The sequence below is a fragment of the Sphingomonas phyllosphaerae genome, assembly GCF_036946485.1.
Lineage (GTDB): Bacteria > Pseudomonadota > Alphaproteobacteria > Sphingomonadales > Sphingomonadaceae > Sphingomonas > Sphingomonas phyllosphaerae_E.
In genome coordinates, this window is the sequence record NZ_JAQIJA010000006.1 from 630,316 (window position 1) to 686,367 (window position 56,052).

The following is a 56,052-nucleotide window of genomic DNA, read 5'->3' on the forward strand; positions in this document are numbered from 1 at the left end:
CAGGTACAGCCCGGTCCCGCCGACCAGCACCGGCACGCCGCCGTCGCTATGCACCCGCCGCACCTCGGCCGCGGCGTCATCGGCCCAGCGCGCTGCCGAACACGCCTCCGCCCCGTCGACATAGCCGAACAGCCGGTGCGGCACGCGCGCCTCGTCGGCGCGGGCGGGGCGGGCGGACAGCACGCGCAGATCGCGATACACCTGGCTGGCATCGGCGTTGATCACCGTCCCGCCGGTCGCTTCCGCCAGTTCGATCGCCAGCGCGCTCTTGCCGCTGGCGGTCGGCCCTGCGATGAGCGCCAGCCTTGGCTTTGCGGGGTTAGGCATGTTCACGGCGACGCTGATAGCAGCAGGGCGGCTGACGCCCAACATCATGGCCCAGGCGCACGATCGCCTCGCCGCGGCGGGCTGCGCGCCGACGACGATGGCGTGGATCGATGAAGGCGATGCCGCCGACTGGCAGTTCGAGCTGGCGCCGGCCGACGCCCGCGCGGCGCTGGAAGGCGCCTTCGAGCGCGTCGACGTGGTGGTCCAGCCGCGCGAAGGTCGGCGCAAGATGCTGCTCGTCGCCGACATGGATTCGACCATGATTACGGTCGAATGCATCGACGAACTCGCCGATTATGCCGGGCTCAAGCCGAAGATCGCCGCGATCACCGAGGCGGCGATGCGCGGCGAACTCGATTTCGAGGCCGCGCTCGACGCGCGGGTGGCGTTGCTCAAGGGACTCGACGCCGCGGTCATCGACACCTGCCGCGCCGAACGCGTGCAGTTGATGCCCGGCGCGCGCGAACTGGTCCGCACGATGCGCGGCTGGGGCTCGAGCGCGGTGCTGGTGTCGGGCGGCTTCACGCGCTTTGCCGAGCCGGTCGCCGCCGAGATCGGCTTCGACCGCGCGATCGCCAACGTGCTGGAGATCGACGGCGCGACGCTGTCGGGCACCGTCGCGCGACCGATCGTCGGCGCGGCCACCAAGCGCGAAACCTTGCTGGAAACCCGCGCGGCGCTGGGGCTCGCGGACGCGGCGACGCTGGCGGTCGGCGATGGCGCCAACGATCTGGCGATGATCGAGATCGCCGGGCTGGGTGTGGCGTATCACGCCAAGCCGATCGTCGCGGCGGCGGCGGCGGCGCGCATCGAACACGGCGATCTGACCGCCTTGCTGTGGGCGCAGGGCGTCCCGCGCGCGGAATGGTCAACCGTCTGACCGATCGCCATTAACGCTTCCTCCACCATCCGCGTGGCAAGCAGCCGCACGGATCAACGGGGACATCGGCAGCGGACATGCGCGTACTCGCGGTGGCATCGCAGAAGGGCGGGTCGGGCAAGACGACTCTCGCCGGGCATCTGGCGGTGCAGGCGGAGCGTGCCGGCCTCGGCCCCGTCGCGCTGCTCGACATCGATCCGCAGGGGACGATCGCGCCTTGGGCGGGGGCGCGCACCGCCCGCTCGCCGTCTTTCGCCGCGACCGGGGTGACGCGGATCGCCGCCGACCTCGAAAAACTGCGGGAGCGCGGCACGCGGCTGGTCGTCATCGACACGCCGCCCGCGCTGACCGTCGCCATCCAGGCGGCGATCCACGTCGCCGAGCTGATCGTGGTGCCGACGCGGCCCAGCCCGCACGATCTCCACGCGGTCGGCGGGACCGTCGATTTGTGCGAGCGCTCGGGCAAGCCGATGTTGTTCGTCATCAATGGCGCGACGCCTCATGCCGCGCTCACCGCCGATACCGCCGTCGCGCTGTCGCGCCACGGAACGGTGGCGTCGGTCACGGTGCATCACCGCGCCGAATTCGCCGAGTCGATGGCCGACGGACGCACCGTCATGGAAACCGCGCCCGACAGCGCCGCCGCGCAGGAGATCGCGGCCTTGTGGGACTGCGTCTTCGACCGGCTCGAGAAGAATTTCCGCCGCACCGTCTTCACCACCGGCACGCTGGGCGGCGGACATGGCGTGGTACGCGCGACCGCGCACAGCTTCGGTCGCCGGGTGCTTGGCTGATGATGCGCGGAATGTTCCGCACCGGGGCAGTGCTGCTGCTGGCATTGGCGCTGGCGGGGTGCAGCCTGTGGCATTTCGATTTCGGCCACAAGCGTGTGGCGCAGGACGACGTGGCGGCGGCGCAGCGCGCGCTCAAGCAGCGGCGCTGGCCGGTGGCGATCGCCCATGCCGAACAGGCGGTCGCGCAGGACGGAAGCGACGGCGACCGCCGCGCGCTGCTCGGCACCGCTTACCTGCGCGCCGGGCGCTTCCGCTCGGCGGCGCAGGCGTTCGACGACACGCTGGCGCTCCGCCAGGCCGATGGCGCCACCGCGCTGCACCTCGCACTCGCGCAGATCGCCAGCGGCCAGCATGAGGCGGCACGGGCGACGCTGTCGCGCTACGCCGCGCTGATCCCGGCCGCCGACCAGGGTCTGGCGCTCGCGCTCGCCGGACAGCCGGGGCAGGGGGTCGAGGTGCTGATGGCCGCGATGCGCGTCCCCGGCGCCGACGCCCGCACGCGCCAGAACCTCGCGCTAGCGCTGGCGCTCGCCGGCGAGTGGCCGGACGCGCTCTTCCTCGTCGGGCTCGACCTGCCGCCCGCGCAGGCCCGCCAGCGCATCCTCGACTGGATGCGCTTCGCCCGCCCGCACGGCCCCGCCGAGCAGGTCGCCGTGCTGATGAAGATCACCCCCGCCCTCGATCCGGGGCAGCCCGAGGCACTGGCGCTCCAGCGCGGCGCGGCGACGGCCGTCGAGGTCGCAGCGCCCTGACGCTGCTACACCTCACGCCGCGATCGCGCGGCCGCCCTTCCACATCGCGGTGACGCGCCCCTGCACCGGCAGGCCGTCGAACGGCGTGTTGCCCGCCTTGCCCGGCAGCCGGTCGGCGTCGATCTGCCATGGCGCGTTCTCGTCGATCAGGATCACGTCGCCCGGCATTCCCGCCGCCAGCGTCCCCGTCTCCAGCCCGAGCAGCGCCGCCGGCCCGGTGGCGAGCAGCGCGAACAGCCGCGGCAGCGTCACGCGCCCGTCACGCGCCAGCCCCAGCGCCAGCGGCAGCAATGTCGCCGCATCCGCCGCGCCCGCGCTGGCGTCCGCGAACGGCAACCGCTTTTCCTCCGGCCCGCGCGGGTCGTGCCCCGAACACAGCAGGTCGATCGTCCCGTCCGCCAGCGCCGCCAGCGCCGCCTTGCGGTCGTCCTCGCTGCGCAGCGGCGGCGAGAGATGCGCGAAGGTGCGGAAATCGCTCATCGCATTGTCGCTGAGCAGCAGATACGCCGGGGTAACGCCGCATGTCACCCGCACCCCGCGCGCCTTGGCCGCGCGCACCAAGGCGAACCCCGCGGCGGTGGTCACACAGCGCAGGTGCAGCCGCGCGCCGGTTTCCTCGGCCAGCATCAGGTCGCGCGCGATCGCCAGCGGCTCGGCGAGCGCGGGCGCGGACGGCAGCCCGAGCCGCGTCGCGGTCTCGCCCTCGGTCGCCACCGCGCCCGCCGCCAGCCCGCCGTCCTCGGCATGGGTGACGACCACGACGTCGAGATCGCGCGCATACATCAGCACGCGGTGCATCACCCCCGAATCGGCGATCCAGCCGCGCCCGGTCCCGACCGCGCGCGCCCCCGCCGACAGGCAGATCGCCATCTCGGCAAGATCGGTCCCCGCCAGCCCGCGCGTCGCCGCGGCGATCGGATGGATCCACAGGTCGGGCCGCCCGATCAGCGCGAGTCGCTGCACCGCGCCGGGCTCGTCGAGCACCGGCACCTGATCGGGCATCGGCGCAACGCGCACCACACCCCCGGCACGCGCCGCCGCACGGTCGATCCGCGCCACACCGACGTCGATGATCCCCGGCGCGAGCAGCCTGCGGCGACAATCGACGCGCTCGGCATGGCTCGGCGCCTCGCCCGAAACGATCGTGCCGTCGACGATCAGCAACTCGCCGTCGCGCTCGCCGCCGGCCGGGCACACCAGCCGCGCATTGGTCAGGTGCAGCGCCTGCGTCATGCCCAGCCCTCCACCTTGCGCGCGCGCCGGGTCAGCACGTCCAGACAGGCCATCCGCACCGCCACGCCCATCTGCACCTGCTCCGTGATCGCCGATTGCTCGACATGGTCGGCGACCGCCGAGTCGATCTCCACCCCGCGGTTCATCGGCCCGGGATGCATCACCAGCGCCCCCGGCGCGCGCGCGTTGAGCCGTTCCAGCGTCAGCCCGTAGCGCAGATGATATTCGCGCGTGGAGGGGACATAGCCGCCCGCCATCCGCTCGGTCTGCAACCGCAGCATCATCACCACGTCCGCGCCCTCGATCGCCTTGTCGAAATCGGTGAAGGCGGTGACGCCGAACCGCTCGATCGCGGGCGGCATCAGGGTCGAGGGCGCGCAGACGCGCACCTCGGCGGCGAGCGCGGTCAGTGCGAGGATGTTCGACCGCGCGACCCGGCTGTGCAGCAGGTCGCCGCAGATCACGACGCGCTTGTTGGCGACGCCGCCGAGCCGCCGCCGGATCGTCAGCGCGTCGAGCAGTGCCTGCGTCGGATGCTCGTGCCGCCCGTCACCGGCGTTGAGCACCGGGCAATCGACCTTGTCCGCGATCAGCCGCACCGCGCCCGACGACATGTGCCGGATCACGATCACGTCGGCGCGCATCGCGTTGAGCGTCATCGCGGTGTCGATCAGCGTCTCGCCCTTCTTCACGCTCGACTGCGCGGCGTGCATGTTGACGACGTCCGCGCCGAGCCGCTTGCCCGCGATTTCGAAGCTCAGCAGCGTGCGCGTGCTGTTCTCGAAAAAGGCGTTGATCTGCGTGAAGCCGGCCAGCCGCTGGTCGGGCGCAGCGCGGGTGCGGTTCGCCTCGACCCAGGTCTCGGCCTCGTCGAGCAGGAAGGTGATTTCATGGGGCTCGAGGCCCTCGATCCCGGTCAGATGGCGGTGCGGAAACACCGCGCCTCCGGGGATCAGCGTGGCGGGGCGGTGGTCCGACTGGTTCATCGAAGCCGCTGCCTAGTCGCGGAGCGGGAAGGGGGCAAGTCGGGTGTGGGTCAGGGCCGGGTCACCACGCCTATCGTCGCCCCGGACTTGATCCGGGGCCCGGCTTCTTCTTGGCGTTCGGAATCGAAAAGCGGGATCCCGGATCAAGTCCGGGATAACGGCATGTTGCAGGGGGGGGGTACCCCGGGCCATGCCTCGTCCGTCATCCCCGCGAAGGCGAGACCTCTGCGAAAGTGCGGAGCATATCCTTCGTAAGCCGTTCCCCGGCGCAGGCCGGGGTCCAGTTGGGAAGGTGTTTCAGTTAGTCACAAGCCTCCCCCAACTGGGCCCCGGCCTTCGCCGGCGAACAGAAAACGGGTTTCGCAGAGGTTTCGCGAAGGCGGGGATACAGACGCGCAGGTCTTCGCAAGGGTCGATACGTCAGAGGTTCTGGATTCCCGCCGTCGCGAGCATGACGGTCGAGGCAGAGTCAGGAAACCGCCACCAGCGCATCGATCGCCGCCTGCAAGATATGCGCCGCGGCATGATTATCGATCCGCTCGGCGCGCTTGGCGCGGCTGAAGTCCTGCTCGATCAACGCGCGCTCCGCCGCGACCGTCGACCAGCGCTCGTCCCACAACAGGATCGGCATCCCGGTATCGCGACAATTGCGCGCGAACGCCCGCGTCGACTGGCTGCGCGGGCTCTCGGTGCCGTCGAGATTGAGCGGCAATCCGATCACCCAGCCGCGCACCTGCTGCGCCTGTGAGAGCGAAAGCAGCGCCGCCTTGTCGACGGTAAACTTCGTCCGCTTCACCAACTGCGCCGGGCTCGCGAAGCTCCAGCCGGCATCGCACAGCGCCGTGCCGACCGTCTTGGTCCCCACATCCAGCCCCAGCAATCGCCCGCCTTCGGGCAGCACGGCGCGAAACGCCGCCGCCTCGGTGACGATCATCGAAGGCAAACTCGCCGTCATTGCGAGCGGAGCGAAGCAATCCAGGGCGTCCTGGTCCAACCCTGAATTGCTTCGCTCCGCTCGCAATAACGGGTCACGTCAAGGTCGCCCCACGCCAAAGCAGGCGCAGCCGCGCCCCGTTCGTGCTGAGCCTGTCGAAGCACGTGCCCCGTCACACGCCCTTCGACAAGCTCAGGGCGAACGGCGGTCATACTGGCTATTCCCGTGGCGCTCACGTCATCACCCCCGCCGCCAGCCGCCGCGCGGCATCGGCGCGGACGTTCGCCCAGAACAGGCTGTAATCATAAACGTGATAATTGTTGCCCGGCAGCGTGTACGGCCCGACATCCGGCGGCGACCCGATCAGCAGCAGCCCGCGCCCGCCGCAATGCGCGCCGATCCGCCCCGGCTCGATCCGCGCCTCGCTCATCGCCGCATTGGGGAATAGCGTCCCCAGATTGGCGCTCGCGGGTGCGGCGGCGTTCGGCGTGCCGGTCAGCGGGTTGACGCACAGCATCTGCGTGCCGCGCCGCGGCTTGCCGTCGAACCCGGTCGAGCGATCGTAATTGTCGAGGATCAACGACGGGTCGGCGGGCTCCCCGAAGGTCTGCCACGACAGCACGCACCCACGCTGATCGGCGCGTTCGCACGCCGGCAGCCCGAGCGCGGGCAGATCGTTGCTCACCGACACCGGCCAGCCGACGACATAGGCCGCGACGATCCGCTTCGCGAGCGGCGTCCCCGCGACCCGGTCCTTGAGCAAATGCGTCAGGTGCAGCCCGCCCTGACTATGCCCGGCGAGGATGATCGGGCGCGTCGGCCCGGCCTCGACCAGAAACGCGTCGAACGCGGCAAGGATGTCGCCATAGGCCAGCGCCAGCGCCTGTTCGGCGGCGCGCTGGTCGGTCAGGAACGCGCCGAACGTCGCCTGACGGTAACGCGGCGCCCAGATCTCGCCCGCCTCGTTGAACGCGCTGGCCTGCCCGCGCAGAAACAGCGCGGCGCGGCCGTTGGCCTCCTCGTCGGTCAGCGGCGCGTTCCAGTGCGCGCGGGTGAGGTACGATGTCGGGTGGATGAAGAACACCGCCGCGCCGCCCGCGTCCTTGCGCGGCGCATAGCCCGGCGGCGTCCACAAGGCGGGATTGCGCGCGAGCGCCGGCCGCGCCAGCCACATCGAATCGGGTGCATAATCCTTGGCGGTCAGGCGATTCTGGTCACGGAACGACTCGCCCGGCACCATCGCCATCCGCATCATCCCGACGCCCCACAGGCGATAGGCAAAGGCAGCCGCGGTCGCCAGCACGATCAGCGCGACGACGACATAGAGGAATTTGCGGGCCAAATGTGCGTCACCATTGTGCGGTGCAGCAAAAGCGCCGGGTCCGCAACCGCAAAGCTGGTGCCCCAGGAATGCGCGTCGCGCAACCGTGTCAGGCGTGTTGCAAGATCGGGGCGCCGGGTGGTAGCGGCGGCGGCATGTCCGTTGACACCGCAACCGTCAGGCGCATCGCCGGCCTCGCCCGCATCGCCATCACCGACGACGAAGCCGCCCGGCTCGCGCCCGAACTCGGCAACATCCTCGACTGGATCGAGCAGCTTGGCGAGGTCGACACCGCCGGTGTCGAGCCGATGACCGCCGTGATCCCCAACCACCTCCGGCTGCGTGACGATGTCGTCACCGACGGCGGGGTCCGCGACAAGGTGCTGGCCAACGCGCCGCAGGCCGAACACGGCTTCTTCACTGTGCCCAAGGTGATCGAATAATGACCGCACTCACCGATCTGGGCATCGCCGCGATCCGTAACGGCGTCCGCGACGGCGACTTCTCCGCGCGCGAGGTGGCCGAGGCGTTCAACGCCGCAGTCGCCGCCGCCAAGCCGCTCAACGCCTTTCTCGTCGAAACCCCCGAACACGCGCTCGCCGCCGCCGACGCGGCGGACAAGGCGCGTGCCGCGGGCGAGACGCTCAAGCCGATGGCCGGCGTGCCGATCGGGATGAAGGACCTGTTCTGCACCAAGGGCGTGCCGACCACCGCGGCGAGCCACATCCTCGAAGGCTTCACGCCCGAATATGAGTCGACGGTGTCGCAGAACCTGTGGAACGCCGGCGCGGGGATGCTCGGCAAGCTGAACCTCGACCAGTTCGCGATGGGCTCGTCGAACGAGACCAGCTATTTCGGCAACGTCATCAGCCCGTGGCGGCGCAACGACGGCGGCAACGCCCCGCTCGCGCCGGGCGGCTCGTCGGGCGGCTCGTCCTCGGCGGTCGCGGCGCGGATCGCACCGGGCGCGACGGGCACCGACACCGGCGGCTCGATCCGCCAGCCGGCGGCATTCGTCGGCATCTCGGGGATCAAGCCGACCTATGGTCGCTGCTCGCGCTGGGGGACGATCGCTTTCGCCTCGTCGCTCGATCAGGCCGGGCCGATGGCGCGCGACGTCCGCGACTGCGCGATCATGCTGGAGGCGATGGCCGGCTTCGACGCCAAGGACGCCACCTCGCTCGACCTGCCGGTCCCGAACTGGGAAGGGCAACTCAACGCCTCGCTGGCAGGCAAGCGCGTCGGCATCCCGAAGGAGTATCGCGTCGACGGCATGCCCGCCGAGATCGAGGCGCTCTGGCAGCAGGGGATCGCGTGGCTGAAGGACGCCGGGGCGGAGATCGTCGACGTCTCGCTCCCGCACACCAAATATGCGCTCCCGGCCTATTACATCATCGCCCCGGCCGAGGCGTCGTCGAACCTCGCACGCTACGATGGCGTGCGTTACGGGCTCCGCGACCTTCCCGACAATGCCAATTTGCAGGAAATGTACGCACGGACGCGTGCCGAAGGCTTCGGAAACGAGGTCAAACGCCGCATCCTGATCGGCACCTACGTGCTCTCGGCGGGCTTCTACGACGCTTATTACACGCAGGCGCAGAAAATCCGCACGCTGATCGCGCGAGATTTCGAGCGTGCGTGGGACGTCTGCGACGTGCTCCTGACCCCGACCGCGCCCTCGGCGGCGTTCGCGCTCGGCGAGAAGTCGGCCGATCCTTTGGCCATGTATCTCAACGACGTATTCACCGTCCCCTCCAGCCTCGCTGGGCTCCCGGCGATGAGCGTGCCGGGCGGGCTCGATGCGGCGGGGCTGCCGCTGGGGCTACAGGTGATCGGCAAGCCGCTCGACGAACAGGGCGTCCTCAACGCCGCGCTGGCGATCGAGGAACGCGCCGGCTTCACGGCGCGACCGGCTAAGTGGTGGTAATGTCAGGGGACGTGCGGGCGCTTGGTAAGTGCCCGCACCGCCTGATTAGCGCATCGACGCTTCCACCATGTCGATCGCGCGCAGCAGCCGCTCGACCGGCATGGTGAAGTCGTCACCTGCGGCCGGATCGCCGACCGAAAAGGCGAACCGCAACCCCGCGTCGGCGGTGGCGAGCCGGTGAATGGTATTGAACGACGCCGGCGACTGGATCGCGAACACGCACGCGCCGGGATCGAGCACGGCGTTGGCATGGGCCAGTGCCGAGCCTTCCACCCCGACGACGATGCGCGCGTCGCGCAGCGTGGCGGCAACCTTCGCCGCCGGCAGCGCGTCAGGAGCGATGATCGTGAAGCCGCGCGCCGCCAGCGCGGCGATCACCTCGGCCTCGTTGCGAAGCGTGCGTCCTGCCGCCTGCGCACCGCGTCGGATGAACACGGCGCCGGGGCCGCCACGACCCGCAAGTGCGTTGCGCAACCGCGCGCGCACCTGCCTGAACCGCTCCATTCGCGCGGGATTGTAGCCGCGATCGTCGATCAGCCACAGTCGTCGCACCCGCGTGTCCGCGAGACGACGCGCCGGCAGATCGATCAAGGCCCGGTACCCCTCGCTATGCCCGAACCGCGCCGGATCGAGCACCATCGGCACCATGCCGCGTTCGATCGCCAGTTGCTCGCGCGACCAGCCATCGGCCACCCAATGCCCGAAATAGCGGTCGATCACATAGTCCGCGCACAGCATCGCTTCCGGCAGCGTGGCGAAGGCACCGCGCAGCACCTTGCGCTTGCCCGGCCCCGGCCGGACCACCTGCACTCCGCCGTGGCGCAGCAGCGTTCCGTCGGCGATGATGACGTCGGGCACGATCCGCGCGGTCGTTGCAGGCTCGATCCGGCTGGTATGCAGCAACCGGTCCAGATCGTCCTTCGGCGCAACGCCCGGATAATGCGCGACGATGCGGTCAAGTTCGTCCGGCAGGAACAGCGCGGGCGCGCGTTCCACCCGGCCGGCGGGATCGATGTCGACCGTCTCGGCACCCCCGCCAGAATCCTTCCGCATCCAGCGGGCGCATGATCCGCGCGGTGAGCGGACGAAGGTTGAACATCACATCGGTCCCCCACGATAGCGCCGCGGTTGGAACGCGCGTCGCGGCCCAAGTCAACCCGGCCGGACATTGCCAGCGCGCGGTGCGTATCCTAGAGCGACACGCTTCCAGCAAGGAGCGGAAATACGGTGACCGCGAGCGCGTATCGAGTGAAGGGTAGCACGGGCGACTGGGAAGTCGTGATCGGGCTGGAGGTCCACGCCCAGGTGACCAGCAACGCCAAATTGTTCTCGGGCGCTGCGACCGCCTTCGGTGCGGAGCCGAATACGCAGGTGTCGCTGGTCGATGCTGCGATGCCGGGAATGCTGCCGGTGCCGAACCGCGAGTGCATTCGTCAGGCGGTGCGCACCGGCATGGCGATCGACGCGCAAATCAACAAATGGTCGCGGTTCGATCGCAAGAACTACTTCTACGCCGATCTGCCGCAGGGCTATCAGATCAGCCAGCTCTATCATCCGCTGGTGGGTGAGGGCGCGATCGAGATCGAGGTCGGTGACGACACCAAGACGATCGGGGTCGAGCGCATCCACGTCGAGCAGGATGCCGGCAAGCTGATGCACGATCAGCATCCGACCCGCTCCTACGTCGACCTAAATCGCTCGGGCGTCGCGCTGATGGAGATCGTCAGCCGCCCCGACATGCGCTCGCCCGCCGAGGCGGGGGCGTATCTGACCAAGCTGCGCTCGATCCTGCGCTATGTCGGGTCGTGCGACGGCAATATGGACCAGGGGTCGATGCGCGCCGACGTCAACGTCTCGGTGCGCAAGCCCGGCGAGGAATTCGGCACCCGTACCGAAACCAAGAACGTCAATTCGATCCGCTTCGTCATGCAGGCGATCGAGCACGAAGCGGCGCGGCAGGTCGACGTGCTGGAGGCCGGCGGCACGATCGTGCAGGAAACGCGGCTGTTCAATCCCGACACCGGCACGACGCGTTCGATGCGGTCGAAGGAAGATGCGCACGATTACCGCTACTTCCCCGATCCCGATCTGCTCCCGCTCGAACTGGATGCGGCGTTTCTCGATGAATGCCGCGCCAGCCTGCCCGAACTTCCCGACGCCAAGCGCGCGCGTTACGAGGGACTGGGAATCACGCCCTACAATGCGCAGGTGCTGACCGCCGAGGTCGAGAGCGCACGCTGGTTCGATGCGCTGCTCGATGCCGGCGCGAAGCCGGTCGCCGCCGCCAATTGGGTGACCAGCGAATTGTTCGGCGCGCTCAATCGACTGGGCCGCTCGATCGGCGACAGCCCGGTGACGCCGGGGCAGGCCGCCGAATTGCTCGCGCTGGTCGCCGACGGCACGCTGTCGGGCAGTCTCGCCAAGCAGGTGTTCGAGGCGATGCTCGAAACGGGCGAGGCGCCGGGCAAGATCGTCGAGGAACGCGGCCTGAAGCAGACCAGCGACACCGGTGCGATCGAGGCGGTGATCGCTGACGTGCTGGCGAAGAACCCCGGCCAGCTCGAGCAGTATCGCGGTGGCAAGGTCGCGCTGTTCGGCTTCTTCGTCGGGCAGACGATGAAGGCGATGGGCGGCAAGGCCAACCCTGCGGTGGTCAACGATTTGCTGAAAAAGGCGCTCGGATAAGCGACCCGGTACATGATGCGCCCGCTTGCTCTTGGGCGGGCAGCAGCTAAGTTCCTCCTTGTCGTCGACCGACGGCAAGGGGGAATTTTTTCATGAAACGACTTTTCGCTGCGCTGCTGGCGTGTGCGCTGCCGACGGCTGCCTCGGCTGAAACCCTGAACAACGCGACCGTGGTCACGCTCGTCAAGGCGGGGCTGGGCGATGAAGCGATTATCGCGAAGATCAAGGCGACGCCCGGCCAGTTCGATCTGTCCACCGATCAGATCATTGCGTTGAAACAGCAGGGGGTCCCGTCGGGGGTGATCGCGGCGATGCTGGGCGCCGGCGCCACTGCGCCCGGTGCGGTTTCGTCGATCGACTCGCCGGATTGGCGCGTGCCGCATCCGGCAGGCATCTATCTGTACAAGGGTGAGGGCCAGACGGCGCAAATGGCACGGATCGATCCGACGACGGCCAATCAGACGAAGACCGGCGGTACGCTCGGCTACATGATGACGGGCGGGCTGGTTTCCATCAAAATGAAGTCGGTTATTCCGAACGCCCATGCCCGTGTGAGCGGATCGGCGGCGCGCCCCGAATTCTATTTCTATTTCGACGAGGCGAACACCAGCCTGTCGCATGGTGCCAACACCGGATCGTTCCTGGCCGGACCGGCGGTGACGATCACCTCACCGAACGAGTTCAGCCTCATCCGATTCGATGTGAAGGACAATCGTCGCGAAGCGCGGGTGGGCAGCTTCAATATCGCCGGTTCGAAGAGCGGCGTGATGGACAAGGACCGGATTGCGTTCAGCTACGATCGGGTCGGCCCGGGCGTGTTTCGGGTACGGCCCGACGCCGATCTGGCGCCGGGCGAATATGGCTTCCTCTACTCGATGTCGGCTGGCTCGACGTCCGGCCTGTATTCGGGAGGCGTAATGAGCGCGCGCGTGTTCGACTTCGCGGTCGCCAAATAGTCGGCGGGGCACCGGCGGTCGGGCCCATGATCATGCCGCGTTATTGCTGCGTCAAATCCTGGTTCTTCACCTCGCCGCCGGTGCCGCTGTTGCCGTCGAACTCACCGGTGTCGGTGAAGCGCGCCGGTTCCTTGCCGCCTTCGCCGCGCGCCACCGCGTCACTGCGTGCCTCGACCGCCTGCTGGATGTCGGGGCGCTCGTCGTCGCGGTTGGGGATCGGGTCGATCGTTTTCTCGGTCATGCCGGTGAGCGCCTTTCAGATGCTGGGGTTCGTGGGCGTGGGATTGCCGGCCGGGCCACCGGGAGCCGGAACGTCGATGTCCGGGCCGGGCGGGGTGATTTCCGGCGGCGGCGTATCGGGTGTGCCCGGTTGGGTGGGCTGCGGCACGTCCGCGGGCAGGTCTCCGGGATTGGTCGCCATCGCAATTTTCTCCTTCCGTGCCTCAACGCGCGGTCGAAGCGCGGGTTGCCCGCTTGCCCCATCGCGCCGGGCGGTATAGATGCCGCCGACCGGCGGTGTCCGACTAGCGGGCGTGGCGGAACTGGTAGACGCGCCAGATTTAGGTTCTGGTATCGCAAGATGTGGGGGTTCGATTCCCTTCGCCCGCACCAGTCCCCGCGCAAGCGGGGTGGCCACCACTAACGAAATTCTTCTGACGAAAGCGGCCAATGCAGACTGTCGAGACGTTGAACGAGGGCCTGAAGCGCGCCTTTACCCTGACGATCCCCGCCGGCGACATCGCCAAGCGGGTCGATGCCGAGCTGAAGCGCGTCGCGCCGCAGATCAAGATGCCGGGCTTCCGTCCCGGCAAGGTGCCGACCAATCTGGTCAAGAAGATGCACGGCCCTGCGATCGAGCAGGACGCGCTCAACACCTCGATCCAGGAAGGCATCCAGGCGCTGATCGCCGAAAAGCAGCTCCGCCCGGCGATGCAGCCGAGCGTCGAGCTGGTCGAGGGCTATGAGTCGGGCAAGGACGCCGAGCTGAAGGTCGAGCTGGAAGTGCTCCCGCAGGTTCCGGCGCCCGCGATCGACGGGCTGAAGCTCGAGCGGTTGACCGTGCCGGTCGACGAATCGGCGATCGACGAGCAGCTGAAGCGCTTCGCCGATGGCGCCAAGCGTTGGGAAGACGCGGGCGACAAGGCCGCCGAGACCGGTGATCAGGTCGTGATGGACTTCGTCGGCAAGACGATGGACGGCGTGGCATTCGACGGCGGCACCGGCACCGACATGGCGGTCGAGATCGGCGCGGGTCGTCTGATTCCCGGTTTCGAGGAGCAGGTCGTCGGCGCGAAGGCCGGCGAGGAGCGCCAGATCAAGGTGACCTTCCCCGAGGATTACGGCGCGAAGGAACTGGCCGGCAAGGACGCGACCTTCGACCTGACGATCAAGTCGGTGAAGACCGCCGGGGAGAGCCAGATCGATGACGAGATGGCCAAGAGCCTCGGGCTCGAGAGCCTCGAGCAGCTGCGCGGGCTGGTGAAGGGCCAGTTCGAGCAGGAGAACAACGGCCTGACCCGCACCTATATGAAGCGCAAGCTGCTCGACCAGCTCGCCGAGGGGCATGACTTCGACGTGCCGCCGTCGATGGTAGAGGCCGAGTTCAACCAGATCTGGCAGCAGCTCCAGCACGAAGCGACGCACGAGCCCGATCCGCAGGCCGCGCTCGACGAGATGGAGAAGGAGCGCGACGATTACCGCAAGATCGCCGAGCGCCGCGTCCGTCTCGGCCTGCTGCTGAGCGAGATCGGTCAGGCGAACGGCGTCGAGGTGACGCAGCAGGAAATGCAGCGGTTGCTGATGCAGGCCGCGCAGCAATACGGCCCCGAGGATCGTCAGCGCTTCATCCAGTACGTCCAGCAGGACCCGATGGCCGCAGCTCAGCTCCGCGCGCCGCTGTACGAGGACAAGGTCGTCGACTTCCTGTTCGACAAGGCCGAGATCACCGACCGCGAGACGACCAAGGAAGAGCTGGAAGCCGCGATCGAGAGCGAGGACGGTTTCGCGACCGGCACGCACAGCCACGATCACGACAACCACAAGCCGAAGCAGACCCGCGCCAAGAAGAAGGCCGAGCCGGCCGCCGAGGGCGACGAGGCCGCTGCCGAGGCGAAGCCCGCCAAGAAGGCTGCCGCCAAGAAGCCGGTCGCCAAGGGCGAGGACGCCGGTGCGGTGACCGAGCCGGCTGCCGACGCCGAGGCGGCGCCCGCCAAGAAGCCGCGCGCCAAGAAGGCGGCGCCGGTCGAGGCCGAGACGCAGGTCGCTGAATCGTCGCCGGAAGCCGCCGAGGCAGCCGAAGGCACGCAGGCCGCCGACGCGGCACCGGCCAAGAAGCCGCGCGCGAAGAAGCCCGCAGCCTGACGTTCCGACGGGAGCCTGCCCGACTGGCAGGCTCCCGTTGTCGCACGACGGCCAGCACTGGCCGTTGGTGGAGCGCCTGCAAACGTCCGCGATCGTGACGAGAGGCGCTTAGAGCATCATTGTCCCGTCGCCTGCCAAGCGACAGGCTGATGCCGGCATGGCGTGTCCCACGCGCGTGCGTGGCGAGTCACCGTCCTTGCACTGACTTCCGCGCGCTACGATCCGATTGCGAGATTTCGCGCGATTGGTGCGCGCCGCTGAATGATCACCGCGCGCGCGACGATCACCGACGCAGCGATCGGCAGCAGCCATATGACCCGCATGTTGTAGCGTTCGTGCGGCGTGGACAACGCGCCACAGATCGCGACATTCGCGATCCAGCCCAACAGCGTCCAGGCGCCGAGCAGCGCTTGCTCCCGCAGATCGGCACGGCGCGCCGCCCAGCCGATCACCATAACGCTCGCCAGCAGCAGCGGCCAGGTCAATGCCCCGATCAGGTCGATCGGCATCGTTCCGCGGAAGGCTGCCGTGGTGCGCAGTTGCGCGACGACACTGGAAGGTATCTTTCGCTCGAAGTTTTGGAACTCGGCGGACGCGTACCGGAACTCCGGCAGGCCGACCTGCGTGAACTGCTCGCCCATAGCGTTCAGCGACGCGCCAAGCGTCGCGACGGGGCGGTCGCGCAGCACCGCGAAAACGAAACGCATCTGCTCATCCGACAGCGCCCGCGCCTCCGCGGGAGAGGCGGCGGTGAACACGCCGGTGGCGGGGTCGCCGCTCCACAGGAAGCTGTCGCTATGTAGCGGCAGTTGATCGAGGTGCCGGCAGATCACCCAATGTTCGGTGGCGCAATGCGCCCGTGCATAGTCGGTGCCCACGCCATCGGCGGTCAGTCGTGCGGTAAGGAACGGCGGTCGGATCGGTGGAGCGCCGGTCGCCCGCTCGATCGCGATACCGAAACTGGTGTCGCCGACCAGCCCGAGCAGCCCCGCCGCGGCGACGAGGGCGATCGCCCTAGGATGCAATCCGATCCGCCGACGCACGAGCAGCAACAGCCCGGCGCTGCCGGCGATCGCCAGAAGGATCAACGTCGTAGCGCTATGCGTCAGTGCTCCATAACCCGCCAACGCGACCCAGCCGACACGCCCGGCGGGCGTTTCGCGCCGCCACCCGCTCAGCAGCACCGCCGCCGCCAGGATCGCCAACCCGGCAAAGATGTCGGGCATCAACATGCAGGCGAAATAGGGTAGCGGGGTGAGAAGCGCGATCGCGATGACGGCGACCGCCGTCGTCATGAACGCCCGCTCGCGCGCGGGATCGACGGCATGACGCACGACGCCGATCAACGCCGCGGTCGCCGCTAGCGTCTGCACGGCGACGACGATCCAGAACGTACCGAACAGCACCCCCAGATATGCCAGCGCGCCGTAGAAAGGCGACCGTCCGGTCAGAATCGGCTTGTTGGTCGACCCCGGCTCCGCGCGAACTGTCGGCGCAACGATCGTCTGTTTCGCGCGGGCCGTCTGCGGGGTCCTTTGGGCGACCTTCAACGTGCGCTCGATCGTCCAGTCACTTGAACGACCCAGGGTGCGCACCGCCAGTGCGTCGACCCCTCGAATGTAGGCGGCGGTATCATCGAAGAAGAAAGCGCTGCCGTTTACCATCGCAGGCCAGGCCAGCAAGGGCGCGAGAAGCAAGAGCACGAATTGTCGCGGCACCAGCCGTGTCAGGGTCGGTTCCGGATCGTCGTCGCGCACGTCAAGCTCCCTCGATTTTAATGCCTCTACCACATAAAGGCTGTTAAGCGAGCGTTCGTAGCGGCGGGGGGTAAAGTGGTGCTCAAGAACGAAACAGCGTCAAGAATTGCGGTGCTGTTGCCATGTTATAACGAAGAAGCCGCGATCGCGCAGACGATCGCCGCGTTCCGGGCCTCGCTGCCAACGGCGACGATCTACGTCTATGACAACAACAGCCGCGACCGCACCGTCGCGGTGGCACGAGCAGCGGGCGCGATCGTTCGCACCGAGCGCATCCAGGGCAAGGGCGCGGTGGTGCGTCGGATGTTCGCTGATGTCGATGCCGACGTCTATGTCATGGCGGACGGTGATGCGACCTATGACGCCAGCGCCGCGCCGGCCCTGGTCGCACGGATGGTCGACGAGCAGCTTGATATGGTGGTTGGCTGTCGGATCGGCGAAGCGGCGGCTGCCTATCGTCGCGGGCACCGGCTCGGCAACGCATTGCTCACGGGGATGCTGACGCGGCTGTTCGGGCGCAGCTTCACCGACATCCTGACGGGCTATCGCGTGTTCTCGCGCCGGTTCGTCAAGAGCTTCCCGGTGCTGTCGGTCGGGTTCGAGATCGAAACCGAAATCAGCGTCCACGCGCTCGAACTCAAGATGCCGGTCGGCGAGATCGACACGCCATATTTCGTGCGTCCTGAGGGTTCGGTGTCGAAGCTGAGCACCTATCGCGACGGCTGGCGCATTCTGGGCACGATCGCGACACTTTACCGGATCGAGCGCCCGTTGTGGTTCTTCGGCGGGGTTGGTGGCCTGCTCGCGGCGCTGGCGGTGATCCTCGCGGTGCCGCTGGTCCTCACCTATATGGACACCGGGCTCGTCCCGCGCTTCCCGACCGCGATCCTGATCACCGGGCTCATCATCCTGGCCGCGCTGTGCTTTTTCGCCGGGCTGATCCTCGACACCGTGGTGCGCGGGCGGCGCGAGGTGCGGCGGCTCGCCTATCTGCAACTCCCGGCGCCGGGACGGGTAAGCGAAGGGGCTTGAACCGTTACGCGGAAGCACCGATGTTGCGGCTCTTCCTAAGCGAAAAGAGAGTTTCCATGCACAATCCGTTCGACACCGGCGATTTCGCGGGCAAGCTGGCGAGCGCCGGGCTCGGGCTGCATCAGACCCAGGCCGGGCTGGTGCCGATCGTGATCGAGCAGTCGAACCGCGGCGAGCGGTCGTTCGACATCTTCTCGCGGCTATTGCGCGAGCGGATCGTGTTCGTGACCGGCGGGGTCGAGGACGGCATGGCCAGCCTCATCACCGCGCAGCTGCTGTTCCTCGAATCGGAAAATCCGAAGAAGGACATCTACATGTACATCAACTCGCCGGGCGGTGTCGTCACGGCGGGCATGGCGATCCACGACACGATGCAGTACATCCGCCCGCGCGTCGGCACGGTCTGCATCGGTCAAGCCGCTTCGATGGGCAGCTTCCTGCTCGCCAGCGGTGAGCCGGGGATGCGCGTCGCGCTGACCAACAGCCGCATCATGATCCACCAGCCGTCGGGCGGCGCGCAGGGCATGGCCGCGGACATCGAGATCCAGGCGCGCGAGATCCTGCGGATGCGCCACTTCCTCAACACGCTCTACGCCAAATACACCGGCAAGCCGCTCGAGGAGATCGAACGCGCGATGGACCGTGACAAGTTCATGAGCGCCGAGGAGGCGAAGGAATTCGGCCTGATCGATCAGGTGTTCGACAAGCGGCCGCAACCGGCCGAGGACATCAGCGCGGCTTCATGATGAACGTCGTGGCGCGCGTGTCTGCCACGCGCGCCACGCTGTTGCGATCAGGTCGGCGGCAGCGAAGATCATGAACGGATAGTAGAGGTAGGTGTAGCGCATTACGGGCTGAAACGGGAGCGTGAGCGCCGACAGACCGAACAGGAGGATCGCCAGATATAACCAGCCCGGACGATGTCTCCACAAGGCCAAGGCGAGGCCCAAAAGTCCCAACGCGTTGACGGCGGAGCAGAGTAGCGCGCGAGGGCCTGGCATGGTGCCGGTTCCGAAGGTGGCGAACTGCCACGGCTCGGGTATCCACTGCTGGCGCAGGTGCAGCAGCAGCAATTGCGCGGTCTGTTTGGGATGCGTTACCATCCATTGCGTCGTCTCGCTGCCGAGCCGGTGGGAATAGGCGACCTCGCCACCTGCTGCTTCAAGCGCGGCAAAACCCTTGGGCCAAGTCGGATGTATCTCGGACAGCAACTCCATGAAGCGCTCGCGGCGATCGGGCGCGGTCAGCGACGCGGAATCCATTCCGATCCGTAATTCCAGCCCGGCATTGCTGCGTGAAGGAATGAAGGTACCGAAGACCTGCTCGTTCCTGATCACCCAGGGCGTCAGCATCGCCGCCAGCACGACGATCCCGGCGGCCGCTGAGAGAAGCATCTGCTTTATGGACATGCGCCTGATCATCAGCACCAGGCTCGCCACCCCGCCAGCCATTCCGGCGGGAGGATTTACCACCAGCAGCATCGCGGCGCAGACGCCGATCGCCACCGCGTTGCGGCCCTGCCGGGGATCGTCGCGAGCCGCGATCATCTCGGCATGAAGCAACTGATCGAGCAGCAGCACCATCAGGATAATCGTCACGCCGCCATCCCAAAGGCGGAAGTCGACCGCCTCCTGCCCGAGGTAAAGCGGGGACAGGCACGCGAAAGCCAGTGCGCCCAGTCGAGCGGTAATGTTGGTGCCGAGCCGGCCGAAGATGCGAATCAGCAGCAGGAACGACGCCATTACGAGCGCGATCGACCAGGTCGTGAGCACGAACTCTGCAGCCAGCGTTCGCAGCCCCAGCACCGAATAGACGCCGCCGCCGATCGCCTGCGTGAGTGGATAGAAATGCGCGGTCGGCCCGGTTCCGGTGCCGTAAGCGTCGGCGATGCCGCGCCCCGAACCGATCGCCAGCGCCACGTTCAGGGCCTCACCGGCGGCGCTGGGCTGAGGGCGCAATGCTGACCAGGCAGCGCGCAGCGCGATGCCGAGGGACACCAGGACGATAACGATCGTGCGATCGCCCAGCCGCCTGCGCGTAACGTGAAGCTGCCGCATCAACATGTTTATTTCCCCCAGCCGCGCCCCTGCGGTGGCGCGTCAGGCAAGTCAAGCTGGACCGCTAGCCCTTGAAGCCCGCGTTGAGACATTCAATATGTCCTGCAGCGGCGAGGCAGCCCGGAAATCCGAGCGTGTTAACGTGAAAAGCACGCTTTGTACGTTGTTGCTTAAGGAGCGGTGCGTTAGCCTGCGCCGCGCACAGGGCGGGTCGACGATCCGCGACGAAGGATGGACTGAATGACGAAACTTAGTGGCGGCGATAGCAAGAGCACCCTCTATTGCTCGTTCTGCGGCAAGTCGCAGCACGAGGTGCGCAAGCTGATCGCCGGACCCACCGTCTTCATCTGTGACGAATGCGTCGAGCTGTGCAACGACATCATTCGCGAGGAGACGAAGTCCGCGCTGGTCGCCAAGAAGGACGGCGGCGTGCCGACGCCGCAGGAAATCTGTGACGTGCTCGACGACTATGTCATCGGGCAAAAGCAGGCGAAGCGCGTGCTGTCGGTGGCGGTCCACAATCACTACAAGCGGCTGAACCACGGCGCCAAGGGTGCCGATGTCGAGCTGGCGAAGAGCAACATCCTGCTCGTCGGTCCTACCGGCTGCGGCAAGACGCTGCTCGCCCAGACGCTCGCGCGCATCCTCGACGTGCCGTTCACGATGGCCGATGCCACGACGCTGACCGAGGCCGGTTACGTCGGCGAGGATGTCGAGAACATCATCCTCAAGCTGCTCCAGGCGTCGGATTACAACGTCGAGCGTGCGCAGCGCGGCATCGTCTATATCGACGAGATCGACAAGATCAGCCGCAAGGCCGAGAATCCCTCGATCACCCGCGACGTGTCGGGCGAGGGCGTCCAGCAGGCGCTGCTAAAGCTGATGGAGGGCACCACCGCCAGCGTGCCGCCGCAGGGCGGGCGCAAGCATCCGCAGCAGGAGTTCCTGCAGGTCGACACGACGAACATCCTGTTCATCTGTGGCGGCGCCTTCTCGGGCCTCGAGAAGATCATCGGCGACCGCCTGCAGGGCAAGTCGATCGGCTTCGGCGCCTATGTCGCGACGCCGGAAGAGCGTCGCACCGGCGAGGTGCTGCGCCAGACCGAGCCGGAGGATCTGCTCAAGTTCGGGCTGATCCCCGAGTTCGTCGGCCGTCTGCCGGTGATCGCGACGCTGGAAGACCTCGACATCCCGGCGCTGGTCAAGATCCTGGCCGAGCCGAAGAACGCGCTGGTCAAGCAGTATCAGAAGCTGTTTGAGATGGAGGAGGTCAAGCTCGGCTTCACCGACGATGCGCTGACCACGGTCGCCAAGAAGGCGATCGAGCGCAAGACCGGCGCGCGCGGGCTGCGCTCGATCCTTGAGGGCATCCTGCTCGACACGATGTTCGACCTGCCGGGGATGGACTCGGTCGACGAGGTGATGATCGACAAGGACGTGGTCGAGGGCCGCAAGGACCCGGTCCGCGTCTATGCCGAAAAGAGCAAGAAGGCCGGCGAGGTCGCCTGATCCGAAGCGGCGAGGGCGCGGTAGCATCGCGCGCGCTCTCCCCGTCGTCCCGGGCTTGACCCGGGACCCCGCTTCTTCCCGACGCTGGTAAAAGAGCCGGACCTACAGAGGCAGCCCTTCGCTTCACCGGCACCCGTGCAAAAGCGGGATCCCTGATCAAGTCCGGGATGACGGAAGGGCGGGGTGTTCGGTAACGATCGAAAGCGCTTGGAAACAGCGCTTTCGCCCGGCGCAGACGCCGGCACCTGCCAGATCGTTTCACCAGCGGATCATGTCCGCGCCTCATGCATTGGTCGGGAAAAGGGAGCCCACCGATCGCATGACCCTCGAAGACGACGCCTTGCCGCCCGCCGACGTGCGCCGTTCGCTGCTCCACCGGCTCGACCTGCCGCTGTGGACGCTGGCATTGCCGCCGCTCGGGCTGCTGACCGTATTGCTGTCGCTCTACAAGATGGGCGCGGCCGGAACGATCGGCGCGACGATCGTGCTGTTCGGCTGCGTGCTCGCCGCGGTCCACCACGCCGAGGTGGTCGCACATCGGGTCGGCGAGCCGTTCGGCACGCTCGTGCTCGCGATCGCGGTGACCGTCATCGAGGTGTCGCTGATCGTCTCGCTGATGCTCTCCGACGCCGGCGACGCCTCGGCGCTGGCGCGCGACACCGTCTTCGCCGCGATCATGATCATCCTCAACGGTATCATCGGGCTGTGCCTGCTGGTCGGCGGCCTGCAACATGGCGAGCAACGCTTTACGCTGCGCGGGGTGAGCGCTGCGCTCTGCACGCTTGCCGCGCTGGCGGTGCTGACGCTGGTGCTCCCCAATTACACGCTCACCACGCCGGGGCCTTATTACGCCACCTCGCAGCTGGTGCTGGTCGCGGTGGTCAGCCTGTTCCTCTACGGCGTGTTCGTGATGGTGCAGACCTTGCGCCACCGCGAATATTTCCTGCCCGAGCAGGGCGACGAGGACGGCCACGCCGCGATGCCGAGCCGCGCGACCACCGGCGTGGCCTTCGCCACGCTGCTGGTCGCGCTGGTCGCGGTGGTGCTGCTCGCCAAGGCGCTGTCGCAGACCGTCGAGGAGGCGGTGCTCGGTGCTGGGCTGCCGCTCGCGGTGGTCGGGGTCGTGATCGCCGCGCTGGTGCTCGCCCCCGAAAGCCTCGCCGCTTACCGCGCCGCGGCGCGCAACCGCATCCAGACCAGCCTCAACCTCGCGCTCGGCTCGGCGCTGGCGACGATCGGCCTCACGATCCCGGCGGTCGCGATCGTCAGCCTCGTGCTCGACCTGCCGCTCGCGCTCGGGCTCAGCGCGATGAAGATCATCCTGCTCGCGCTGTCGCTGTTCATCGCGACGATTTCGCTCGGCACCGGACGGACCACCGTGCTGCAAGGCGCGGTGCATCTGGTGATCTTCGCGGTCTATCTGTTCACGACCGTGGTGCCCTGATCCGTCATTGCGAGCGCAGCGAAGCAATCCAGGGCCGGACCAGGACGCCCTGGATTGCTTCGCTGCGCTCGCAATGACGAGCTTTGCGGCGCTATCCCCGCTGCCGCGCCGCCAGCGCCAGCCCCGCGGCGATTTGCAACAGCGCATACAGCCGCCGACGCCCCGGGCGTCCGACGAAGGGCCGCACCGTTCGCTCGGCTCCCAGCGCGTTCTCCTTCCAAAGATCGGTATGCCGCTTTGTCTGCGTCAGCCCGAGGAACCCGTCGCCGATCATGAACACCGCCGCCATCTCCAGCACGCGCGCGGTCAGCGGGGCTTCTGCTGCTGTTTCCATTGCTGATACTCCTCCACCGCGACCGAGCGACGCAGGAGACGCGCTGCCGGGTCGATCACCAGATGCGCGCCGGCTGGTACGGTCACCATCGCCGTACCGCCCGGCATCTCGACGCGGCGCGCCACGCCGTCGACCGTCAGCTCGACCGGCATCGCGAAGACGCGCGTGCGCTCCGTCCGCCAGGCGAGCCGCAACGTGTCGCCGTCACGCGTCGTCACCAGCTCGGGCAACGCACGATCGCGCAGATAGGTGTCGAAGAACCATGACAGATCGCGCCCGCTCTCCTCGCGGACGATCGCCTCGAACTCGCGGGTCGAGCCGTAGCGCGGCGTGAAATTGCCCGGCTTCGGATCGCGACGCCCATAAACCATCCGCCGCACCGCATCGAAGAAGGCGCGGTCGCCGATCAGCCACCGCAGCGTGTGGAGCGTCCACGACCCCTTGTAATAGATGTCGGTGCCTGCGCCGCCCTTGCTCGGCTCATAGACCTCTTCCTCGGTCAGCACGCGGTCGCGGACGATCGGGGCACGGTTGGTGATCTGGTTGCGCTGCGCCTCCAGCATCACCGCATAGCGCGCGTCACCCTCGCGCCACTGGCCGTAGAGCGGCTGCATGTAGCTGCCGAACCCCTCGTGCAGCCAGTAATCGTCCCAGTTGGCGGCGGTCAGCTGGTTGGCGAACCATTCGTGGCTGAATTCGTGGTGGAACAGCCAGTCGAACCCCTCGGGCGCCTTGGCATAGCCATTGCCATAGGCGTTGATCGTCTGGTGCTCCATGCCCTTGTGCGGCGTCTCGACCACGCCCAGTTTCTCGTCGCCGAACGGATAGGGGCCGATCACGCTTTCGAAGAAGTCGAGCGTCGGCGCGAATTCGTCGAACAGCTTCTTCGCCTGCGCGCCCTCGCCGGGCAGGTGCCAGTAGTAGAGCGGGATCGTATTGCCGTAGCGGCTCTTGTAGCTGCCCTCGATTACCTCATACGGCCCGATGTTGATCGCGATCGCATAGGTGTTCGGCTGCCGCGCGCGCCAGTGCCAGACCGTCCGCCCGTCGGGCAGCGTGTCGACCTTCAGCAGCTTGCCATTCGACGGCGCCTTCAACCCCTTGGGCGCGGTGATGTGCAGCGTCGCCACCTCGGGCTCACCGGTCGGAAAGTCGAGGCACGGCCATAGCAGGTCGCAGCCATAGCCCTCGGTCGTGCTCGCGATCCACGGCTGGCCGTCGGGCGTCTGCGACCACACCATTCCGTCGTCCCACGGCGCGTTGACCGCGACGTGCGGAATGCCGTCATAGGCGATCGCGACCGTCGCCTGCTTGCCCGCCGCCAGTGCACGCGCCACGAAGATCCGCCCGTCCGGGCGCTCCGCACGCACCGGCTTGCCGTCGATCGTCACCGATCGCACCTGATAGTTCGAGTCGAGATCGAGCGTGATCGCCGCCACGTCGCGCTTGGCCGTGACGACCAGCGTGGCGCGTGCCGTCATCCGTCGCGTCGCCGGATCGGGGGCGAACGACAGGTCGGCGGAACGCAAGCTCAGGTCGGCCTGTCCGGCAGGGCGTATGCCGCCCGAAAGCTGCGTCTGCTCGCTGATCGGCGGCTCGCCCTTGCCCGGCAGTTGCGCGGCGGCGACCGAGGTCGGGACGGCGAGCGCGAGCAGAAGATTGATGCCGCGCGCGAACGCACCATATAAACGGTGTTGGCCGCCCCACACGGGCGGTACCGGAGTATACATGACGTCTGCTTTCCCCGTTCTGCCGCTTCGCGACATCGTCGTCTTCCCGCACATGATCGTGCCGCTGTTCGTCGGGCGCGACAAGTCGGTCGCCGCGCTGGAAGCCGCGATGGCCGCCGACAAGGAGATTTTCCTCGTCGCGCAGCTCGATCCGGCCGAGGACGATCCCGCGCGCGACGATCTGTACTCGATGGGCGTCACCGCCACCGTCCTGCAATTGCTCAAGCTGCCGGACGGCACCGTGCGCGTGCTGGTCGAGGGCAAGGCGCGCGCGACGCTGGAGACGCTGGAGGAAAGCGGCGAGTATTTGACCGCGACGGTCGCGCCGGTCGCCGATGCAGACGCCGAGGGTCCGGAAGCGGCGGCGCTGATGCGCTCGGTCGTAGACCAGTTCGAGAATTACGCCAAGCTCAACCGCAAGCTGCCCGCCGAACTCGCCGCGCAGCTCGCCGAGATCGACGCCGCCGGCCGGCTGTCGGACACGGTCGCGGGCAACATCCAGGTCAAGGTCGCCGAGAAGCAGGCGCTGCTGATGGAGGCCGATCCGCTCAAGCGGCTGGAGATGGCCTATGCGCTGATGGAGGGCGAGCTCGGCGTCCTGCAGGTCGAGAAGAAGATCAAGAGCCGCGTCAAGCGCCAGATGGAGAAGACGCAGCGCGAATATTATCTCAACGAGCAGCTGAAGGCGATCCAGCGCGAGCTGGGCAACGAAGGCGAGGAAGGCGAGGGCGACGAGATCGCCGAGCTGACCCAGAAGATCGCGACGCTCAAGCTGTCCAAGGAGGCGCGCACCAAGGCTACCGCCGAGCTAAAGAAGCTGAAGACCATGGCGCCGATGAGCGCCGAGGCGACGGTGGTGCGCAACTATCTCGACGTGCTGCTCGGGCTGCCATGGGGCAAGAAGAGCAAGATCAAGAAGGACATCCCCGCCGCCGAGGCGATCCTCAACGAGGACCATTACGCGCTGGAGAAGGTCAAGGACCGGATCGTCGAATATCTCGCGGTGCAGGCGCGCACCAACAAGCTGAAGGGGCCGATCCTGTGCCTCGTCGGCCCGCCCGGCGTCGGCAAGACGTCGCTGGGCAAGTCGATCGCCAAGGCGACCGGGCGCGAGTTCATCCGCCAGTCGCTGGGCGGCGTGCGCGATGAGGCCGAGATCCGCGGCCACCGCCGCACCTATATCGGCTCGCTGCCGGGCAAGGTGGTGACGAACCTCAAGAAGGCCGGGGCCAGCAACCCGCTGTTCCTGCTCGACGAGATCGACAAGCTCGGCCAGGATTTCCGTGGCGATCCGGCGTCGGCGCTGCTGGAGGTGCTCGACCCGGAGCAGAACGCGAAGTTCAACGACCATTACCTCGAGATCGACATCGATCTGTCAGACGTGATGTTCGTCTGCACCGCCAACTCGCTCAACCTGCCGCAGCCGTTGCTCGACCGGATGGAGATCATCCGTCTGGAAGGGTACACGGAGGATGAGAAGGTCGAGATCGCCGAGCGTCATCTGATCGCCAAGCAGATCGAGGCGCACGGGCTGAAGCCGGGCGAGTTCACGCTCACCAACGAGGGGCTGCGCGCGCTGATCCAGCGCTATACCCGCGAGGCCGGCGTGCGCACGCTCGAGCGCGAGGTGGCCAAGCTGTGCCGCAAGGCGCTGCGCCAAATCCTGGAGGGCAAGGCGGAGAGCGTCACGATCACGCCGGACAATCTGTCGGATTTCGCGGGCGTGCAGAAGTTCCGCCACGGCCTTTCGGAAACCGAGGATCAGATCGGCGCGGTCACCGGGCTGGCGTGGACCGAGGTCGGCGGCGAATTGCTGACGATCGAAAGCGTCACCGTGCCCGGAAAGGGACAGGCGAAGGTCACCGGCAAGCTGGGCGACGTGATGAAGGAATCGGTGCAGGCGGCCTTCTCGTTCGTCCAGGCGCGCTCGCCGTCGTTCGGGATCAAGCCCAGCCTGTTCCACCGCAAGGACATCCACATCCACTTGCCCGAAGGCGCGGTGCCCAAGGATGGGCCGTCGGCAGGCATCGGGCTGGTCACCTCGATCGTCTCGACGCTGACCGGCACGCCGGTCCGCAAGGAAGTGGCGATGACCGGCGAGGTGACGTTGCGCGGGCGCGTGCTGCCGATCGGCGGGCTCAAGGAGAAGCTGCTCGCCGCGTTGCGCGGCGGGATCGAGACGGTGCTGATCCCCAAGGAGAATGAGAAGGATCTTGCCGAAATCCCGCAGAACATTCGCGAAGGGCTGAAGATCGTGCCGGTCGCGCATGTCGATGAGGTCCTGCGGCTCGCGCTGGTGCGTCCGCTGGAGGCGATCGACTGGACCGAGGCCGACGAACTGGCTGCGCTTCCGCCCGCGCCGATCACGCCGGTCGGCGGCGAGCTGCATCACTAAATACCGTCGTTTGTCAGTTTATTGCGACCGCCGTACCGGTGATCCGGTACGGCGGTTTCGTTTGACTCAGCGGCACGGGCGCGCGTTAATGGCCGGATGCGGGTTCCGATCCGCGAATCCATTCCATATATGTAACGACTTTCTGAAAGTGGGGTTTTGCGGGATGAACAAGCAGGAACTGATCGCGCAGGTCGCGACGGCCGCCGGGTTGGGGAAGAATGAGGCGAGCCGCGCGGTCGAGGCGGTGTTCGACACCATCTCGGCATGCCTGAAGAAGGGGGACGAGGTGCGTCTGGTTGGTTTCGGCACCTTCGCGGTCAGCAAGCGCAAGGCGTCGACGGGCCGCAACCCCCGCACCGGCGAACCGATGGCGATCAAGGCGTCGAGCCAGCCGAAGTTCAAGGCGGGCAAGGTGTTGAAGGATTCGCTGAACTGACGCGAATTTGCTCTGGACAGGGCAGGGGCGCTTGCGTAGATGCGCCGCTCCGCCAACGGATGGGCGCGTAGCTCAGCGGTAGAGCACACCCTTCACACGGGTGGGGTCACAGGTTCAATCCCTGTCGCGCCCACCATCCGGTTCACGAAAATGCCCCGCGGGTCGCTCTGACCGGCGGGTCATTTCGCGTTTGGGACCAAGAAGTCCTCCCTTGGTTTCTGCCCGGCGGTCCATCCGATCGTCATTCCCGCGCAGGTGGGAATCCATATGCGCAGGCTTTCGCAAGAGCCGCACCGTAGGAGGTTTTTGATACACGCCGACGCGGAAATGACGATTGAGGCGCAGCCCCTCTGCAAAGTCTCGCCCCGTACATGTCACGCGACCGCACCCGCACAATCTTCGCGAGACCTGATCGGGCAACTACCCGCCGTTGCTGAAATGGCGTAAGTGCTTGAAACCAGCGAAGCTCCACACGTCCCATCGTCGGACATGTCATACAACCGTAACGGTTGCGTCACGCATTCGTCTCTGAACCTGCATTCAGCCGTCATTTTCACCGCCTAGCGGCGCTCTCGACGATCGAGCGGACACTCAGGTCCGACTCGGATCGGGGCCTTGAGAAAGGGCCCGAATCTCGAAGGGAGTGAGTTCATGGTCAGCTTCAGCCGCCGCAGCCACATGCTGCTGGCATCCAGTGCCGCCCTGTTCCTGGCATCGTGCGGCGCGGACGATGTGGCGTCGCCGGGTGCTGGCAGCGTGCCGGTCACGATCAACCAGCCGGCGCCGACTCCCACGCCGACCGGCACCGCGACGCCGACCCCGCTGACCGCCGCGCAGTTCGCGCTGTCGACCGCTGTCAACGGTGTCAGCATCACCGCCGACGAGCAGGTCGCGCTGGTCAACGCCGGGCAGAACAACAACCTCCAGGGCTTCGGCGCGACACTGAACGGCGTCTACCCGGTCAGCGGCGCCTCGCTGACCACCGCCAGCAACCCGCAGACGGTGCTCGGCAACAGCAGCTTCCTCCAGAACACCAGCTTCGTCGGCGCGCTCAGCGGCCCTAACGACAATTCGTTCTCGGGCTGGACCTGCAATTCGTCGAGCGCGACCTTCCTCAACAGCAGCGCGTGCACCGCGGTGCCGTCGATCGGCAGCGGCACGCCGGCGGCGTCCTGCCCGACGGGCTTGACCGACGACGGCCTGAACACGTCGAACGGCGCCAGCAATCCGGCAACCTTCCGCTATTGCCGCCTGCCGCAGGTCATCACCGCCGATCTGACGCTCGCGAAGATCCCGGGCCTCGTCTACCGCTTCCGCGGCCTGACCGAAGTCGGCGTCGACGGTGGTGCGTCGGCGACGCTGACGATCCAGCCGGGCGTCGTGCTCGCGGCGGACTCGACCGAAACCACCAACGACGTCGTGCTGGTCAACCGTGGCAGCAAGATCAACGCGGTCGGCACTGCCGACGCGCCGATCATCTTCACCGCGCAGCAGAACCTTGCCAACAACGGCGTGTCGGACTCGTCGCAGGGTCTGTGGGGCGGCGTGATCCTGCTCGGCAAGGCGCCGACCGCGGTCTGCATCACCGGCTCCGGCCCGAACACCGCCGACGGCACCTCGGCGGGCGCCACTGCGCCCTGCCAGCAGCAGATCGAGGGCGTCACCGGTCGTCTGTACGGCGGCACCGACGCTGCCGACAGCTCGGGCACGATGCAGTACGTGCAGATCCGCTACACCGGGATCGCGATCAGCGAAGGCAACGAGCTGCAGGGCCTTACGCTCGGCGGCACCGGGTCGGGCACGACGATCGACCACGTCCAGAGCCACAATTCGGCCGACGACGGCATCGAGATCTTCGGTGGCGCGACCAACCTGAAGTATTTCGTCGTGACCGGCGCGGATGACGACGGCTTCGACGTCGACAACGGCTGGCGCGGGTTCATGCAGTTCATCATCGCCGCGCAGAAGGCCGGCGGCTCGACCGCCGACTCGTTCGCGACCGAGATCGACTCGAACAATCAGGAAGACCTGCTGCCGCGCACCTACGGCCGCTACGCCAACTTCACGTTCATCCAGACGAATTCGGCACCCGCCGCGATCCGCCTGCGCGGCGGTGCGGACTTCGCCTTCGTCAACGGCATCGTGAAGACCCAGTCGGGGGCGGCATGCCTCAACGTCATCGCGGGCAATGCGGTGAACGGGGCTGCTGCAACCGGCAACGACCGCTCCACGGTCCGCCCCGCGAACAGCGCGCTGCAGGACGTCGGCCCGCCGACCTTCAACTCGATCTACTTCCAGTGCCAGGGCCGCTGAGGCGCGCTTAGCCCCTCGTGATGCTCGGCGGAGCCCGGGGAGCGCCTGATCGCGCCACCCGGGCCCGCTTTTTAGAACCAGACTGGAAACCGACATGCGCCAGCGCACCCTTGCCTCGCTTCTTCTCCTGACGACCACGCTGGTCGCCCCCGCGGCGCTCGCGCAGGTCGCTCCGGCTCCGTCGGCGCCCGCCGGCCCGCCGCAGACCAGCACCACCTCGCCCGGCCCGGCCACCTCGCCGGAGCAGCAGGCACAGGCGACGCAGGATGCGGTGCCCGGTACTGCCGATGATCAGGCCGAAATTTCCGCCCCCGGCGTCGACGCCAGCACCGCCGGCGACATCGTCGTCGTCGGGCGCAACATCCCCAATGCGGTCCGCGCCACCGCGCAGGTCGTCAACGTTCTGTCGACCGCCGACATCGCGCGGACCGGCGAGGGCGACATCGCCGGCGCGCTGACCCGCGTCACCGGCCTGTCGGTGGTCGGCAACGGCTATGTCTTCGTGCGCGGGCTCGGCGACCGTTATTCCTCGGCGTTGCTCAACGGCTCGCCCTTGCCCAGCCCGGAGCCGCTGCGGCGCACCGTGCCGCTCGACATCTTCCCAACCACGGTGGTCGGCTCGGCGCTGGTCCAGAAGACCTATTCGGTCAACTATCCGGGCGAATTCGGCGGCGGCGTCATCAACCTGACGACCAAGGCGATCCCGGACGAGAATTTCTTCACGGTCGGCGCGTCCGGCGGTATCGATACCGAGACGACCGGGCGGCTCGGCTATACCTATTTCGGCTCGAAGACCGACTGGCTCGGCTATGACGGTGGCGAGCGCAACGTTCCCGACTTCATCAAACAGGCGCCGACCGGCAATGGCGTGATCCCCGCCGCGCAGGTGCTGCAATTGTCGAATGCGCGCACGACGCTCCTCCAGCGCAACAGCGACATCCCGGCCAATTATTCTGGCAGCCTCGATCTCGGCGTGACCGGCGACGTGGGCTCGACGCGGGTGGGCCTGATCGGCAGCGTCGGCGTGTCGAACAACTGGCGCACCCGCGACGCGGTGCAACAGGATACCGTCAGCGACGACGGCACGATCCGCAACGACTTCAATACCGTCATCACCGACAATCGCGCCGTGGTGAACGGCCTGCTCGGCTTCGGGCTGGAATTCGGCGAGAACAAGATCCGCTGGACCAACGTCTACATCCACGACACCCTCAAGCAGGGGCGTGCCTCGGCGGCGACGGTCTACAACAATTCGAGCGGCAACCCGCTCTTCCAGCAGAACACGAGCTGGTTCGAGCGCAAGCTGATCGAGACGCAATTGGTCGGCGAGTTCAGACCGGTGCAGGACCTGTCGATCGACGTGCGCGGCGCCTATGCCAATTCGCAGCGCAATTCACCGTACGAGCGGCAGTTCATCTATCTCTGCAACACGTCGCTCAACACGAACCTGAGCAACGCGCCGGTCTCCGACAGTGGGGTGAGCTGCCCGGGCGTGTGGCAGGCGACGAACGCCTTCGACCGCTTCGCGACGGTGGTGTTCAGCGAGTTGAACGAAAACCTGTACTCGGGTCAGGCCGATGTCGCCTACAAGTTCCAGGGCGAGCGCCCGATGACGCTGTCTGCGGGCTATTATTATTCGGAGAACGAGCGCACCTCGACGCGCCTGCCGTTCACCTATCAGACGGTGGCGGGCGGGGCGATCCCGTTCCCGTGCAACCTGTTCCGCCCCGATTACCTGCTGTCGCCCGATGTGGTGAACGGCTGTCCGGTGCCGGGCGCGGGCAATCCGTCCGACACGGCGGTGCAGATGCGCTTCGACGCCGGGCAGAACGGCTCCTACGCCTATGACGCCCTGCTGCGCGTCCACGCCGGCTATGTGCAGGCCGAGGCGGAGGCGTTCGACGGCGTCCGCGCGATCGTCGGTGTCCGCTACGAGACCGCGACGCAGACCGTGACGCCCGTCAACGCGACCGGCACGCGCCTGAAGAACGATTACTTCTTGCCCGGTGCGACGCTGACGTGGAACTTCGCGCAGGACATGCAGCTGCGCCTCGCCGCGTCGAAGACGATCGCCCGTCCGCAGTTCCGCGAACTGGCGCCCCAGGCGTTCCGCGACTTCGAATCGGATCGCCTGTTCTTCGGCAATCCGCGGCTGAAGGACTCGGAACTCTACAATCTCGAGGCGCGCTACGAATGGTTCTTCGCGCGTGACCAGCGGATCACGCTGGCCGGCTTCTACAAGCGCATCGACAATCCGATCGAGCAGGTCGGCTTCTTCCCGACCCCCGATGCACGGCTCCAGACCGGTTTCACCAACCTGCCGCGCGCCAAGCTGTACGGCGCGGAGATCGAGGCGCAGAAATATATCCCCCTCGACTTCATCTCCGAAGGCATGGCGGGCAAGCGCGCGGTGGTGATCGCCAATTACACCTGGACGCATTCGGCGCTCACCGCCGACCGCACCTGTGTGCCCGGCGTGCTGGAAGGGACGACGCTCGGCGGCTGCCAGGCGAACTTCGCGCCCGCCGCCAGCCTGTTCCGCGACGGCGCGCCGCTGACCGGCCAGTCCGACCACCTCGTCAACCTTCAGCTCGGTTACGAGGACAAGGATAATGGCACGCAGGCGACGCTGTTGTTCAACTACGCCAGCGAGCGCGTGACCAACCGCGGCCCGTCGCTGCTGGGTGGTGCCGGCTTCCAGCCCGACATCATCGAGAAGCCCGGCATCCGCCTCGACTTCGTCGCGCGCCAGACCGTCGACTTCATGAGCAAGAAGGTCGAGATCAAGGCCGAGATGCGCAACCTGACCGGCACCCGCTATCAGGAGTTCCAGACCTTCGACAGCGGCAACCGCGTCGACATCAACCGCTATCGCCTGGGCCGGCTGTTCACGCTGGGCGCGAGCGTCACCTTCTGATCCGAGGATCGGCACCTCCACGACCGTCATCCCGGACCCTTCGACAGGCTCAGGAGAGCCTTGATCCGGGATCCCGCTTCTTTCTTCTTCGCTGCGGCTGAAAAGAAGCGGGATCCCGGATCAGGTCCGGGGCGACGGATGAAGTGCTTATGGACGGGTGACCGCGCCGTTCACCAGCCCCACGGGCGCTCACGATACCATTTGGTGATGATATATTTCGTCCCCGCGCGCACCTTCATCCCGTGGTGGATGGTCGCGGGGTTGAGCGTGCCGTCGGGGCGGCAGTTGTTCCAGCACACCAGCTTGCCCCGTTCCGGCTGGATCGTCTTGTCGACCGCCTTGAAGCGCGTCGCGCCGCCCGCCTCGGGCTCGTTGAGATAGATCATCGCGGTCCAGGTACGATTGCCCGCCACGCTGCAATAACGGTCGAAGTCGGCGCCGTTCGGCTCGAAATAATCGGTATGCGCCTTGAATTCCTGCCCCACGGCATAGCGCTGCCCCTGGATCGGCTCGCCATGCAGCGGGTCGAGCCCGGTCGCGGCGGCCAGCGCCGCGTCCACCTGCGCCACCACCGGGTCGGTCCCGGGCAGGTCGCAGGTTTCGCTGGTGCGAAAGGCCGTGTCGCCGTTCGCGTCGGCGATCGTCGACGGTCGCCTGCCGATGTCGATCAGCTCGACCAGACGAGCGCACGTCTCGGGCGACAGGAAGCCGCGTTTGACGAACAGCGTCAGCTTCGGGCTGGGCAGGCGCTGGAAGCCGGACTGGGCGGCAAGCCGGGCGGCGATCGGATCGGTGGCCATCGCCGGTTCTTGCCACAGGTAAAGGTGAGGCCCCAAGCACAGAAATATTACACAAACTCGCAATACCCACGTAATATGGTTTACCTAGCGGCCGTTCGCGGGGAGTTGGCCAGGCCGATGCGTTTGAAGTTCGATGCCCGTGCGCGCGCGATCCTGCGGCGGCTGCCCGTGGTAAATATCTATTCCGCCGCGGAATTGGCGCTGCTTGCGGCGCTGGCGGTGCAATGTGCGCGGCTGGCGTGGGTGCTGTTGACGCCGGTCGCGCCGCTTGGGGCATGGACGCCCGCCGGGCCGACCGTCCCTGCCGATGCGGCGGGCGTGCTCGCCGGATTCGATCCTTTCTACCGCGTCAGCGGTGCGGCGCAGGCGCAGGGGCCGACCGCGGTCACCTCGCTTCAGCTCACGCTCTACGGCACGCGCATGGACAGTGCGCAGGCGCGCGGCGCGGCGATCATCGCCGGTCCCGATGGCGTGCAGAAGAGCGTCGCCGTCGGTGAGGAGGTGGCCCCCGGCGTCACGCTCAAGGCAGTCGCCTTCGATCATGTCACGCTCGATCGCGGCGGCCGCAGCGAGGATCTGTTCCTCGATCAATCGGGCGGCGGCACCACCGTCACCGCGCCGACCGGCGATCCGGCCCAGAACCCGCCGCCCGGCCCGCCGCCGGGTGGTCCCGCGCTCGCTGCGCCGCTCGAGATACCCAGCGGCGGGACGATCCCGTCGGGCACTCCGATGGTGTCGCCGCAGCAGCTTCGCTCGGAGATCAGCGCCATTCCGCGGATCGACGGCGGCAAGGTCACCGGCGTCACCGTGCGCGGGCAGGGGGGCACCGCCTTCCGGGCCGCCGGGCTGCGCGACGGCGACATCATCACCTCGGTCGCGGGCCGCCCGATCACCGGTCCGTCCGATCTCGATATGCTCACCCGCGCCCGCGCGTCGGGCGGCACCCTGTCCCTCACGGTGGAGCGCGGCGGGCAGCCGTTGCCGCTCACCATTCCGGTAGCTCGATGAACCGCACCGCCACTTTCCTGTCGCCGCTCGTCCTCCTCGCCGCGGCGCAACCCGCGCTGGCGCAGACCACGCTCAACGTGCGCGATGCGGACATCCGTGCGTTCATCGCCGATGCCGCGAAGGTGACCGGGCGCACCTTCATCATCGACAATCGCGTGCAGGGGAAGGTGACCGTCGTCACCGATCGCCCGCTGTCGCGCAGCGATTATCTGGAGGTGTTCCTCTCGACGCTGCGCGCCAATGCCCTGGTCGCGGTGCCGACCGCCAACGGCGCGTTCCGCGTCCAGCCGATCGACAATGCCGCCAGCCAGCCGGGCCGGATCGGCCTCGCCGGGGCGCAGCGCAATCAGCTCGTGACCGAGATCATCCGGCTGCGCTCGGTCGACGCCGCGCAGGCGGTCGACACCGTCCGCCCGCTGGTCAGCGCGCAAGGGTCGGTCACCGCCAATCGTGGCGGCAACAGCCTCGTCGTCGTCGATTTCGCCGATAACGTCCGCCGCGTCCGCGAAGTGGTGCGCCGCATCGACGCCGACACCTCGGCGACGCGGATCATCGCGCTCAAGAACGCGCGCGCCAGCGAGGTCGCGACCGCGCTGACCGGCTTGCTCGGCGGCGGCGCACAGGGCGGGGCGGCGGCGGCGACCGGCGGCGCGTCGGCGGTGGCGATCGAGAGCAGCAACGCGGTGGCGCTCCGTGGTGATCCGCAGACCGTCGCGCGGCTCGCCGGGCTGGCGCGCGAACTCGACCAGAGCGCGCGCAACGCGACCGAAATCCGCGTCGTCTTTCTCGAAAATGCCGACGCCAATCAATTGCTGCCCGTGCTCCAGCAACTCGTCGGGCAAGCACCCGACGCGGTGCAGGAACAGGGTCTCAGCCGCACGGGGCTCAGCACGTCGAGCACCGGGGCGACCGGCGTCGGCGCGACCCCGCAGCCGGCCACCCGCAGCCAGTCGCAACAGACGTCCACGCAGACGTCGGGCGGCCAGCCACAACAGGCCGCGATCCGTGGCGAAGGCGCGCGCACCGCGGCGGTCGTCACCCGCTACGCCGGCGCGAATGCGATCGTCGTCGCCGCGCCCGCCGACGTTCAGCGCCAGCTCGCCGAGGTGATCCGCAAGCTCGATCAGCGCCGGCAACAGGTGCTGGTGGAGGCGATCGTCGCCGAGGTGTCGGACAGCACCGTCAACCGGCTCGGCGCGCAGTTCCTGCTCGGCAACATCGACGGTGGCGCGTTCGCCGCCTCGACGTTCAGCAACTCCGCCCCGAACATCCTTCAGCTTGCCGGCGCGATCGGCGCGCAATCTCTGGGCTCGACCCGCACCGTCGTGACCGCGCCCGACGGCACGCGGACCGAAACGACCACCAACAACACCGCGTCGAACACGCTGACGCAATCCGCGATCAATTCGATCATCGGTTCGCAGGGCGGCTTCGGCGGCTTCGGCGGGCAGATCGGCAGCACGGTGTTCGGCGCGATCATCAACGCGGTGAAGAGCGACACCAAGTCGAACCTGCTGCAAGTCCCGCAGATCATGACGCTCGACAATCAGGAGGCGCATACGCTGGTCGGGCAGGAGATCCCGATCACCACCGGCGAAGCGCTGTCGAACAATTTCGACAATGCCTTCCGCACCACGCAGCGCCAGAACGTCGGCATCGGGCTCGACGTCCGTCCGCAGGTGAACTCCTCGGGCACGATCAAGATGAACCTCCATCTGGAGGTCAGCTCGATCGCCGGTCCGGTCAGCAGCAGCAATTCCGACCTGATCCTCAACAAGCGCGAGGTCGAGACGGTGCTGACCGTCGACGACGGCGCGATCGGGGTGATCGGCGGGCTGCTTTCCGATGAGGAGCGGCGCACGATCGAGAAGATCCCGCTGCTCGGCGACATTCCGGTGCTGGGCAATCTCTTCAAGAGCCGCGCCAAGACCCGCGCCAAGTCGAACCTGATGATCTTCATCCGCCCGACCGTGATCCGCTCGGCGGAGGAGAACCGCCGCGTCACCGAGCGCCGCTACGGCTATCTGCGGCTCCAGCAGGGCCTGCAGGACCCGGCCGCCGAGCCGTCGATCGACGAACTGGTCCGCGATTATATGGGCGCGACGCCGCCGCTGCCCCCGCCCGGCGAACCGGGCAGCATCGAGGATCCGCGCGTCGGCGTGCCGGTCTATCGCAACTCGACCAGCGTCATCACGGGCGGGGGCAAGCGCAAATGATCCTGCGAACCGGCGCGGAGATCGACGCGGCCGCTGCGCCGTTGCCGCCCGCTCCGGACGGCGCGACAATTCTGACCGACGCGGTGCCGGTCGTGCTGCCTTATGCGTTCGCGCGCAAGTTCGGCGTCGTCCTGGATGGAGACGGCGTGGCGCTGCGCGAGGGCAGCGATCCGCGCGCGCTGATCGAGGTGCGGCGCGTGCTCGGGCGCGCCTTCGATGTCGCGGTGGTCGCGCCCGCTGCCTTCGACCGGCTGCTCAGCGACAATTATGCGATGGACGGGCAGGCGACCGCCGCCGCCGCGGTCGGGATGGGCGACGAACTCGACCTGCTCGCCGAAGGGCTGCCGACTGCCGAGGATCTGCTCGACACTGCCGATGACGCGCCCGCGATCCGGCTCATCAACGGCATCATCGCCGATGCTGCACGCAACGGCGTGTCGGACATCCATATCGAGCCCTATGAGACCGGCCTCGTCGTGCGGATGCGCATCGACGGCGTGCTGCGCGAGACGCTCAGGATGCCGCCGCACGTCGCGCCGGTGGTGGTCAGCCGCATCAAGGTGATGGCGCGGCTCGACATCGCCGAGCGGCGCGTGCCGCAGGACGGGCGCATGGGTCTGACGCTCGGTGGCAAGTTGCTCGACGTCCGCGTCTCCACGCTGCCGAGCCGCGCGGGCGAGCGCGTCGTGCTGCGTATTCTCGACAAGGAGAATGCCGGCATGGACCTCGACGCGCTCGGGATGAGCGCGGCGATGTACGCGTTGCTGCGCGAGGCGATCGCCGAGCCGAACGGCATCGTGCTGGTGACCGGGCCGACCGGCAGCGGCAAGACGACGACGCTCTACGCCGCCTTGCGGCTGCTCAACGACGGCAGCCGCAACATCCTGACCGTCGAGGACCCGGTCGAATATGCGGTCGAGGGGGTCGGGCAGACGCAGGTCAACGCCAAGGTCGGGCTGACCTTCGCCGCAGGGCTGCGCGCGATCCTGCGGCAGGACCCCGACACGGTGATGATCGGCGAAATCCGCGACCGCGAGACCGCAGAGATCGCGGTGCAGGCGTCGCTGACCGGGCACCTCGTGCTGTCGACCGTCCACACCAACGACGCGGTCGGCGCGATCACGCGAATGCGCGACATGAAGGTCGAGCCGTTCCTGCTCGCCTCGACGCTGCGCGCGGTGATTGCGCAGCGCCTCGTGCGTCGCCTGTGCAAACATTGCGCACGCCCGGTGCAAGCATCGGAAACGGTCGCGCCGCTGCTCGGCATCGATCCGGCGGCGACCGTCTATGAGGCGGTAGGGTGCGAGAATTGCAACAGAACCGGCTTCCGCGGCCGGATCGGCGTCTACGAAGCGGTGCGCGTCGACGCGACCGTCCGCCGCCTGATCAACGAGGGCGGCGACGAAGATGCCATCGCGCGCCACACCTTCGCAAACAACGACACGCTCGCCACCGCCGCTCGGCGCCTGGTGGAGAGCGGGCAAACCACTGCGGAGGAAGCGATTCGCGTCTCGCGCAGCGAAAACGCCGACGCCGCCGAAGCCGCGATCGCCGATGCGCACTGAATCCGTTGGCCGACCTCTAGAACCGTTCGCACTGAGCTTGTCGAAGTGCGTGTTGCAGGCGCTCCACCCGGTTCACGTGCTTCGACAAGCTCAGCACGAACGGAGTGGGGCGTTCAGTCCGTCTCGCTCAAGTACTTGTTCAAGCGTCATGATTGCGTCGATCGAAAGCGCCACCCATGGCTGACTTCGACTATCTCGCGATCGACACGCGCGGTAACGAGACGCGCGGCCATGTCAGCGCCACCGACATGGACGCCGCGCGCGCGGCGCTCGACCGCAAGCGCCTCTACGTCGTCCGCATCGAACCCGGCAGCACCCCGCAGGCGCGCAGCCGTCCGTTGTTCGGACTCGAACTCGGCCGCGCGAAGATGTCGGGCAAGCAATTGACCTTGTTCACCCGCCAGTTGGCGACGCTCAACCGCGTCTCGCCGCTCGAGGAATCGCTTCGCACGATCACCCGCCAGACCGAGCAGGAAAGCGTCCGCGCGATCGTCCAGACCGTCCACAGCGCGGTCGTCGAAGGCCGCCGCCTCGCCGATGCGATGGCGCGCGAGCCGAAGAGCTTCCCGCCGCTCTACCGCGCGATGGTCGCGGCGGGCGAAAGCTCGGGCACGCTGCCGCAGATCATGGAGCGGCTGTCGACCCTGCTCGAACGACAGGCCGAAATCCGCGGCAAGTTGCTGACCGCCATGGCCTACCCCTCGGTGCTCGCCGCCGTCGCGCTAGGCGTGGTGCTCGCGCTGATGACCTTTGTCGTCCCGCAGGTAGTCGAGCAATTCGACACCGTTGGTCAGGAACTTCCGCTTCTCACGCGGCTGGTGATCGGCCTGTCCGACGTGCTGGTCGGCTGGTGGTGGCTGATGCTGTTCGTGCTCGTCGGGCTTGGCGTCGGCGCATGGGCCGCCTTGCGCCAGCCGCCGATCCGGCTTGCCTTCGATAGTTGGCTCTTGCGCGTTCCGCTGCTTGGACGCTTGCTCCGCGACCTCCATGCGGCGCGGATGGCGCGGACCCTGTCGACGATGGTCGCCAGCCGACTTCCGCTATTGGAAGGGCTTAGTCTCACCGCGGGCACGATCCACAACCGCCGGCTCAAGGCGGCGTCGGACGAGATCACCGAGTCGATCCGCGGCGGCGGCAGCCTGTCGGCGGCAATGCGCCGCGCCGGAGTCTTCCCGCCGCTGCTCGTCTATCTCGCCGCCAGCGGCGAGGCGGCGGGACGGCTCGACGAGATGCTTGAGCGCGCCGCCGACTATCTGGAGCGCGAGTTCGACCGCTTCACCGCCACCGCCATGTCGCTGCTCGAACCGTTCATCATCGTCATCATGGGCGCGATCGTCGCGACGATCGTGCTATCGATCCTGCTCCCCATCCTTCAGCTCAACACGCTGGCCGGACAATGAGAATGCCTATGTCGACTGAGAAGAAGCCCCGGAAGAAGCGCAACGGGTTCACGCTGGTGGAACTGATGGTGGTGATCGTCATCATCGGCCTCTTGGCGACGATCGTTGCGCTCAACGTGCTGCCCTCGGGCGACACCGCGCGCATCCAGAAGGCGAAGGCCGATATCGCGACAATCGAGCAGGGCCTCGAACTTTACCGGCTGCAGATGGGCAATTACCCCACGACGACGCAGGGCTTGCAGGCATTGGTCACCCCGCCGGCGGGGGCCGACGCCGCGCGCTATCAGGCCGGCGGCTATATCAAGCGCTTGCCGCAGGACCCGTGGAACCGCCCGTACCTCTACGCCTCGCCCGGTCAGCATGGTGCGGCGGACGTCTGGACGCTGGGGGCCGACGGCAAGGACGGCGGGCAGGGGATCGATGCCGATATCGGGTCCTGGCAGTAACGCGGTACCGGCCCGCCAGCGCGGCTTCACGCTGATCGAGCTGATGGTGGTCATCACCGTCATCGGGCTCGCCTCGGCGGCGGCGGTGCTGATGATGCCCGATACGCGCGGCCGGCTGATGGACGAGGCGACGCGCTTCGCCGTGCGGACGCGCGCGGCGCACGATGCCGCCATCGTCGAGGCGCGCCCCGTCAGCCTGTGGGTCACGCCGGGCGGCTATGGCTTCGATCAATGGCGCGGCGGCGCGTGGACCCCGCTCGACGGCGCGCTCGGCGTCGAGCGCTGGAAGCCGGGCACCGCCACGACCGGCCCGGCACGCGACCGGCTGACCTTCGACACCACCGGGCTCGCCGACCGCGCGATGACCGTGACGCTGACGCGCGAGGGGATGCGCACCGATGTGGTGATCGACGCCGACGGGACCGTCCGTGTCGCCGGCTGACCCGCGCGCGCGCGGGTTCACTTTGGTCGAGATCATGGTTGCGCTGGTCGTGTTCAGCCTCGCCGCGCTCGCGCTGATCCGGCTGGAGGGGCAGACGATCCGCTCGACCGGCTTCGTGTCGTCGGCGCTGCTCGCGCAGATCGTCGCGCGCAACGTCGCGATCGAGGCGGTCACCGACGCGCAGCCACCGACACGCGGGCGTGCAAGCGGCGTCGAGCAGGCGGGCGGGCGCAACTGGACCTGGGTGCGCGACACCCAGCCGCTCGGCGACGGCGATGTCCAGCGGATCGACGTCGCGGTCAGCGACGCCGGCGGCGCGGTGATCGGCCGCGCGACGATGGTCCGCCCGCCGCCCGCACCGATCGCGCAAACGCGGGTCGGACCGTGATGCGCCGGACGACGCACGAAGCGGGCTTCACCCTCGTCGAGGTGATGATCGCGCTGATGATCTTCGGAATGATCGCCGCGGCGGGCGTCGCCTTGCTGGCGTTCAGCGTCCGTGCGCAGGGCGCGACCGGCGCCGCGCTCGACGACAATGCTGCGCTCAACCGGCTGGTGTCGATCATGACCGCCGACATGGCGCAGGCGCAGGATCGCCCGACCCGCGATGCCGCGGGCACATTGTTCCCGGCCTTCTCGGGCGACCGCAGCGCGCAGCCGATCCTGCGCTTCGTGCGCGGCGGCTGGGCCAACCCCGATCAGGCGCCTCGCGCGACCTTGCAGAAGGTCGAGTACCGCCTGACCGCTGACGGGATCGAGCGCGTCGCCTATCCCGCGCTCGACGGGGCAACGCCGCTCCCCGCGGCGCTGCTGGTCGATCGCGTGCAGGAGGTGCGCGTCCGCTTCCGCTATGCCGGGGCGTGGAGCGATACGTGGCAGGGCGACCAGCGCGCCGCATTGCCACAGGCGATGGAGCTGACGCTGGTGCGCGCGGGCGGGCAGTCGTACCGGCTGCTGTTCCTCGTCGGCACCGGTGCGCCGCGAACCGTGGAAGACCTCACCAATGGGCTGCAAGGCCCCGGCACCGGTGGCCCCCCGGCGGGCACGATCGATGCCCCGCGCTAGGCCCGGCGAGCGTGGCGCCGCGCTGTTGACCGTGCTGCTGCTCGTCGCGGTGATCGCGGTGATGGCGGCGACCGCGCTGGAGCGGTTGCGGCTGTCGACCCGGCTCGCCGCCAATGCGGTCGCCCTCGATGCCGCGCGCGGCTATGCCTATGCCGCCGAGACGCTGGCGACTCGCCGCGTCTCGACACTGCTGCAACAGAGCCGCGACCGCGTCGCGCTGACCGGCGGGTGGAGCGGGCGGCCGTTCGGCCTGCCGATCCCGGGCGGCACGGCGACCGCGCGGGTGACCGACGGCGGTAATTGCTTCAACCTCAACGGGCTGGTCACCTTCGGCTTCGGCGACGCCTATCTCGTCAACCCGCAGGCGCTGGTCCGCTTCCAGCGGCTGTTGCGGCTGCTGCGTGTGCCCGACGGCGACGCGATCGCAGTGGCCACTGCCGACTGGCTCGACAGCGACGACGATCCGCTGCCCGGCGGGGCGGAGAACAGCGCCTATCGTGGCTATCGCACCGCCGGCACCTTGATGGCCGACGTCAGCGAGCTGCGCGCGGTGAAGGGCGTCACGCCCGAGGCGTACAAGCTGATCCAGCCATGGGTGTGCACCTTGCCGGTCGCACGGCAGTCGGTGCTCAACGTCAACACCTTGCTTCCGGAACAGGCGCCGCTGCTCGCGATGCTGCTGCCCGACACGATGGGCGTCGCACAGGCGCAGGGGCTGCTGCTGCGCCGCCCCCCGGGCGGCTATGCGCAGGCCGGGCAGTTCTGGGCGCAACTCGCCAGCGCAGGCGGCGCGACCGATATCGGCGCGCAATCGCAAACCGGCGTGACGACGAAATGGTTCGCGCTGCGCATCGACGTGGTCAATGGTGGCGCGGAATTGCATGAGGAAGGGCTGATCGACGCGCGGACCCTTCCCGTCCGGCTCGTGACGCGGCAATGGGGGGATGTACCATGACCGCAGCGACGCTCCTTTTTCTGCCCCCCGACGATTCGCAGCCGTGGCGCTGGTGGCGGATCCGCGACGACGCGGTCGAGCGTGAAGGCGAGGGGCTGCCCGAGGTGACGGCGGAGGATCGCGTCGTCGCGGTCGCGCCCGCCGATGCGGTGACGCTGCACTGGGCGAGCTTGCCCGCCCGCTCGCCGGCGCAGGCGCTGGCGGCGGCGCGTGTCGTCGTCAGCGATGCCACGGCCGAGCCCGCACACGACCTCCACGTCGCGGTCGGGCGCGAACGAGGCGGCGAGCGCGCGATCGCGGTCGTCGCCCCGGCGCGGATGGCGGCCTGGCTCGCATCGCTCGCGCAGAACGGCGTCGATCCGGCGGCGGTCGTGCCCGCCCCGTTGCTGCTCCCCGAGCCCGAGGAAGGCTATGTCCGGGCCGACCTCGGCGGGCAGGTGGTGGCGCGCGGCCGCACCACCGGCTGGGCCGACGAACCGGTCCTGACCGGACTGGTGACGCGTGGCGAGACCCCGCGCCTGCTCGACCGCGAAGCGCTCCGCGCCGCCGCGATCGACGCGGTGGCGGAGCCGGTGATCGACCTGCGGCAAGGCGCCTTCGCCCGCCGCCGCCGGCGCACTGCGATCGATTGGGCATTGGTACGGCGACTGGCGGTGCTCGCCGGGCTGATACTGCTCGCGACGCTGGCGATTGATGTCGTGCGGATCATGCGTTATTCGTTCGCCGCCGATGCGATTCAGCAGCGCGCCGCGACGATCGCCCGGCAAGGTCTGCCACGGGGAACCGGCGAGGGCGACGAGACCCGGATGCTCGGCGAACGGCTGTCGGCGCTGCGCGGGCCGGGGCAGGGCTTCACCCGCACCGCTGCGGCGGTGTACGCGATCGTCGAGGCGGTGCCCGAAACCGAGATCACCGCGTTGCAGTTCGAGCCGAACGGCGCGCTGCGCGTCTCGCTGTCGCTGGCGGGCGAGGCGCAGGCGAATACGGTCAAGTCGCGGCTCGCCGAAGCGGGGTTCACCGTCGAGTCGAGCGTGTTCCAGCAATCGGCCGGTCGCCTGACCGGCGACATGACGGTGCGGCCATGACGGCGTTGAAGGCGTGGTTCGACGGACGCTCGCTGCGCGAGCGGCGATTACTGCTGGTGATGGTCGCGCTCGCAGCGGTGACGCTGATCTGGGGCGCGGTGATCCGCCCGGTTCGCGATGGCCTGTCCTCATCGCGTGAGCGCTACACCGATGCGGTGATCCGGCTCGGCACGGCGCAGGCCGGACTGCGGCAGGTTAAGGCGCTGCAGCGTCGTGCGACCCCGCTATCCGCGCCGCTCGCCGACATCGTGCGCGCGCGCGCCGATGCCGCGGGGTTCACGCTCGCCAGCCTCGATGTCGAGGCACCCGACCGCATCCGCACCGCGATCGCCACGGCGCGCGCCGGTGCGCTCATGCAATGGATCAGCGGGCTGGAGGCGGAGGGCATCCTCGTCGATTCGCTCAGCGTTTCGGGCAATGGCGCCGGCAGCGTGACGGCGACGATGACGCTTCGGGCGCGAGGCGTCTGATGCGCATCCCGCTTACCACCGGTCGCCGCACATTGTTCCTCGCGCTGTTCGCGGCGGCGATGCTCGCCTTTCTCCCGCTGCGGCTCGCGCTCGGCTGGAGCGGGCTCGACGGGCAGGGATTCGCCGCGCGCGAGGTGACCGGCAGCCTGTGGTCCGGACGGCTGGTCGAGGCGCGGTTCGGCGACATCGCGCTCGGCGATCTCGACGCCGGGCTGTCGCCGTTCGCGCTGCTGATCGGTCGCGCTCGTATCGCGCTGGCCAGCGACTCGAACGATCCGGCACAGCGGCTGGCGGGCGCGGTCGAGATCGGTCGCAACCGCGCGGCGGTGATCGATGCCAGCGGGCCGCTCTCGCCCGGCAACGCCTTCGCGCCGCTCCCCGTGTCCGCGCTCAACCTCGACGGCGTCACGGTGCGCTTCGTCGATGGCACCTGCCAGGCCGCCGAAGGTCGCGTCCGTGCCAGCCTCGCCGGGGCGTTCCTCGGCCAGCCGCTGCCCGGCGCGCTCAGCGGCAGCGCACGCTGCGACGCGGGCGCGCTGCTGTTGCCGCTCAGCAGCGGCGCGGGCGAGGGGGTTAACCTGCGGCTGTGGCCGGATGGGCGGTATCGCGCCGATCTGACGCTGATCCCGACCGATCCGGCGATCGCGGCGCGGCTGGACGGCGCGGGCTTCACGGTCAATGGCGCGGCGCGCACCTTGTCCGTCGACGGACGCTTCTGAACCGCTTGACGAACCCGCCACGGTGCCGCTAGGGGCACGGCCTTCGCGGCGATCGTAGCTCAGTTGGTTAGAGCATCGGTTTGTGGTACCGAGGGTCGCGGGTTCAAGTCCCGTCGATCGCCCCATCCCTCCATTTCTGTTTCTTGCTGGCGTTTTTCGCTCAACAAGATTATTGCGTCCGGCGGTAATTAAACGTCGTGCGCACTGGAGAGACGATGACCTCGGTCTGGGACTATCCCGATTTCGACAGCCATGAGGGGCTGCACCTGTTCACCGACCCGACGTCGGGGCTGAAGGCGGTGATCGCCGTCCACTCGACCACGCTCGGACCGGCGGCAGGCGGGGTGCGCTTCTGGCATTATGCCGATGATTCCCGGGCAATTACCGATGCGCTGCGGCTCTCGCGCGGCATGAGCTACAAGAATGCGATGGCCGGGCTCGATCTGGGCGGCGGCAAGGGCGTCGTGCTCGCGGACCGGCCGGGCGCGACGATCAGCGAGGCGCAACTGGTGGCGTTCGGCCGCGCGGTCGAGTCGCTCGGTGGCCGCTACGTCACTGCCGAGGACGTCGGCATGTCCGAAGCGCGCATGAAGGTGATCGCGGGCGAGACGCGCTACGTCTCGGGCCTGCCGGTCGCGCAGGGTGCGGCGGGCGGCGATCCGGGGCCGTACACCGCGCATGGCGTCTACCTCGGCGTGCGCGCCGCAGCGAAGCGCGGGCTCGGCAGCGACGACATGAAGGGCGTGCGTGTCGCGATCCAGGGGCTCGGCTCGGTCGGCGGCGGGCTCGCCCGACTGCTGGCAAAGGACGGCGCGATCCTGACCTTGGCCGATGTCGATCAGGCGCGCGCCGAGCGGATGGCGACGGAACTGGGCGCGACCACCGTCGCGCCGGACGCGATCCTGTCGGCGGACGTCGACATCGTCAGCCCCAACGCCTTGGGCGCGATCCTCACCGAGCGGTCGATCCCGACGCTCAAGGCGAAGATCGTCGCGGGCGGCGCGAACAACCAGCTCGAGACGCGCGCCGACGGGCAGCGGCTGCACGACGCCGGGATCGTCTACGCCCCCGATTACGTCATCAACGCCGGCGGCATCATCAACGTCGGGCTCGAATATCTCGGCCACGGCGACGAGGCCGAGGTGATGGCGCGGATCGCGCAGATCCCCGGCCGGCTCGATCAGGTGTGGGACGAGGCCGCTGCCTCCGGCGATCCCACCGCCGAGGTCGCCGACCGGATCGCGCGCCGTCTGATCGGCAGGGCGGCTTAAGAGCGATCTGACACACTGTCGCCGCGTTTGGCGGTGACGGTATGCGAGGCGAAGCAGACATGGACCCCTGCCTTCGCAGGGGCGACGGTTGGTTGATCTCCCGTCGCCCCTGCGGAGGCAGGGGCCCATGTCTGTCAATTCGGCCGCACGCGTCCCGCACAAGACGCGGCCATTGTGTCCCCTAGCCACCCATCCACACAACGCCGGGGGTGACGACCGCCCCCGCTTCGCCTATCCGGGCCGGGTGCCTGCGCTCCATGCCTTTGCCAATCCGGCGCGTTTCCTGAAGATCGCGCGTCCGCTCACCCCGATCCTGTGGTGGGCGGGGGTCGCGCTGATCGCGATCGGTTGCTGGGCGGGGCTTACCCAGACTCCCGCCGATTATCTGCAAGGCGAAACCGTCCGCATCCTCTACATCCACGTTCCCGCCGCCTGGCTCGGCATGGGCGGGTGGAGCAGCATTGCGGTATCGAGCATCGTCTTCCTCGTCTGGCGGCACCCGCTGGCGATGATCGCGGCGCGCGCGATCGCCGCCCCGGGCGCGATCTTCGCCGCGCTCTGCCTCGTCACCGGTGCGATTTGGGGGCGACCGACGTGGGGGACGTGGTGGCAGTGGGACGGGCGACTGACCTCGATGCTGCTGTTGTTCTTCGTCTATCTCGGCTTCATCGCGCTGGCGCAGGCCGATCGCGAGCGCGATGGCGATGGCCGCATCCCCGCGCTGTACGGCATTGCCGGCACGGTGCTGCTTCCGATCATCCGCTATTCGGTGGTGTGGTGGAACACGCTGCATCAGGGGCCGAGCATCGGGCTGACCGGCTCCAGCATCGACCGCTCGTTGCTCTGGCCGCTGCCGATCATGCTGGCGGGCTTCTCCTTCTTCTTCGGCGCGGTGGTGTTGATGCGGATGCGTACGATGCTGGCGCGCGAAAAGGCCGAGGCCCGCCTGCGGCGTCGGGCGCGCGCATGAACCCCTGGCCATTCGTCACCGGCGCTTATGCGCTAACCCTGCTCGCCGCCGCGGCACTTGCGTGGTGGAGCTGGCATCAGATGCGGGACGCCGAGAAGTGACCCGCAAGAACCAGCGACTGATGCTCGTGCTGCTCGGGCTCGGTGCGATCGCCGCGGCGGCGTTGCTGGCGCTGTCGGGGCTGCGCGATCAGGCAGCATTCTTCTATGCGCCCGCCGACGTAGCAGGCAATTTGCCACCGCCCGACAAGGCGGTGCGACTGGGTGGAATGGTCGAGCACGGCTCGATCCGGCGTGCGGCAGATGGCGTATCGATCGACTTCGTCGTCACCGACGGCAAGGCAAAGACTCCGGTGCAGTTCAGCGGCATCGCTCCGGACCTGTTCCGCGAAGGCTCCGGCGTGGTGGCCGAGGGTCATTTCCGTCCCGATGCGTCGTTCGTCGCCACCAATCTGCTCGCCAAGCACGACGAGAAGTACATGCCGCCGCAAATGGCGGGCAAGATGCACGAAACCCGCACGCTGGAGGAAAAGCGCTGATGGGATTTGTCGCGCTCCTGCTGCTCGCCGCGGCGGCCTTTGCGGCAATGGCCTTTTGGTTGCGCGTCGATCGCCTGCTCTGGTCGATGCTCGGCGCGGCGTTGTGCCTCGGTGGCGTCGGCTATGCGTGGCAGGGCCGACCGATGCTCGGCGCCGCCGCGCCGCAACACCCCACCACCACCTCCCCGATTGATGTCGAAGAGGTGCAGTTGCGCGACAGCATGTTCGGCCGTTTCAACGCCGACACGGCCTATCTCGTCGCCGCCGATGCGATGACGCGCAGCGGCAATGACGACGCCGCCGCACGCGTGGTGCTGGGCGGGCTTTCCAAGATGCCGCAGAGCTTCATCCTCTGGACATGGGCCGGCGTGACATTGGCGGCCCAGGCGGAACATCGCGTGTCGCCGCCTGCGTTGCTGGCCTTTCGTCAGGCGGCGCGGCTGGCGCCGGAACATCCGGCGCCGCCATATTATCTCGGTTTCGCCTATCTGGAGGCGGGCGACCTCGAAAAGGCGCGCGCTCTCTGGATGCGCGCCGTCAGCCTTTCACCCGAAGGCACGCCTTACCGGACGGAGATCGCTCGGCGGCTTGCCGTGCTCGACCGCCTGATCGCGATCCGCGACCGGGGCTGATGCCGCGGCGTCATTTGCCGCGGCCGGTCTTCTCCTGCAGCGCGTCGATCCGCTTCGATGCATCGGCCTTGCTGAGCGACTCGTCGAACGACTCTCCTGCCTCTTCGCTCAGCGTTTTCAGGTAGCTGGCTTGCGCACCGGTCATCGGCTCATCGCCGGTCGTCCAATCGTCCGGGTCCTTCTCGGCGTTCGAGAAGGGCTCGCTCTTGGGATTGGGGGTATCGCTCATGATGGCTTGGTCCTTTCGCTGAACAGAACATTCATGTTCGCGACCTGTTCCGCGTTGCGGGTGTTTCAGGCGCGTGCTAGGCGCGCCCCGTTATGGCCACGAATACGCACGTCCTTTCGATAGCGGTGGCCGGCGCGTGAGCGTCAGCACCGTCGACCCCTCGGTCCGGGCACAGGCCGGCGCGACCCATCACCACCATAGCGGCGGCCTTGCCAAGCTGGCGCTCGGCGCGATCGGTGTCGTCTATGGCGATATCGGCACCAGCCCGCTTTATGCCATGAAGGAGGTGTTCGTCGGGCACCATCCGCTCGCGGTCGATCCGCTGCACGTCTTCGGCGTCATCAGCCTGGTCTTCTGGTCGCTGATGCTGATCGTGACGCTCAAATATGTGCTGATCGTGCTGCGTGCCGACAATAATGGAGAGGGCGGCAGCCTCGCGCTGCTCGCGTTGATCCAGCGGCGCTCGGGTGCCGGGAAAAAATGGGGGTCGAGTCTCGTCATCCTCGGCGTGCTCGCCACGGCATTGTTCTTTGGTGATTGCATGATCACCCCGGCGATCTCGGTGCTGTCGGCGGTCGAGGGGCTCGCGACGGTCGAGCAGGGTTTCGACTCGTTCGTGCTGCCGATCGCCGTCACGATCCTGATCGCGCTCTTCTACATGCAGTCGATCGGGACCGAAAAGGTGGGGCGGCTGTTCGGGCCGATCATGGCCGTCTACTTCGTCGTGCTGGCGGTCATGGGCCTGTCGCACATCATCCAGCGCCCCGACATCCTCTTCGCGCTGAACCCGGTCTATGCCGTGCGGTTCGCGATGAACGACGGTGGTCTGGCGTTTCTCGCACTCGGTTCGGTGGTGCTGGCGGTGACCGGGGCGGAGGCGCTCTATGCGGACATGGGGCATTTCGGCCGGCGACCGATCGAATTGGCGTGGCTGGCGTTCGTGCTGCCGGCGCTGATGCTCAATTATCTCGGGCAGGGGGCGCTGCTGCTGCAAACGCCGGCCGCGGCCGAGAATCCCTTCTTCCTGATGGCGCCGGAGAACTGGCGTCTGCCGCTCGTCATCCTCGCGACGATGGCGACCGTCATTGCCAGCCAGGCGGTGATCACCGGCGCCTATTCCGTCGTCCAGCAAGCGGTGCAGCTCGGGCTGATGCCGCGCATCCGCATTACCCATACCAGCGCGTCCGAGGCGGGACAAATCTACATCCCCGCTGCCAATTGGGCGTTGATGGTCATGGTGTTGCTGCTGATCCTGGGCTTCGGCGAGTCGTCGAACCTCGCCGCCGCTTATGGCATCGCGGTGACGGGAACGATGTTCATCTCCACCTGCATGATCGGTGTGCTGATCCGTCGTGTGTGGCACTGGCCGCTTTGGGCGACCGCGCTGTTCGAGGTGGTGTTCCTGTCGATCGACGGCATGTATTTCGCCTCGAACCTGACCAAGGTGCCCGATGGCGGCTGGTTCCCGCTGCTGGTCGCGGTGATCGTGTTCGTGCTGCTCACCACCTGGTCCGAGGGGCGTAAGCTGATGATCGAGCGGATGCGCGAGGCCGCGATGCCGATCAAGATCTTCATCGATTCGGCGGCGACCTCGGCGACGCGCGTCTCGGGCACCGCGGTGTTCATGACCTCGACCCCGGAGGGCGTGCCGCACGCCTTGCTCCACAACCTCAAGCACAACCGCGTCCTGCACGAACGTGTGATTCTGTTGACGGTGCGCGTCACCGACATGCCCTATTTCCCCGAAGAGGACCGGTTCCTTCATGAGGATCTGGGGCAGGGCTTCCACCGGGTCATCCTGCGCTACGGCTTCATGGAAGAGCCGGACGTGCCCGCGCACCTCAAGACCTTCGACGGGTGCGGCGCGGCGTTCCGCATGATGGACACCAGCTTCTTCCTCAGCCGCCAGACGCTGCTGGCCTCGGAGCGCCCCGGCATGGCGATCTGGCGCGAGAAATTGTTCAGCTGGATGCTGCGCAACGCCGAAAGCGCGATGGAGTTCTTTCGCCTGCCCACCAACCGGGTGGTCGAGCTGGGCAGTCAGATCGAGATTTGACCGATTCCGTCGAACGCGCCCCGATCATCGTCACCGCATTGTTCGGGCGTGAGGATCAGGCGTTTTTCGATGCCGAGCGCACGGCGTACTTCCCGCCCGAGCGCAATCAGTTGGCCGCGCATCTGACGATATTCCATCATCTGCCGCCGTCCTTGGCACCAGAGCTGCGTCAGCGACTGACCGCGGAGACGCGCGGCGTTCCGCCACCGCGCGCGCGGATCGCGGATGTGATGTCGCTGGGGCGTGGCGTGGCTTACCGGATCGACAGCGACGAGCTTGGCGCGATCCGTGCGCGGCTTGCGGCGGCGTTCAGCGGCTTGCTGACTCCGCAGGACGCCGGCGGTTGGCGCGCGCACGTCACCGTGCAGAACAAGGTCGAGCCGTCAGTCGCAAAGGCGCTGCTGGCAGAGCTGCGCGCCGACTTTCGTCCGCGCCCGGTCGAGATCGCCGGCCTCGCTGCCTGGTGGTATCGCGGCGGTCCGTGGGAAATGTTGTCGAAGCATTCTTCGCGGGTTGACCGCGTCGGATCGGCTGTTATAGCCCGCGCCTCACGAGCGCTGGTTCCCTCGGAAAACGGGGCGGAGTAGCTCAGCTGGTTAGAGCAGCGGAATCATAATCCGCGTGTCGGGGGTTCAAGTCCCTCCTCCGCTACCAAGCGTTCGTGTTTCCTGTCTCGACTGATCCTAACCTCGGACGCGGGGTTCTCATCGCATCCACACCGCGCTGCCACGCAAGGCGAAGCTCAGGTCCCAGTGCTGACGTGCGAGTCTCGTTTCGAGACAGGTGCGCGTTTGGCATCAGGATCGAAAGACAAATTTCATCATTCTACCATGTAGATAACGTGTGACCGAATGGTCTTTCGGGCAAGTCGCCTAGGCGACGCTCGGCAAACGGACGGGTAGAGGTGGAAGGGGACTGTAACGCGTGTCGGTGACCTTCTACTCTCCGGCCCCGGTTCCTCCCAACGAGCCCATGCGTAACGCAGCCGTCTATGCCTCGGGCTTGCTCGAGCGGATGAACGATCCTGCGTTGAACGACATTGCGTTGAGCGCGAAAGAACTTCTGCACGTCGATTGGGCCGGTATCGCGTTGATCGTCGACGATCTGCAGATCGTGATCGCGTCCTCAGGCGGCCAGATCGGGCGGTACGAACGTGCGCGATCGATGTCGGCACATGCCATTCTTGCACCGGATGCCATCTTCTGTGTGCCGGATACGAGGGTTGCGGAGGCGTTCGGCTCCAACCCTTTCGTGCGCGTCGGATTGATCCGCTTCTTCGCCGCGGCCCCCATCGTCACCGCGGCCGGATTGCCGCTCGGCGTGCTGTGCGTGTCCAGCCGGACGCAGCGACGGGCGATCAACGAAGCAGAGGCGGATGCGCTGCAATCGCTGGCTGCGCGCGTCCTCGATACGCCGCCCGCGCAATCCTGAAGCGGGACGACCCTGCCGGTCGGCGGGCCCCAGGCTACTTAACAATGAGTTAACGCTCCGCTACGCAAGCAGTCGATCACGGCGCGCGACCTGGAGGAAGCACGCCGGACGAGGGGGATTCGATGAAAGCATTGGCCGTTGCCGCGGCGTTGGCGGCATTCGTGACGCCGGCTGTCGCCAGCGCGACCGTGACCTAGACGTTCGCTACGACAGAGCCGTTCGCGGGTGGGCCGCTGGAATTCACGCTGGAAAGCGACTCGTATGTCGATGAGGGATGGATTCAACGGGCAACGTTGAAGAACGCGTCGGCCGCAATTCAGCGGGTGCGGTTCGAGGCGGCGTGTCCGAACGGCGGCGGCACCGACGCGTGCGATCAGGTCAGCATCGTCGCGAGCACCGGCTTCGGCTCTACGATCGTATATCGATACTTCAACGACGGCGCCTTTGCCGCGAGCGGCTCCTATCAGTCCAGGACGTCGACCGCCGCCACGTTGACAGTATCGCGATCGCTCGCGCCGGTCGTTCCCGAACCCGCCACCTGGGCGACGATGGTGCTCGGCTTCGGCATGATCGGCTTCAGCCTGCGCCGCCGCACGATCCTGCGGTTCACCTGAGCCGCAGGTCTCGGTTCACGCGGCCATGGCAGCGAGGATGTCACTCTCCGAGGCGAGGTGATCCTCGATCACGCAACGGAAGTTCAGCCCCGCTACGCCATGATCGCTGGGCACCGATGCCTGAGCGACGACCAGACGATCGAGCGACTGGACGCGTGCGCCGCGGGTGTCGGCTGCATGGGGGTGATGCTCATGGAAGCGTCGCGTCCCCGTTGTCGCCACCACTCGACCGTTCGGGTCGACGATCGAAATCGTTGCGCGTTGTGAGGAGCGGTTCATCACGTCGATCAGCCGCGCGACCTGGCCTTCGAAATCATATTCGAGATAGCAGACCCCGACGGTAACTCCCTCGACGACGACCGGCGCGACGAAGATCAGCACCTTGCGATCGTTCGACCACGGGTTCGCCCAGACCTCATCGGTGGCCCAGCCGTTCGGCATCGGGCCGTCCATCGCCGCGCGGAACTGGCCATAGTTTTCGAACCGGACCGTGCGAACCGCGGCATTGTCGTGTGCGCACACGCCGACCTGACCATCGGCGGCGACGACGAACGCATTGAGGAAATAGGGGGAAAACCCCAATAGCGAGCGCATTCGCTCCAGCGCCCGGGCTTCGGCGCGGGGGTCGCCGGGCAGCAACAGGCTCTCGCGCACGGCATGATCGCTCGCCAGCACGCGCACGTCGATCGTCCGATCGAACAAGGTGCGCGACAATGCGTCGGCGATCGACTGCGCCAACTCGCCCAACCGTCCGCCTTCCAGCTCGCGGACCAGATCGGCGGCGATTTCGCTCCCCTGATGCAGTCGGCCGAGCAGATCTTCCCGGAAGGCGCGTGACGAACTGCTCGCCTGCGCGGCCAGCGTCTTCACTTCCTGCGCCACGACTCCGAAACCCCGCCCCGCCTCACCGGAACGCGCCGCCTCGATTGCCGCGTTGAGCGCTAGCAGTCGCGTCTGTCCCGCGATCGCCTCCGACCGGTCGGCGTGGGCGGCGACCTCGACGCTCAGCATAGACAGCAGGGACCGGATCCGGCGCGGCATGACATCTCCATCGACGATCGTCCCGGTCTAGAAGCGCCGGGTTAACCAACCGTATGGAAACCGGTTTTTGGCGTGTAACGCCGATCAGTCGGTCAGGCGGGCACCCCGAACAGATCGTGCTCGTCCGCGTCCTCGATGACGACGCGCAGAATGTCGCCCGCGGTCAGGTGCCCCGCGTCGCGGAGATGCACTTCACCGTCGATCTCGGGCGCGTCGGCCATCGATCGACCGGAAGCGCCACCCGTCTCGGCATCGACCGCGTCGACGATCACCTCCAGCGTGCGGCCGACCTTGGCCGTCAGCTTGGCGGCAGAGATCGCGGCGGTCTTTTCCATGATCCGCGCATAGCGCTCTTCCTTGACCGCCTCCGGCACCGGATCGGGCAGCGCATTGGCCGACGCACCCTCGACGGGCTCGAAGCGAAATGCCCCGACGCGGTCGAGTTGCGCTTCGTCGAGCCAGTCGAGCAGATACTGGAAGTCCTCCTCGGTCTCTCCGGGGAAGCCGACGACGAAGGTCGACCGGATCGCGATGTCCGGGCAGATGTCGCGCCATGCCTTGATCCGGCCGAGCACCTTGGCGTCGTTGGCCGGGCGCTTCATCCGGCGCAGCACCGCGGGGGCGGCATGCTGGAAGGGGATGTCGAGGTACGGCAGCACCAGCCCTTCGGCCATCAGCGGGATGACCTGATCGACGTGGGGGTAAGGATAGACATAGTGCAACCGCACCCATGGCGCGATCTTCCCCAACTCGCGCGCCAGATCGGTCATGTGCGGGCGGACCTCCGCGCCCTTCCACAAGCGCGACTGATCGCGGATGTCGATCCCATAGGCGGAGGTGTCCTGGCTGATGACCAGCAATTCCTTCGTGCCGGCCGCCACCAGCTTTTCCGCCTCGCGCAGGATCGCGTCCGGACGCCGGCTGACCAGATCGCCGCGCAAGCTGGGGATGATGCAGAAGGAGCAACGATGATTGCAGCCTTCCGAAATCTTGAGATAACTATAGTGGCGCGGCGTCAGCTTCAGCCCGGCATCGGGGATCAGGTCGACGAACGGGCTCAGCGCGGCAGGGGCGGCGGCGTGAACCGCCTCCACCACCTGCTCATATTCATGCGCACCGGTAACGGCGAGCACATCCGGGAAGCGCGCGCGGATCGCCTCGGCTTCCTTGCCCATGCATCCGGTGACGATCACGCGGCCGTTCTCGGCAATCGCCTCACCGATCGCCTCCAACGATTCCTCCTTGGCGGAATCGAGGAAGCCGCACGTGTTGACCAGCACGACGTCGGCCCCCGCGTAGTCGGCGGACATCTGGTAGCCGTCCGCGCGGAGCTGGGTCAGGATACGTTCGCTATCGACCAGATTCTTGGGACAGCCGAGCGAGACCATGCCCACGCGGGGCGGTGAGGGGATTTGCGTTGCCATGGGATCGTCCGCACATAATGCGGGACGATGCGATTTGCCAGTGGCGGCGGCACACGCGATAGCGGCGGCTGGTTCAGGACGGGAGGGTGCCGCGATGCTGGCGATCGGATTGATGTCGGGCACGTCGCTGGACGGGATCGACGCGGCGCTGATCGATACCGACGGCGAACTGGCGGTGCGCCGGATCGCTTTTCGCGGCGAACCCTATTCGGATGCGGCGCGCGCGCAACTGGCCGAGGCGACCGCTCTTGCGCTGACCTACCCGCGCCCGCGCGCCAGCCCGCCGCTCGTTGCCGCGGCGGCGCTGATCACGCGGACACATATGCTTGCCGTGCAGAAGCTGCTGCGCGATGCCGCCGTGGCGGCGCGTGACGTTGGCGTGATCGGCTTCCATGGTCAGACCGTCGCGCACCGCCCCGACCGGCGCTGGACGTGGCAGATCGGCGATGGGCAAGTCCTCGCCGACGCCACCGGCATTCCCACCGTTGCCGATTTCCGCAGTGCCGATGTTGCCGCAGGCGGGCAGGGCGCGCCGTTGCTGCCGATCTATCACGCGGCGCTGGCGGCAGGGCTAGAGGGGCCGGTCGCGATCCTC

The 56,052-nt window shown here is 67.6% G+C and carries 53 protein-coding genes, 4 tRNA genes and 1 pseudogene (2 of these 58 cut by a window edge); 42 read left to right on the top strand and 16 right to left on the bottom strand.

Annotated features, from left to right (window positions below):
• Nucleotides 1–327, bottom strand: the start of a protein-coding gene (gene miaA / locus PGN16_RS18625; RefSeq protein WP_335310846.1) for a tRNA (adenosine(37)-N6)-dimethylallyltransferase MiaA. 579 nt of this gene lie to the left of the window's left edge; the window shows 327 of its 906 coding nt (coding positions 1–327); its start codon is at nt 325–327; its stop codon lies off the left edge, out of view.
• Between miaA and serB the strand changes: the two genes are divergently transcribed.
• The 3 genes from serB (at nt 326) to PGN16_RS18640 (ending at nt 2,753) form a co-directional block, all read left to right on the top strand.
• A complete protein-coding gene (serB, locus tag PGN16_RS18630) occupies nt 326–1,207 on the top strand; it encodes a phosphoserine phosphatase SerB (RefSeq protein ID WP_335310987.1) in 882 nt (293 codons plus the stop codon). The two genes, miaA and serB, sit on opposite strands and share 2 nt — an antisense overlap.
• Before the next feature lie 77 nt (nt 1,208–1,284).
• The gene (locus tag PGN16_RS18635; RefSeq protein ID WP_335310847.1) at nt 1,285–2,001 is read left to right on the top strand and encodes a ParA family protein; all 717 of its coding nucleotides are present in this window, start codon (nt 1,285–1,287) and stop codon (nt 1,999–2,001) included.
• The gene (locus PGN16_RS18640; protein ID WP_335310848.1) at nt 2,001–2,753 is read left to right on the top strand and encodes a hypothetical protein; all 753 of its coding nucleotides are present in this window, start codon (nt 2,001–2,003) and stop codon (nt 2,751–2,753) included. Before PGN16_RS18635 ends, PGN16_RS18640 begins: the two co-directional genes overlap by 1 nt.
• Before the next feature lie 12 nt (nt 2,754–2,765).
• On the opposite strand, the gene PGN16_RS18645 is transcribed toward PGN16_RS18640, so the two are convergent.
• From PGN16_RS18645 to PGN16_RS18660, 4 genes are all read right to left on the bottom strand, one after another.
• The gene (locus PGN16_RS18645; protein ID WP_335310849.1) at nt 2,766–3,986 is read right to left on the bottom strand and encodes a dihydroorotase; all 1,221 of its coding nucleotides are present in this window, start codon (nt 3,984–3,986) and stop codon (nt 2,766–2,768) included.
• Entirely contained in the window at nt 3,983–4,972 is a 990-nt protein-coding gene (locus PGN16_RS18650; RefSeq protein ID WP_335310850.1) for an aspartate carbamoyltransferase catalytic subunit, read from the bottom strand. Before PGN16_RS18650 ends, PGN16_RS18645 begins: the two co-directional genes overlap by 4 nt.
• Nucleotides 4,973–5,441: 469 nt before the next feature.
• A complete protein-coding gene (ruvX, locus tag PGN16_RS18655; protein ID WP_335310851.1) occupies nt 5,442–5,906 on the bottom strand; it encodes a Holliday junction resolvase RuvX in 465 nt (154 codons plus the stop codon).
• Nucleotides 5,907–6,138: 232 nt separating this feature from the next.
• Nucleotides 6,139–7,248 carry a DUF3089 domain-containing protein gene (locus PGN16_RS18660; protein ID WP_335310852.1) on the bottom strand — a complete coding sequence of 370 codons (1,110 nt, stop codon included), beginning with the start codon at nt 7,246–7,248 and terminating at the stop codon, nt 6,139–6,141.
• A gap of 134 nt (nt 7,249–7,382) precedes the next feature.
• Here PGN16_RS18660 and gatC point away from each other — a divergent pair, with 134 nt between their 5' ends.
• Both gatC and gatA read left to right on the top strand, forming a co-directional pair.
• Entirely contained in the window at nt 7,383–7,670 is a 288-nt protein-coding gene (gene gatC, locus PGN16_RS18665; protein ID WP_184034463.1) for an Asp-tRNA(Asn)/Glu-tRNA(Gln) amidotransferase subunit GatC, read from the top strand.
• Nucleotides 7,670–9,154, top strand: coding sequence for an Asp-tRNA(Asn)/Glu-tRNA(Gln) amidotransferase subunit GatA (gatA, locus tag PGN16_RS18670; RefSeq protein ID WP_335310853.1), 1,485 nt, complete (start codon nt 7,670–7,672; stop codon nt 9,152–9,154). Before gatC ends, gatA begins: the two co-directional genes overlap by 1 nt.
• Nucleotides 9,155–9,199: 45 nt before the next feature.
• Here gatA and PGN16_RS18675 read toward each other — a convergent pair whose 3' ends face one another.
• Entirely contained in the window at nt 9,200–10,207 is a 1,008-nt protein-coding gene (locus PGN16_RS18675) for a glycosyltransferase family 61 protein (RefSeq protein WP_335310854.1), read from the bottom strand.
• A gap of 174 nt (nt 10,208–10,381) precedes the next feature.
• Here PGN16_RS18675 and gatB point away from each other — a divergent pair, with 174 nt between their 5' ends.
• Together gatB and PGN16_RS18685 are read left to right on the top strand one after the other, a co-directional pair.
• Nucleotides 10,382–11,839: an Asp-tRNA(Asn)/Glu-tRNA(Gln) amidotransferase subunit GatB gene (gene gatB / locus PGN16_RS18680; RefSeq protein WP_335310855.1), complete on the top strand. Its 1,458-nt coding sequence runs from the start codon at nt 10,382–10,384 to the stop codon at nt 11,837–11,839.
• Between the two features lie 92 nt (nt 11,840–11,931).
• On the top strand, nt 11,932–12,795 hold the full coding sequence (locus PGN16_RS18685; protein WP_335310856.1) for a hypothetical protein: 864 nt from the start codon (nt 11,932–11,934) through the stop codon (nt 12,793–12,795).
• A 40-nt stretch (nt 12,796–12,835) separates the two neighbouring features.
• Here the strand turns inward: PGN16_RS18685 and PGN16_RS18690 are convergent, their stop codons facing one another.
• Nucleotides 12,836–13,036, bottom strand: coding sequence for a hypothetical protein (locus tag PGN16_RS18690; protein WP_159758995.1), 201 nt, complete (start codon nt 13,034–13,036; stop codon nt 12,836–12,838).
• A gap of 15 nt (nt 13,037–13,051) precedes the next feature.
• Entirely contained in the window at nt 13,052–13,216 is a 165-nt protein-coding gene (locus tag PGN16_RS18695) for a hypothetical protein (protein WP_335310857.1), read from the bottom strand.
• Between the two features lie 106 nt (nt 13,217–13,322).
• Here PGN16_RS18695 and PGN16_RS18700 point away from each other — a divergent pair.
• Nucleotides 13,323–13,407: transfer RNA gene (locus tag PGN16_RS18700), tRNA-Leu, on the top strand.
• Nucleotides 13,408–13,464: 57 nt separating this feature from the next.
• Nucleotides 13,465–15,156 carry a trigger factor gene (gene tig / locus PGN16_RS18705; protein ID WP_335310858.1) on the top strand — a complete coding sequence of 564 codons (1,692 nt, stop codon included), beginning with the start codon at nt 13,465–13,467 and terminating at the stop codon, nt 15,154–15,156.
• Between the two features lie 215 nt (nt 15,157–15,371).
• Here the strand turns inward: tig and PGN16_RS18710 are convergent, their stop codons facing one another.
• The gene (locus PGN16_RS18710; RefSeq protein WP_335310859.1) at nt 15,372–16,913 is read right to left on the bottom strand and encodes a hypothetical protein; all 1,542 of its coding nucleotides are present in this window, start codon (nt 16,911–16,913) and stop codon (nt 15,372–15,374) included.
• A 78-nt stretch (nt 16,914–16,991) separates the two neighbouring features.
• Between PGN16_RS18710 and PGN16_RS18715 the strand changes: the two genes are divergently transcribed.
• On the top strand, nt 16,992–17,945 hold the full coding sequence (locus PGN16_RS18715) for a glycosyltransferase family 2 protein (protein WP_443019683.1): 954 nt from the start codon (nt 16,992–16,994) through the stop codon (nt 17,943–17,945).
• A gap of 56 nt (nt 17,946–18,001) precedes the next feature.
• Nucleotides 18,002–18,691 (top strand): ATP-dependent Clp endopeptidase proteolytic subunit ClpP, encoded by a 690-nt coding sequence (gene clpP, locus PGN16_RS18720; RefSeq protein WP_335310860.1) that lies wholly within the window; start codon nt 18,002–18,004, stop codon nt 18,689–18,691.
• Here clpP and PGN16_RS18725 read toward each other — a convergent pair.
• Nucleotides 18,686–20,008: a hypothetical protein gene (locus PGN16_RS18725; protein WP_335310861.1), complete on the bottom strand. Its 1,323-nt coding sequence runs from the start codon at nt 20,006–20,008 to the stop codon at nt 18,686–18,688. The genes clpP and PGN16_RS18725 overlap by 6 nt on opposite strands.
• 234 nt (nt 20,009–20,242) lie before the next feature.
• Here PGN16_RS18725 and clpX point away from each other — a divergent pair, with 234 nt between their 5' ends.
• A complete protein-coding gene (gene clpX, locus PGN16_RS18730) occupies nt 20,243–21,511 on the top strand; it encodes an ATP-dependent Clp protease ATP-binding subunit ClpX (RefSeq protein ID WP_028965324.1) in 1,269 nt (422 codons plus the stop codon).
• 319 nt (nt 21,512–21,830) lie between these two features.
• On the top strand, nt 21,831–22,955 hold the full coding sequence (locus PGN16_RS18735; protein ID WP_335310862.1) for a calcium:proton antiporter: 1,125 nt from the start codon (nt 21,831–21,833) through the stop codon (nt 22,953–22,955).
• A gap of 91 nt (nt 22,956–23,046) precedes the next feature.
• Here PGN16_RS18735 and PGN16_RS18740 read toward each other — a convergent pair whose 3' ends face one another.
• Together PGN16_RS18740 and PGN16_RS18745 are read right to left on the bottom strand one after the other, a co-directional pair.
• A complete protein-coding gene (locus PGN16_RS18740) occupies nt 23,047–23,289 on the bottom strand; it encodes a hypothetical protein (RefSeq protein ID WP_335310863.1) in 243 nt (80 codons plus the stop codon).
• Complete coding sequence (locus PGN16_RS18745) at nt 23,262–25,019, bottom strand: M1 family metallopeptidase (protein WP_335310864.1); 1,758 nt, start codon at nt 25,017–25,019, stop codon at nt 23,262–23,264. Before PGN16_RS18745 ends, PGN16_RS18740 begins: the two co-directional genes overlap by 28 nt.
• On the opposite strand from PGN16_RS18745, the gene lon reads away from it, so the two are divergent.
• The 5 genes from lon to PGN16_RS18770 all read left to right on the top strand — a co-directional run bounded on the left by lon (nt 25,018) and on the right by PGN16_RS18770 (nt 33,080).
• On the top strand, nt 25,018–27,414 hold the full coding sequence (gene lon, locus PGN16_RS18750) for an endopeptidase La (RefSeq protein WP_335310865.1): 2,397 nt from the start codon (nt 25,018–25,020) through the stop codon (nt 27,412–27,414). The two genes, PGN16_RS18745 and lon, sit on opposite strands and share 2 nt — an antisense overlap.
• Before the next feature lie 163 nt (nt 27,415–27,577).
• Entirely contained in the window at nt 27,578–27,850 is a 273-nt protein-coding gene (locus PGN16_RS18755) for an HU family DNA-binding protein (protein ID WP_335310866.1), read from the top strand.
• A gap of 61 nt (nt 27,851–27,911) precedes the next feature.
• Nucleotides 27,912–27,986 (top strand) — tRNA-Val (locus tag PGN16_RS18760).
• Nucleotides 27,987–28,501: 515 nt separating this feature from the next.
• Nucleotides 28,502–30,163 (top strand): hypothetical protein, encoded by a 1,662-nt coding sequence (locus PGN16_RS18765; protein WP_335310867.1) that lies wholly within the window; start codon nt 28,502–28,504, stop codon nt 30,161–30,163.
• 94 nt (nt 30,164–30,257) lie between these two features.
• Nucleotides 30,258–33,080 carry a TonB-dependent receptor domain-containing protein gene (locus PGN16_RS18770; protein ID WP_335310868.1) on the top strand — a complete coding sequence of 941 codons (2,823 nt, stop codon included), beginning with the start codon at nt 30,258–30,260 and terminating at the stop codon, nt 33,078–33,080.
• Nucleotides 33,081–33,250: 170 nt separating this feature from the next.
• On the opposite strand, the gene PGN16_RS18775 is transcribed toward PGN16_RS18770, so the two are convergent.
• Nucleotides 33,251–33,880: a prolyl hydroxylase family protein gene (locus tag PGN16_RS18775; RefSeq protein WP_335310869.1), complete on the bottom strand. Its 630-nt coding sequence runs from the start codon at nt 33,878–33,880 to the stop codon at nt 33,251–33,253.
• Nucleotides 33,881–33,997: 117 nt separating this feature from the next.
• Between PGN16_RS18775 and PGN16_RS18780 the strand changes: the two genes are divergently transcribed.
• The 18 genes from PGN16_RS18780 (at nt 33,998) to PGN16_RS18865 (ending at nt 48,662) form a co-directional block, all read left to right on the top strand.
• Entirely contained in the window at nt 33,998–34,888 is an 891-nt protein-coding gene (locus PGN16_RS18780; protein ID WP_335310870.1) for a type II secretion system protein N, read from the top strand.
• On the top strand, nt 34,885–37,104 hold the full coding sequence (gspD, locus tag PGN16_RS18785) for a type II secretion system secretin GspD (protein ID WP_335310871.1): 2,220 nt from the start codon (nt 34,885–34,887) through the stop codon (nt 37,102–37,104). The genes PGN16_RS18780 and gspD overlap by 4 nt, the downstream gene beginning before the upstream one ends.
• The gene (locus PGN16_RS18790) at nt 37,101–38,669 is read left to right on the top strand and encodes a GspE/PulE family protein (protein WP_335310872.1); all 1,569 of its coding nucleotides are present in this window, start codon (nt 37,101–37,103) and stop codon (nt 38,667–38,669) included. The genes gspD and PGN16_RS18790 overlap by 4 nt, the downstream gene beginning before the upstream one ends.
• A gap of 176 nt (nt 38,670–38,845) precedes the next feature.
• A complete protein-coding gene (gene gspF, locus PGN16_RS18795; RefSeq protein WP_335310873.1) occupies nt 38,846–40,069 on the top strand; it encodes a type II secretion system inner membrane protein GspF in 1,224 nt (407 codons plus the stop codon).
• An 8-nt stretch (nt 40,070–40,077) separates the two neighbouring features.
• Nucleotides 40,078–40,515 carry a type II secretion system major pseudopilin GspG gene (gspG, locus tag PGN16_RS18800; protein ID WP_335310874.1) on the top strand — a complete coding sequence of 146 codons (438 nt, stop codon included), beginning with the start codon at nt 40,078–40,080 and terminating at the stop codon, nt 40,513–40,515.
• Nucleotides 40,490–40,957, top strand: a complete 468-nt coding sequence (locus tag PGN16_RS18805; RefSeq protein WP_335310875.1) for a GspH/FimT family pseudopilin — start codon at nt 40,490–40,492, stop codon at nt 40,955–40,957. Before gspG ends, PGN16_RS18805 begins: the two co-directional genes overlap by 26 nt.
• Nucleotides 40,944–41,345 carry a type II secretion system minor pseudopilin GspI gene (gene gspI / locus PGN16_RS18810; protein WP_335310876.1) on the top strand — a complete coding sequence of 134 codons (402 nt, stop codon included), beginning with the start codon at nt 40,944–40,946 and terminating at the stop codon, nt 41,343–41,345. Before PGN16_RS18805 ends, gspI begins: the two co-directional genes overlap by 14 nt.
• Nucleotides 41,345–42,022 carry a type II secretion system minor pseudopilin GspJ gene (gene gspJ / locus PGN16_RS18815; RefSeq protein ID WP_335310877.1) on the top strand — a complete coding sequence of 226 codons (678 nt, stop codon included), beginning with the start codon at nt 41,345–41,347 and terminating at the stop codon, nt 42,020–42,022. Before gspI ends, gspJ begins: the two co-directional genes overlap by 1 nt.
• Entirely contained in the window at nt 42,009–42,977 is a 969-nt protein-coding gene (gene gspK, locus PGN16_RS18820; protein ID WP_335310878.1) for a type II secretion system minor pseudopilin GspK, read from the top strand. The genes gspJ and gspK overlap by 14 nt, the downstream gene beginning before the upstream one ends.
• Nucleotides 42,974–44,062: a type II secretion system protein GspL gene (gene gspL, locus PGN16_RS18825; RefSeq protein ID WP_335310879.1), complete on the top strand. Its 1,089-nt coding sequence runs from the start codon at nt 42,974–42,976 to the stop codon at nt 44,060–44,062. The genes gspK and gspL overlap by 4 nt, the downstream gene beginning before the upstream one ends.
• Nucleotides 44,059–44,532 carry a type II secretion system protein GspM gene (gene gspM, locus PGN16_RS18830; RefSeq protein WP_335310880.1) on the top strand — a complete coding sequence of 158 codons (474 nt, stop codon included), beginning with the start codon at nt 44,059–44,061 and terminating at the stop codon, nt 44,530–44,532. The genes gspL and gspM overlap by 4 nt, the downstream gene beginning before the upstream one ends.
• The gene (gspN, locus tag PGN16_RS18835; protein WP_335310881.1) at nt 44,532–45,251 is read left to right on the top strand and encodes a type II secretion system protein N; all 720 of its coding nucleotides are present in this window, start codon (nt 44,532–44,534) and stop codon (nt 45,249–45,251) included. The genes gspM and gspN overlap by 1 nt, the downstream gene beginning before the upstream one ends.
• Nucleotides 45,252–45,299: 48 nt before the next feature.
• Nucleotides 45,300–45,376: transfer RNA gene (locus tag PGN16_RS18840), tRNA-His, on the top strand.
• 90 nt (nt 45,377–45,466) lie between these two features.
• Nucleotides 45,467–46,522: a Glu/Leu/Phe/Val family dehydrogenase gene (locus tag PGN16_RS18845; RefSeq protein WP_335310882.1), complete on the top strand. Its 1,056-nt coding sequence runs from the start codon at nt 45,467–45,469 to the stop codon at nt 46,520–46,522.
• Nucleotides 46,523–46,766: 244 nt separating this feature from the next.
• Nucleotides 46,767–47,492 carry a heme ABC transporter permease CcmC gene (gene ccmC, locus PGN16_RS18850; protein WP_335310883.1) on the top strand — a complete coding sequence of 242 codons (726 nt, stop codon included), beginning with the start codon at nt 46,767–46,769 and terminating at the stop codon, nt 47,490–47,492.
• Entirely contained in the window at nt 47,489–47,593 is a 105-nt protein-coding gene (gene ccmD, locus PGN16_RS18855; RefSeq protein WP_333914703.1) for a heme exporter protein CcmD, read from the top strand. The genes ccmC and ccmD overlap by 4 nt, the downstream gene beginning before the upstream one ends.
• Complete coding sequence (gene ccmE / locus PGN16_RS18860; protein ID WP_335310884.1) at nt 47,590–48,030, top strand: cytochrome c maturation protein CcmE; 441 nt, start codon at nt 47,590–47,592, stop codon at nt 48,028–48,030. The genes ccmD and ccmE overlap by 4 nt, the downstream gene beginning before the upstream one ends.
• Complete coding sequence (locus PGN16_RS18865; RefSeq protein ID WP_335310885.1) at nt 48,030–48,662, top strand: tetratricopeptide repeat protein; 633 nt, start codon at nt 48,030–48,032, stop codon at nt 48,660–48,662. Before ccmE ends, PGN16_RS18865 begins: the two co-directional genes overlap by 1 nt.
• A 10-nt stretch (nt 48,663–48,672) precedes the next feature.
• On the opposite strand, the gene PGN16_RS18870 is transcribed toward PGN16_RS18865, so the two are convergent.
• On the bottom strand, nt 48,673–48,891 hold the full coding sequence (locus tag PGN16_RS18870) for a DUF3072 domain-containing protein (protein ID WP_335310886.1): 219 nt from the start codon (nt 48,889–48,891) through the stop codon (nt 48,673–48,675).
• 217 nt (nt 48,892–49,108) lie between these two features.
• Here PGN16_RS18870 and PGN16_RS18875 point away from each other — a divergent pair, with 217 nt between their 5' ends.
• From PGN16_RS18875 to PGN16_RS18895, 5 genes are all read left to right on the top strand, one after another.
• Nucleotides 49,109–50,947, top strand: a complete 1,839-nt coding sequence (locus PGN16_RS18875; RefSeq protein ID WP_335310989.1) for a potassium transporter Kup — start codon at nt 49,109–49,111, stop codon at nt 50,945–50,947.
• A complete protein-coding gene (locus tag PGN16_RS18880; protein WP_335310887.1) occupies nt 50,944–51,534 on the top strand; it encodes a 2'-5' RNA ligase family protein in 591 nt (196 codons plus the stop codon). The genes PGN16_RS18875 and PGN16_RS18880 overlap by 4 nt, the downstream gene beginning before the upstream one ends.
• Nucleotides 51,525–51,601, top strand: a tRNA-Met gene (locus tag PGN16_RS18885). Before PGN16_RS18880 ends, PGN16_RS18885 begins: the two co-directional genes overlap by 10 nt.
• Before the next feature lie 318 nt (nt 51,602–51,919).
• Nucleotides 51,920–52,378, top strand: a complete 459-nt coding sequence (locus tag PGN16_RS18890) for a GAF domain-containing protein (RefSeq protein ID WP_335310888.1) — start codon at nt 51,920–51,922, stop codon at nt 52,376–52,378.
• A gap of 293 nt (nt 52,379–52,671) precedes the next feature.
• Nucleotides 52,672–52,992, top strand: a complete 321-nt coding sequence (locus PGN16_RS18895; protein WP_335310889.1) for a PEPxxWA-CTERM sorting domain-containing protein — start codon at nt 52,672–52,674, stop codon at nt 52,990–52,992.
• Nucleotides 52,993–53,007: 15 nt separating this feature from the next.
• Here PGN16_RS18895 and PGN16_RS18900 read toward each other — a convergent pair.
• Nucleotides 53,008–53,958 (bottom strand): annotated as a pseudogene (locus PGN16_RS18900) (methyl-accepting chemotaxis protein); the annotation flags it as partial.
• Between the two features lie 167 nt (nt 53,959–54,125).
• Nucleotides 54,126–55,457: a 30S ribosomal protein S12 methylthiotransferase RimO gene (gene rimO / locus PGN16_RS18905; RefSeq protein WP_335310891.1), complete on the bottom strand. Its 1,332-nt coding sequence runs from the start codon at nt 55,455–55,457 to the stop codon at nt 54,126–54,128.
• A gap of 94 nt (nt 55,458–55,551) precedes the next feature.
• Here rimO and PGN16_RS18910 point away from each other — a divergent pair, with 94 nt between their 5' ends.
• Nucleotides 55,552–56,052: the start of an anhydro-N-acetylmuramic acid kinase gene (locus PGN16_RS18910; protein WP_335310892.1), read on the top strand. Its footprint extends 594 nt past the window's final position; only the first 501 of its 1,095 coding nucleotides appear in the window; it begins with the start codon at nt 55,552–55,554; the stop codon falls past the right edge of the window.

What these genes read in the sequence shown, in the direction of transcription:
- serB (WP_335310987.1), top strand. Translation starts at nt 326, where the DNA reads ATGTTCACGGCGACGCTGATAGCAGCAGGGCGGCTGACGCCCAACATC.
- PGN16_RS18635 (WP_335310847.1), top strand. Translation starts at nt 1,285, where the DNA reads ATGCGCGTACTCGCGGTGGCATCGCAGAAGGGCGGGTCGGGCAAGACG.
- PGN16_RS18640 (WP_335310848.1), top strand. Translation starts at nt 2,001, where the DNA reads ATGATGCGCGGAATGTTCCGCACCGGGGCAGTGCTGCTGCTGGCATTG.
- PGN16_RS18645 (WP_335310849.1), bottom strand. Translation starts at nt 3,986, where the DNA reads ATGACGCAGGCGCTGCACCTGACCAATGCGCGGCTGGTGTGCCCGGCC.
- PGN16_RS18650 (WP_335310850.1), bottom strand. Translation starts at nt 4,972, where the DNA reads ATGAACCAGTCGGACCACCGCCCCGCCACGCTGATCCCCGGAGGCGCG.
- ruvX (WP_335310851.1), bottom strand. Translation starts at nt 5,906, where the DNA reads ATGATCGTCACCGAGGCGGCGGCGTTTCGCGCCGTGCTGCCCGAAGGC.
- gatC (WP_184034463.1), top strand. Translation starts at nt 7,383, where the DNA reads ATGTCCGTTGACACCGCAACCGTCAGGCGCATCGCCGGCCTCGCCCGC.
- gatA (WP_335310853.1), top strand. Translation starts at nt 7,670, where the DNA reads ATGACCGCACTCACCGATCTGGGCATCGCCGCGATCCGTAACGGCGTC.
- PGN16_RS18675 (WP_335310854.1), bottom strand. Translation starts at nt 10,207, where the DNA reads ATGCGGAAGGATTCTGGCGGGGGTGCCGAGACGGTCGACATCGATCCC.
- PGN16_RS18685 (WP_335310856.1), top strand. Translation starts at nt 11,932, where the DNA reads ATGAAACGACTTTTCGCTGCGCTGCTGGCGTGTGCGCTGCCGACGGCT.
- PGN16_RS18690 (WP_159758995.1), bottom strand. Translation starts at nt 13,036, where the DNA reads ATGACCGAGAAAACGATCGACCCGATCCCCAACCGCGACGACGAGCGC.
- PGN16_RS18695 (WP_335310857.1), bottom strand. Translation starts at nt 13,216, where the DNA reads ATGGCGACCAATCCCGGAGACCTGCCCGCGGACGTGCCGCAGCCCACC.
- tig (WP_335310858.1), top strand. Translation starts at nt 13,465, where the DNA reads ATGCAGACTGTCGAGACGTTGAACGAGGGCCTGAAGCGCGCCTTTACC.
- clpP (WP_335310860.1), top strand. Translation starts at nt 18,002, where the DNA reads ATGCACAATCCGTTCGACACCGGCGATTTCGCGGGCAAGCTGGCGAGC.
- PGN16_RS18725 (WP_335310861.1), bottom strand. Translation starts at nt 20,008, where the DNA reads ATGTTGATGCGGCAGCTTCACGTTACGCGCAGGCGGCTGGGCGATCGC.
- clpX (WP_028965324.1), top strand. Translation starts at nt 20,243, where the DNA reads ATGACGAAACTTAGTGGCGGCGATAGCAAGAGCACCCTCTATTGCTCG.
- PGN16_RS18735 (WP_335310862.1), top strand. Translation starts at nt 21,831, where the DNA reads ATGACCCTCGAAGACGACGCCTTGCCGCCCGCCGACGTGCGCCGTTCG.
- PGN16_RS18740 (WP_335310863.1), bottom strand. Translation starts at nt 23,289, where the DNA reads ATGGAAACAGCAGCAGAAGCCCCGCTGACCGCGCGCGTGCTGGAGATG.
- lon (WP_335310865.1), top strand. Translation starts at nt 25,018, where the DNA reads ATGACGTCTGCTTTCCCCGTTCTGCCGCTTCGCGACATCGTCGTCTTC.
- PGN16_RS18745 (WP_335310864.1), bottom strand. Translation starts at nt 25,019, where the DNA reads ATGTATACTCCGGTACCGCCCGTGTGGGGCGGCCAACACCGTTTATAT.
- PGN16_RS18755 (WP_335310866.1), top strand. Translation starts at nt 27,578, where the DNA reads ATGAACAAGCAGGAACTGATCGCGCAGGTCGCGACGGCCGCCGGGTTG.
- PGN16_RS18765 (WP_335310867.1), top strand. Translation starts at nt 28,502, where the DNA reads ATGGTCAGCTTCAGCCGCCGCAGCCACATGCTGCTGGCATCCAGTGCC.
- PGN16_RS18770 (WP_335310868.1), top strand. Translation starts at nt 30,258, where the DNA reads ATGCGCCAGCGCACCCTTGCCTCGCTTCTTCTCCTGACGACCACGCTG.
- PGN16_RS18775 (WP_335310869.1), bottom strand. Translation starts at nt 33,880, where the DNA reads ATGGCCACCGATCCGATCGCCGCCCGGCTTGCCGCCCAGTCCGGCTTC.
- PGN16_RS18780 (WP_335310870.1), top strand. Translation starts at nt 33,998, where the DNA reads ATGCGTTTGAAGTTCGATGCCCGTGCGCGCGCGATCCTGCGGCGGCTG.
- gspD (WP_335310871.1), top strand. Translation starts at nt 34,885, where the DNA reads ATGAACCGCACCGCCACTTTCCTGTCGCCGCTCGTCCTCCTCGCCGCG.
- PGN16_RS18790 (WP_335310872.1), top strand. Translation starts at nt 37,101, where the DNA reads ATGATCCTGCGAACCGGCGCGGAGATCGACGCGGCCGCTGCGCCGTTG.
- gspF (WP_335310873.1), top strand. Translation starts at nt 38,846, where the DNA reads ATGGCTGACTTCGACTATCTCGCGATCGACACGCGCGGTAACGAGACG.
- gspG (WP_335310874.1), top strand. Translation starts at nt 40,078, where the DNA reads ATGTCGACTGAGAAGAAGCCCCGGAAGAAGCGCAACGGGTTCACGCTG.
- PGN16_RS18805 (WP_335310875.1), top strand. Translation starts at nt 40,490, where the DNA reads ATGCCGATATCGGGTCCTGGCAGTAACGCGGTACCGGCCCGCCAGCGC.
- gspJ (WP_335310877.1), top strand. Translation starts at nt 41,345, where the DNA reads ATGCGCCGGACGACGCACGAAGCGGGCTTCACCCTCGTCGAGGTGATG.
- gspK (WP_335310878.1), top strand. Translation starts at nt 42,009, where the DNA reads ATGCCCCGCGCTAGGCCCGGCGAGCGTGGCGCCGCGCTGTTGACCGTG.
- gspL (WP_335310879.1), top strand. Translation starts at nt 42,974, where the DNA reads ATGACCGCAGCGACGCTCCTTTTTCTGCCCCCCGACGATTCGCAGCCG.
- gspM (WP_335310880.1), top strand. Translation starts at nt 44,059, where the DNA reads ATGACGGCGTTGAAGGCGTGGTTCGACGGACGCTCGCTGCGCGAGCGG.
- gspN (WP_335310881.1), top strand. Translation starts at nt 44,532, where the DNA reads ATGCGCATCCCGCTTACCACCGGTCGCCGCACATTGTTCCTCGCGCTG.
- PGN16_RS18845 (WP_335310882.1), top strand. Translation starts at nt 45,467, where the DNA reads ATGACCTCGGTCTGGGACTATCCCGATTTCGACAGCCATGAGGGGCTG.
- ccmD (WP_333914703.1), top strand. Translation starts at nt 47,489, where the DNA reads ATGAACCCCTGGCCATTCGTCACCGGCGCTTATGCGCTAACCCTGCTC.
- PGN16_RS18865 (WP_335310885.1), top strand. Translation starts at nt 48,030, where the DNA reads ATGGGATTTGTCGCGCTCCTGCTGCTCGCCGCGGCGGCCTTTGCGGCA.
- PGN16_RS18870 (WP_335310886.1), bottom strand. Translation starts at nt 48,891, where the DNA reads ATGAGCGATACCCCCAATCCCAAGAGCGAGCCCTTCTCGAACGCCGAG.
- PGN16_RS18890 (WP_335310888.1), top strand. Translation starts at nt 51,920, where the DNA reads ATGCGTAACGCAGCCGTCTATGCCTCGGGCTTGCTCGAGCGGATGAAC.
- rimO (WP_335310891.1), bottom strand. Translation starts at nt 55,457, where the DNA reads ATGGCAACGCAAATCCCCTCACCGCCCCGCGTGGGCATGGTCTCGCTC.